The organism is Aquabacterium sp., from assembly GCF_044226965.1.
In the GTDB taxonomy this organism is placed as follows: domain Bacteria; phylum Pseudomonadota; class Gammaproteobacteria; order Burkholderiales; family Burkholderiaceae_C; genus Pseudaquabacterium.
The window spans coordinates 1-56625 of the sequence record NZ_JBGAGA010000021.1; the positions used below are offsets into that span (position 1 = coordinate 1).

The window sequence follows — 56625 nt, forward strand, 5'->3', positions numbered from 1 at the left end:
AGGCCTTCCTGCAGCGGCAGTGCCAGGCCGGCGCCGCTGTCGCGCACCTCGACCAGCGTGTGCTCGCCCTCGCGCCAGGCGCGCACCGCGATCTCGGCGCCCTGCAGGCTGGGCTGCACGCCATGCTCGACGGCGTTCTCCACCAGGGTCAGCAGCAGTCCCGGCGGCAGGCGCTGCATGCGCGCCAGGCCATCGGCCTCGAGCGTGAAGCGCAGGCGTTCGCCCAGGCGCGCCTGCATCACTTCGAGGTAGCGCTGCGCGGCTTCGAGCTCCTCGCCCAGGGTCAGCAGGCGGCGCTGGAACAGCGGCAGCGTGGCGCGCAGGTAGGCGGTGAGCCAGGCCAGCAGCGGCGCGGCGCGGGCGTCGCCCGACGCGACCCAGTGCTGCAGCGAGGCCAGCGTGTTGAACAGGAAGTGCGGCTGGATCTGCGCGCTGGCCAGCTGGCGAGCCATCTCGATGGCCTGCTCGCGCTCGGCCAGCTCGCGCAGGCGGGCCTCGATCTGGTGGGCGCGGAACACCGTGACGGCCCACAGGACCAGCGTGCCGGCCATCGCCGTCAGCCCGATCGCGGCGCCGACCCAGCGCCGCAAGGCCGGATCGGGCAGCCAGGGCCGGGCGGTGAAGGCCAGGGTGACGAACACCGCCACGCAGGCCAGCGAGCGGCCGAGCAGCCGGGCCCGGGTGGGTTGTCGCCACAAGCTCATGGCCGCTCGGTAAATCGGATAAGGCGCGGCCACGAAGAGCGCCAGCACCCAGGGCACGGCCGGCCCGGGCACCAGCGGCAGGAAGCCCAGCGCGCAGCCCAGCAGGTTCACCGCCAGCACCATCAGCAGCGTCGGGCTGGGCCGGTCGTGGCCGGCGCGGGCGAGTTCCGCGTCGGTGAAGGGCCGTGTCGGGCCGGGGAACCAGAGCTGGCTCCAGTCGATGCGCTCGCGGCGGCTGTCCAGCGTGGTCATGCCGCGGGGCCTTCGATCGTCACGCGCGCCAGCGTGCCGGCCTCGGTGGCCTGCAGGCTCAGCCGCGCCGCGTCGCCGAAGCGGTGCTGCAGCCGTTCGCGGCAATTGGCCAGGCCCACGCCTTCGCGCCAGTCGGGTGCCAGCGGCTGGCCGCTGTTGAGCACCGTCAGCTCGAAGCGGCCCGCGCTGCGCTGCGCCCGCACCGAGATGCCGGCGGACTGCAGCGCAGGCGCCACGCCATGCTCGACGGCGTTCTCCAGCAGCGTCAGGAGCAGGCCGGGCGGCAGGGCCTGGGCCAGGCAATCGTCGGCCACGGCGAAGGCCGGCGGATGCAGGCGCTCGCCCAGCCGCGCCTGCACGATGGCCAGGTAGTGCCGCGCCAGCGCCAGCTCGTCGCCCAGCGTCGCCTGCTCGCGCGCCAGCAGCTCGGTGGAGCCGCGCAGGAACTGCGTCAGCGCACGCAGCAGCGCCGGCGCGCGGGCGTCGCCGGTGTCCACCCAGTGCTGCAGCGCGGCCAGCGTGTTGAAGATGAAGTGCGGCTGGATCTGCGCCTGCAGCAGCTGCAGCCGGGCCTCGGCGGCATGGCGCGCGGCCGCGTCACGCTCGGCCACCAGCTGCGACTGCTGCAGCGCGCGCTGGATCTGCGCGCGCCGGCCCGTGGCCACCGCCCACAGCATCAGCAGCAGCGCCATGCCGGCCAGCAACTGCACCGGCGTCGCGCGCCACAGCGCGCGCAGCAGCTTCTCCCAGCCGGGCGGGCCGCCGGCATCCCACACGCCCGCGAACATCGTGCCCAGCGCGCCGGCATAGGTGGCCACCACCATCAGGACCGCCAGCCGGCGCAAGGTGCGGGCGTCGAACTTCTGCGGCTGCAGCCAGGCGCGGCGCATCGCCAGCCCGCTGCCGGCCACGAACAACGCCGAGGTGAACCAGGCCCAACGCGCCGTCATGCCGGCCTGCTGCAGGCCCACCGCGGTGGCCGCCCAGCCCAGCGCGATGCCGAGCCACAGGCCCAGGCCCTCGCGCCGCAGCAGCCGGCGGTCGAAGGCCAGCGCCTGTGCGCGGGTCGGCTCGTCGAGGCCGGCGTACCACCAGCGCTGCCAGGCAGCGGCAGGCGCGGCAGCGGCGGGCATCGACGGGTGGGCGGGCTTCATCGGGCGGCAGTCTAGGCCGGCAGGCGGGGCCTGCCGCAGGCCGCCGGGCGGACGGCCGGGGCGCCGCGGTGAAGGGCGGGACGGGCGGATGAATGGCGACCGGCCCGCGGATGGGCAGCGGCCAGCGGGCCGACGAGCAGCGGCCAGCGGGCGGACGAGCAGCGGCCAGCGGGCCGACGCTCAGCGCTGCAGCTGGCCGCCGACGAAGACGCGCAGCTCGCCGGGCGCGAAGGCGGTCCAGGGCTCGTCGCGCGTCAGCGGCTCGGTGGCGACCAGCGCCACGCGGTCGTCGGGCGAGGTCAGCGCGCCGAAGTCGACGCTCAGGTCCTCGTCGGCCAGGTGCGCGGCGCCGAAGGGGTGGCGGCGCTCCAGCCAGTACAGCTGGGTGGTGGCATGCGCCCACAGCGCCTGGCCGTTGGACAGCAGCAGGTTGAAGGTGCCGTGGCGCGCGATCACCGGCAGCAGCTCGGCCAGCGTGCGGGTGAGCTCGTCGACCGAGGGCACCGACGCATGGGCCTTGGCCAGCTCCTGCATCAGCCAGCAGAAGGCCTGCTCGCTGTCGGTGTTGCCCACCGGGCGGAAGGCCGCATGCAATCGCGGCGCGAAGCCCTTCAGGTCGCCGTTGTGCGCGAACACCCAGTAGCGGCCCCACAGCTCGCGCATGAACGGGTGCGTGTTCTCCAGCGCCACCCGGCCCTGCGTGGCCTTGCGGATGTGGGCGATGACGTTCTCGCTCTTGATCGGGTAGCGCCGCACCATCTCGGCCACCGGCGAGACCAGCGCGCTGTGCGGGTCGACGAACAAGCGCACGCCCTTGTCCTCGAAGAAGGCGATGCCGAAGCCGTCCTTGTGCTCGCTGGCGCGGGTGGCCAGGCCGGTGAACGAGAACATCACGTCGGTCGGCGTGTTGGCGTTCATGCCGAGCAGCTGGCACATCGCGCGGGCTCCGGTCTCAGATCGGCAGGAACAGCCGCGTGATGCCGCGCAGGCTGACCAGGTGGCCGGGGTTGCCGGTCTCTTCCAGCACGCCCTCCATGCGCTTGAGGATGCGCGGGCTCTTGTTGGCGCGCCAGATCAGCAGGTCGGCCAGCCAGGGATGGTCGTTGACGCGGTTGGCGCGCTCGTAGAGGTCGAAGCGCGGTTTCAGCGCGGCGATCGCCGATTGATAACGCGCGATGGCAGCGGCCATGTCGGTGGCGGCGCTCCCGCCGTGGGCCAGCAGCGCCTCGGCGGCCAGCAGGCCGGTCTCCATCGCCTTGCCGATGCCCTCGCCGGTGAAGGCATAGGTGCTGCCGGCGGCTTCGCCGGTGACCAGCAGGCCGGGCCTGGCCAGCTCGGCGCCTTCGAGCGAGCAGCGCAGCGGTGCGCCCTTGAGCTCGCCGACCCATTCGCCGCCGGCCAGCAGGTCGCGCGCCGGCGCGTAGACCTCGGCGAAGGTCTTGAACATCTCGCGCAGGTTGACGTCGGCCATCGAGGCGCGGCCGTCGCTGCCGGCGGCATGGCTGTGCGCCAGGCCGACGCCGATGTTGAACACGCCCCCGGGCAGCGGAAAGATCCAGCCGTAGCCCTTGCGCAGCCGCTTGTGCCACACCACTTCCAGCGCCTCGATGCGCCCCTGCAGCGCCGGCCGGCGCACGTAGCCGCGCAGCGCCACGCCGCTGGGCGTGTGGCGCTGGCACATGCCGGCGGCCATCAGCGCCTTGGGCACCGCGCCGGTGGCCAGCACGGTCCAGCGCGCCTGCAGGTCGTGCGCGCCGCCATCGGCCCCGCGCAGCCGCGCGCCGGCCACGCGCTCGCCGGACATCAGCGTGGACTCGAAGCGCCAGGGCGCGAAGAAGCGGGCGCCGGCGCGCTCGGCGGCGCGCTTGAGGATGTCGTCGAGCACGCGCCGCTGCAGCACCGCGACGCGACCCGGCACATCCACCCGCCCGCCACGCGGCCCGATGCAGGCGACATGCCGCACCGCCTGCGCCTGCGCCATCACCTCGGCATGCACGCCCAGGCGCTGCAGCGCGCGGTGCGCGTCGGGGATCAGCCCGTCGCCGCAGACCTTGTCGCGCGGAAACGCCTGCTGGTCGACCAGCACGACGTCCAGACCCTGTTGCGCCAGCCACTGCGCGCAGGCGCTGCCGGCGGGGCCGGCACCGATCACCAGCACGTCGCATCGGTCGGGCAGCGAGGAAGCATTCATCGGCGGGGAGGCAGCGGCCAGCGGGCGAACGGCGGAGCGACCGATTGTAGGCAGCGGCCTGCACGCGCCACGGCTCGCTTGATGGTCGTCAACGCAGGGCCACGGCGGCAGTGGGACGATGAATCATCGACAAACCCCACGAGAACAAAGGAGTTCCGGATGACCACTTTCCACGCTGTTGTCTGGCTGGACCACCACCAGGCGCAGATCCTGCAATTCGACGCCGAACATGTGCAGGCGCAGAAGGTCAAGGCCAGCAGCCACCAGACGCGCCAGCATGGCAGCGCCGTGCGCAGCGAGCACGAGTTCTTCGCCGCCGTCTGCGAGAGCCTGGCCGGCATTCCCGAATTGCTGGTGACCGGCGCGCACACCGTGCAGGCCGACTTCCGGCACTACGTCGAGAAGCACCGTCCCGAGACCGCGAAGCGCATCGTCGGCTACGAGACGGTGGACCACCCGAGCGAGAACCAGCTCGTCGCGCTGGCCCGCCAGTACTTCCTGAAGGCCGACCGCATGAACGGCCTGCCGACGCCGAGCTGAGCGCCGGCAGGCGGGGTCTTCAGGCGCCGGCCTTGACCTTCAGGCGCCAGGCATGCAGCAGCGGCTCGGTGTAGCCGCTGGGTTGCTCGAGGCCCTTGAACACGAGGTCCAGCGCGGCCTGGAAGGCCGGGCCCTGCGGGTGGGCCGCCAGGCTCTTGTAGGCCGGGTCACCGGCGTTCTGCTGGTCCACCACGCGGGCCATGCGCTCGAAGGTGGCGCGCACCTGCGCCTCGCTCACCACGCCGTGCAGCAGCCAGTTGGCGATGTGCTGGCTGGAGATGCGCAGGGTGGCGCGGTCTTCCATCAGCCCGACGTTGTGGATGTCGGGCACCTTCGAGCAGCCGACGCCCTGGTCGACCCAGCGCACCACGTAGCCGAGGATGCCCTGCACGTTGTTGTCCAGTTCCTGCTGGCGCTGCTCGGGCGTCCAGTTGGCCTCGGCCGCGACCGGGATCGTCAACAGGCCGTTCAGCAGCGTCTCGCGCTGGGCTTCGGCATCGATCTGCTCCAGTTCCTGCTGCACCGCCGAGACCTTGACCTGGTGGTAGTGCAGCGCATGCAGCGTCGCGGCGGTCGGGCTGGGCACCCAGGCGGTGTTGGCGCCGGCCTTCGGGTGCACGATCTTCTGCTCCAGCATGGCCGCCATCAGGTCCGGCATGGCCCACATGCCCTTGCCGATCTGCGCACGGCCGCGCAGGCCGCAGCTCAGGCCCACCAGCACGTTGCTGCGCTCGTAGGACTGGATCCACGCGGTGCTCTTCATGTCGCCCTTGCGCAGCATCGGGCCGGCATGCATCGCGGTGTGCATCTCGTCGCCGGTGCGGTCCAGGAAGCCGGTGTTGATGAAGGCCACGCGGCTGGCCGCCGCGGCGATGCAGGCCTTCAGGTTCACGCTGGTGCGGCGCTCCTCGTCCATGATGCCGAGCTTGACGGTCGAGTCCGGCAGGCCGAGCAGCTTTTCGACCGCGCCGAACAGCGCGCTGGCAAAGGCCACTTCCTCGGCGCCATGCATCTTGGGCTTGACGATGTAGACCGAGCCGGTGCGCGAGTTGCGGATGCCGTTCTGGCCATGGCCCTGCAGGTCGTGCAGCGCGATCGCGGTGGTGATCACCGCGTCCATGATGCCCTCGGGGATCTCGCGGCCGTCGGCCATCAGGATCGCCGGGTTGCTCATCAGGTGGCCGACGTTGCGCACGAACAGCAGCGAGCGGCCATGCAGCCGCACCTCGCCCTGACCCGAGGGTGCGGTGTACAACCGGTCCGGGTTCAGCCCGCGGGTGAAGGTCTTGCCGCCCTTGCTGACTTCTTCGGTCAGCGTGCCCTTCAGGATGCCGAGCCAGTTGCGGTAGGCCAGCACCTTGTCCTCGGCGTCGACCGCGGCGACCGAATCCTCCAGGTCGAGGATGGTCGACAGCGCGGCCTCGAGCACCAGGTCGGCCACGCCGGCAGCGTCGCTGGCACCGATCGGCGTCGAGCGGTCGATGCGGATGTCCACATGCAGGCCGTTGTTCACCAGCAGCACCGACGACGGCGCCGCAGCGCTGCCCTGATAACCCACGAATTGCGCGGCATCGGCGAGGCCGACGCTGCGACCGTCCTTCAGCGCGACGGCGAGCTTGCCGGCTTCGACGCGGTAGCCGGTGGCATCGGCATGCGAGCCGGTGGCCAGCGGCGCCGACTGGTCGAGGAACTGGCGTGCGAAGGCAATCACCTTCGCGCCGCGCGCCGGGTTGTAGGCGCCGGCACGCTCGGCGCCGCCGGTCTCGGGAATGGCATCGGTGCCGTACAGCGCGTCGTACAGCGAGCCCCAGCGCGCGTTGGCGGCGTTCAGGGCATAACGCGCATTCAGAATGGGTACCACCAGCTGCGGGCCGGCCTGGATCGCCAGCTCGGCATCGACATTCGTCGTCGTGGCCTTCGCATTCGCCGGGTGCGGCTGCAGGTAGCCGGTCTGCTGCAGGAAGGCACGGTAGGCCGGCATGTCGGCGATCGGGCCGGGGTGGGCCTTGTGCCAGGCATCCATCTCGGCCTGCAGCCGGTCGCGTTCGGCCAGCAGCGCGGCATTCTTCGGCGCGAACTCGGCGACGATGGCATCGAAGCCCTGCCAGAAGCGCTCGCTGGCGATGCCGGTGCCGGGCAGCACCTGATCGTCGATGAAGCGGACCAGCTCAGTGGCCACCTGCAGGCGGTGAATGGGGGTGCGTGAAGTCATGGCATGTCCTCGTCAGGCGGGTCTGTTGTCGCTAGTGGTCGTCGGGAAGAAGTTCAGCACGTCGCGCAGGCTGCGGCCGATGCGGGTGGGTTCGGTGTCCAGCTGCTCCAGCGGCGCGCCGGCGCGGTTGACCCACAGCGTGGTGTAGCCGAACCAGCTGGCGCCGATGGCGTCCCAGCCGTTGCTGGAGACGAACAGGATCTTCTTCGCCGGCAGGCCCAGCGCCTCGGTGCCCAGCGTGTACACGGCGGGGTCGGTCTTGAAGCGGCGCACGCTGTGGGCACTGAGCACGGGGTCGATCAGGTCGGCCAGGCCGGCGCTCTTGATCGCCACTGCCAGCATCTCGGGGTCGCCATTGCTCAGGATGCCGGCGCGCACGCCGCGCTCGCGCAGGCCTTGCAGCACGACGCGGTTTTCCGGGAAGGCCGAGAGGTGCCGGTACTGGTTCATCAGCCGGTCCTCGGCCTCGGCCGTCAGCGTGATGTCACGCTGCAGCGCGGCGAAGCGCAGGCCCGCGCGCGTCAGGTCCCAGAACGGGCGGTAGCGACCGCTCATCGAGCACAGCCGGGTGTAGTCGATCTGCTTGTCACGCCACAGCGTGGCCAGCGCCTGGCCCTGGCCGGGGAACAGCTGCTCGGCCGCCAGCGCCACGCTGTAGACATCGAACAGCGTGCCGTAGGCATCGAAGAGCACGGCTTCCGGCGCGGGCGATGGCATCGGCATCATGGGGTGAGACTCTATTGCGAACTTGCGCCCGTATTAACAAAGCGATTTGCGATTGATTCGTGACACTTTGATGTGTAATCATCGGCCATGGATCGCCTGAAGCAGATCGAGTCCTTCATCGCGGTGGCCACCAAGGGCAGCCTGACCGCGGCCGCGCAGGCCGAGGGCGTGGCCCCGGCGGTGATCGGCCGCCGCATCGACGGGCTGGAGGAGCGGCTCGGCGTCAAGCTGCTGGTGCGCACCACGCGGCGCATCACGCTCACCCACGAAGGTAGTGCGTTCCTCGAGGATTGCCAGCGCATCGTGGCCGACATCGCCAATGCCGAGGCCAGCGTTTCGGCGGGCGGCGTGAAGGCGAGCGGCCACTTGCGTATCACCGCGCCGGCCGGCTTCGGGCGCCGGCACGTCGCGCCGCTGGTGCCGCAGTTCCTGGCGCTGCACCAGGACGTGAGCCTGTCGCTGAACCTGGCCGACCGGGTGGTGGACATCGTCAACGAAGGTTTCGATTGCGCGGTTCGCGTCGGCGACCTGCCCGATTCCAGCCTGGTGAGCGTGCGGCTGGCCGACAACCGGCGCCTGTGCGTGGCCACCCCGGCCTACCTGAAGCGCGCCGGCACGCCGCAGCACCCGCAGGAGCTGGGCCGGCATGCCTGCCTGACCCTCTCGTCCGACGCCAGCCAGACCCGCGGCTGGGCCTTCCAGATCGACGGCGAGCTGACCCACCTGCGGCCCAGCGGCCGGCTCGATTGCAGCGACGGCCAGGTGCTGCACGCCTGGTGCCTGCAGGGCCTGGGGATCGCCTGGCGCAGCACCTGGGAAGTGGAGCAGCAGGTCGCCAGCGGCCAGCTGGTGGAGGTGCTGGGCGCCTATGCCGCGCCGCCGAACGGCATCTACGCAGTGGTGCCGCAGCGCAAGCACCTGCCGCTGCGGGTGCGGCTGTGGATCGACTTCATCAAGCACAGCTACGGCGACCCGGCCTACTGGCGCGGCGCCAGCCCCTGACAAGGGATCATCGATGCTCGAAGCCCTGCTCGCCTATGCCCACCTGCTCGCGATCCTGAGCTGGGTGGTCTTCCTCACAAGCCAGACCGCGCTGGCCCGTGCCGAGTGGCTCAATGCCGCGGCGCTGCAGCGCCTGGTGCTGGTGGCCCGCATTGCCAACATCGCCGCCGCCGCGGTGCTGGCCACTGGCCTGGCCCGCGTCGCCTGGGGCGTCAAAGGCCCGGCCTGGACACTGGCGCAGCCCTTGCTGTGGGCCAAGCTCGCGCTGTTCGCCCTGATGGCCATCGCGGCCTGGCAATCAACCCGCCAGATCAAACGCTGGCACACCGACCACCAACGCAGCGGCGCGCTGCCCAGTGCCGCGCAGATCACCCAGCTGCGCCAGCGCCTGATGCGCGCCACCCACCTGATGGTGTGGCTCCCGCTGCTGGGCGTGCTGCTGGCGCGGGGGCTGCTGACCCGCTAACACCAAACGTCCCCGTCAGCCACGACCCGCCCCCGGCAGGGGACAGGCCCGCGAAGCTGGCCAGGGGTGCGGGCTCGTGATCGAAGCCGCCAAACCCGATCCGGGTTGCCCGGTCGGGTTTGGTAGCCCCCCGGGGGGCGGCCGCCAGGCGGCCGGGGGTCAACCCTTCAAGCACTCGCTCATGAACTTCTTGCGCTCGTCGCCCTTGAGCTTCTTCTCGCCGGCGTCCTTGTTGCAGGCCTTCATCTTGTCCTGCTGGGTGGCGGGCTTCTTGGCCGACAGGCAGGTCTTCATGAAGGCCTTGCGCTCATCACCCTTCTTGTCGCCCGCTTCCTTGTTGCAGTCGCCCATCTTGGATTGCTGGGCGGTGGGCTTTGCGCCGCTGGCGGCCATGTCCGGGGCGCCCTTGTGCGAGCTGGCCTGCGCCGCGCCAATGCACAGCAGGGTCGATGCCGCCAGGGCGGCGCATTGCTTGATCGTGATCATGGTGGGGTTCCTTCCTCGTTGCAGACGCTGGTGGCCACCAAGGGCCGGGGCCGATTGGAGCAGGCAAACCCCCAGCCGGCAATTGACGCAACGCGGCGGCGTGGCGCGCGGTGCACAGCCCGCGCGAGCAGGCGTTACAGGATGCGCCGCGGGTGCGCCAGCGCCTCGTGCGCGGCATGCAGCCGCCGCACCAGCACGCGGATGAAGGCGGCGTCGAACAGGTGCCGCGTCGTCGGGCTCAGGGTCTGCATCGCCTCGGGCGTGAAGGCCACCGTGGTGGCGGCCTCGGAGACGATCACGTCCGCCGCATGGGTCTTCAGGTCCGGGCTGGGCGCCAGGTAGGCCATCTCGCCAACCGAGGTGCCGGTGCCCAGCTGTGCCACCCGGCTGCCGTCGCGGTACACGTCGATGCGGCCCTGGGCGATGATGTGAAAGGTGTTGCCGTCCTCGCCCTTGCGGTACAGCGCGGCGCCGAAGGCATGGCGCTGCCAGCGCGCGCGGTGCACCACTTCCCACAGCTCGACATCGCCGAAGCCGGCGAAGAACTCCAGCGAGCGCAGCAGGTTGAAACGCTCGGAGTCCAGCACGTCCTGCCGCTGGCCGCGCGGCACTTCGGCATTGGCCACCAGCGAAGACCACTCCCGCGCGAACTCTTCCCAGTTGGCATGCCGCTCGTCGCGGTTCTTGGCCAGCGCGCGTTCGAGGATGGCCTGCATGCGCGGCGGCACGCCTTCACGCAGATGCTGCAGCGCCGGCGGGTCGACGTTGTAGATCTGGTGCATCAGCGAAGGCTGCGTGGTCGCGTCGAACGGCGGGCGGCCGGCCACCAGGTGGAACAGCACCGCCGCCAGCGAGTACAGGTCGGCCCGCGCATCGAGCGTGCTGCCGTCCAGCTGCTCGGGCGACATGTAGGCCAGCGAGCCGACGCGGAACACCTGGGTGCGGTCGGACATGGTGTCCAGCACGCTGCCGAAGTCGCTGATCTTCACGTCTTTCACGACACCGTTGTCGACCAGCGCCAGGATGTTGGCCGGCTTCACGTCGCGGTGGATCAGGCCCTGGCGCGAGACATAGCCCAGCGCCATCGCGCACTTGAAGCCGATCTCGACGATCTGGTCCAGCGACAGCAGCGCGTTGGCGCGGCAGTAGCGCTTGAGCGTGACGCCGGGCACGTACTCCATCACCAGGTAGGGCATCACCGGGTCGGGCACGGCATCGAAGATCTCGACCACGTTCGGATGCTTCAGCTTGCCGGCCAGCGCGGCTTCGGCATCGAAGAAGTGGCTGCGGTAGTGGTTCTCCGGGCTCTCGACCCCGCTGGCCGCCCGCACGCGCTTGATGGCCACCTGGCGGTCGCGGAAGTCGTCGCGCGCCAGGAAGACTTCGCTGGTGGCGCCTTCGCCCAGGCGCGACAGCACGCGGTAGCGGCCGATCCAGGCCGGGTGATCGGCCGGCTCGGCCGCGTTGTCGACACCGGGTGGGGAGGCAGGCAGGCTGGACATGGTCTGGGCACATTCTGCGGGCATTCCACCGGGGCGAGAAGCCAAGCACGCCACGATCCACCTTCTCCCACCGCGGGGGACGGGGCCCCAACCTTAGAATCCGCCGCCATGATCCAAGCCAAGCAGGAGCTGCTCGAGGCGCTGGGCGCCGCGATCGCGCAGCTCGCGCCCGGGGTCGCCACGAGCCCGGCCTTCGAGAACCCCAAGCAAGCCGCGCACGGTGATTTCGCGATCACCAGCGCGATGCAGCTGTCCCGCGCGCTGAAGCGCAACCCGCGCGAGCTGGCCAGCGAGCTGGTCAAGGCCCTCGAGTCGCAGCCGGCCGTGCAGCGCTGGGTGTCGGCGCTCGAGATTGCCGGCCCCGGCTTCATCAACCTGCGCCTGAAGCCCGAGGCGCGCCATGCCATCGTGGCCGAAGTGCTGGCCAGCGGCGACCGCTTCGGCCTGCGCCCGCCCAGCGGCCGCAAGGTGATGGTGGAGTTCGTCTCGGCCAATCCCACCGGCCCGCTGCACGTGGGCCATGGCCGCAATGCCGCGCTGGGCGACTGCATCAGCAACCTGCTGCAGAGCCAGGGCGCCGAGGTGCTGCGCGAGTTCTACTACAACGATGCCGGCGTGCAGATCCAGACGCTGGCCGTCTCCACGCAATGCCGGCTGAAGGGCCTGAAGCCCGGTGACGCCGGCTGGCCCGAGGCCGCGTACAACGGCGACTACATCGCCGACATCGCCGCCGGCTTCGCCGCGCGCCAGACCGTGCGGGCCGACGACCGCGAATTCACCGCCAGCGGCGACCCTGACGACCTGGCCGGCATCGGCCAGTTCGCGGTGGCCTGGCTGCGCCATGAGCAGGACCTGGACCTGCAGGCCTTCGGCGTGCACTTCGACCATTACTACCTCGAAAGCAGCCTGTACCGCGACGGCCGCGTCGAGGACACGGTGCGCCGGCTGGTGGCCGCCGGCAAGACCTTCGAGGAAGGCGGCGCGCTGTGGCTGCGCACCACCGAGTACGGTGACGACAAGGACCGCGTGATGCGCAAGTCCGACGGCACCTACACCTACTTCGTGCCCGACGTGGCCTACCACGTCACCAAGTTCGAGCGCGGCTGGGGCCAGGTGATCAACGTGCAGGGCACCGACCACCACGGCACGGTGGCGCGCGTGCGCGCCGGCCTGCAGGCGGTGGGCGCCGGCATCCCCGCCGGCTACCCCGACTACGTGCTGTACAAGATGGTCACGGTGATGCGCGGCGGCGAGGAGGTGAAGATCTCCAAGCGCGCCGGCAGCTACGTCACCTTGCGCGACCTGATCGAGTGGACCAGCCGCGACGCGGTGCGCTTCTTCCTGATCAGCCGCAAGGCCGACACCGAGTTCGTGTTCGACATCGACCTGGCGCTGAAGGCCAACGACGAGAACCCGGTGTTCTACGTCCAGTACGCCCATGCCCGCATCTGCTCGGTGCTGGCCGAATACCAGAAGCAGGGCGGCGACCTGGCCGCTGCGCCGGACCTGGCCCTGCTGCAGGCCCCGACCGAGCAGGCGCTGATGCGCAAGCTGGCCGCCTACCCCGACATGCTGGCCGCCGCGGCGGCCGACATGGCACCGCACGACGTGGCCTTCTACCTGCGCGACCTGGCCGCTGCATTCCACAGTTATTACGCGGCCGAGCGCTTCCTGGTCGACGACGTCGCGCTGGCCCGTGCCCGCATGGCGCTGCTGGCCGCCACGCGCCAGGTGCTGCGCAACGCGCTGGCGCTGCTGGGCGTCAGCGCCCCCGAGGCCATGGCCCGCGAGACCCCGGCCGAGGAGGCCGCCTGAACCCCATGAAGAACAGCAAGCAACGCGGTGGCTTCGCGCTCGGCCTGATCGTCGGCCTGCTGCTGGGCCTGGCGCTGGCGCTGGGCGTGGCGCTGTACATCACGAAGGTGCCGATCCCCTTCGTCAACAAGGTGCCGCAACGCACCGCCGAGCAGGACGCCGCCGAGGCCGCAAAGAACAAGAACTGGGACCCGAACGCCCCGCTGGCCGGCAAGAACCCGGCGCGGCCGGCCTCGGTGCCGGCGGCGGGGGCCAGCGGCGCAGTGGCCGAGGCCGCTTCGGCCGCCGCCCGGCCCGCGGCCGCTTCGGCGGTGGCGACGGCGCCCGCACTGCCGCCGGTGGCTGCCGCGGCCAGCGCCGCGTCGGCGCCGCGCAGCGCCCGCGATCCGGCAGCCATCCTGGCCGGCCAGTCCGGCGCGCTGCAGCCCAAGTCCACCGCGCCGGGCGCCGAAGCGTTCAGCTTCTACGTGCAGGCCGGCGCCTACGCCCGCACCGAGGATGCCGAAGCGCAGCGCGCCAAGCTGGCGATGCTGGGGGTCGCGGCCAAGGTGATGGAGCGCGAGCAGTCCGGCCGCATGGTGTACCGGGTGCGCATCGGCCCGTTCGACGCACGCGAGGAGGCCGAGGCGATGCAGTCGCGCCTGGCGGGTTCCAGCGTCGAATCGAACCTCGTGCGCGTCGAACGTTGAACCTTGGCCGCCGCCGCGGGTCCACCCCGGCGCTGACAGCAGACCACCGAAAGGACAAAAGAGCATGAAGCGTCGTGATTTCACGCTGGGCATGAGCGCCGGCAGCCTGGCCACCCTGCTGGCCGCGAGCCCCGCCCACGCCCAGGGTGAGCCGGTCGAAGGCCGCGAGTACACCCGGCTGCAGTCGCCGCAGCCGGTGTCCACCCCGGCCGGCAAGGTCGAGGTGGTCGAGTTCTTCGGCTACTGGTGCCCGCACTGCAACGCGTTCGAGCCCGTCCTCGACCTGTGGGTGCGCAAGCTGCCGGCCGACGTGGTGTTCCGCCGCATCCCGGTGGCGTTCAACGCCGCGCACCAGCCCTACCAGAAGCTGTACTACGCGCTGGAGGCGATGGGCGTGCTGGACACCATGCACCGCAAGGTCTTCAACGCGGTGCACATCCAGCACATGCGGCTCGAGAAGGACAGTGAAGTGCAGGCCCTGGCCGCCGCCAACGGGCTGGACGGCGCCAAGCTGATCGAGTCGATGAAGAGCTTCTCGGTGGCCACCAAGTGCAACCAGGCCACGCAGGCCGCGCGTGCCTGGGCCATCGACGGCGTGCCGACGATGGGCGTGCAGGGGCGCTTCATGACCTCGGTCGGCCAGGCCGGCGGGCATGAGCAGGCCCTGCGCGTGATGGAAGCCCTGATCCAGAAAGCCAAGAAGGCATAACCTGTCTCCCCGGCAGCGGCGCGAAGATTTACCGAACTTTCTCGCCGCCCGTCGTGCCAGGCGGCACGAGCTTGCGTCTAGAATGACCTGCAAGTTTTGTGCCGCCTGATGAATACCCTCACCGTCTGTCACGTTATCGCCCGGCTCGGGCTGGGCCTGGCGCTGGGCGCCGGCGGCGCGGCCTGGGCCGAGAAGGCCGACCGCAGCAAGCCGATGTCGGTGGAGTCGGACAACCCCTGCAGCGTCGACCTGGTCAAGAACGTCAGCAGCTGCAGCGGCAATGTGGTGGTGGCGCAAGGCACGCTGGTGATCCGCGCCGACCGGGTCGAGCTGCGCGAGACGCCCGACGGCTACCGCGTCGCCAGCGCGATCGGCAGCAGCGCCAAGCCGGCGCAGTACCGGCAGAAACGTGACAACGTCGACGAGTACGTCGAGGGCACCGCCCAGCGCATCGAGTACGACAGCCGCGCCAACCTGCTGCGCTTCGAGGGCCAGGCCGTGGCCCGCCGGCTGCGCAATGCGACCCCGGCCGACGAGATCCATGGCGAGCTGATCACCTGGGACAACAACGCCGAGCTGTTCAACGTCAGCGGTCGCACCACCACACCGGCCAATCCCGGCGGCCGCGTGACGGCCGTGTTCGCGCCCCGGGAAAGCGCCTCGGCGCCCGCCGCGACGGCCAGCGCGGCCTCGGCGCCCGCCGCGGCGCTGCGCAGCACCTCGTCGCTCGGGGAGCGGCGTTGAGCGCGCTGCCGCAAGCCGTCACGTTGCCGGCCAGCCGTCTCGAAGTGAGCGGCCTGCAGAAGACCTACGGCTCGCGCAAGGTCGTCAAGGAAGTGCACCTGGCGGTGGCCGGCGGCGAGGTCGTCGGCCTGCTCGGCCCCAACGGCGCCGGCAAGACGACCACCTTCTACATGGTGGTCGGCCTGGTGCGCGCCGATGCCGGGCAGATCAGCATCGACGGCGTGCCGGTGCACAACAAGCCCATCCACCAGCGCGCGCGCATGGGCCTGAGCTACCTGCCGCAGGAGGCCTCGATCTTCCGCAAGCTCAACGTCGCCGAGAACATCCGCGCCGTGCTCGAGCTGCAGACCGATGCGCAGGGCCGACCGCTGAAGAAGGACGTCATCGAGGTCAAGCTCGACCAGCTGCTGCACGAGCTGTCGATCGAGAAGCTGCGCGACTCGCCGGCCCCGGCGCTCTCCGGCGGCGAACGCCGCCGCGTCGAGATCGCCCGCGCGCTGGCGACGCAGCCACGCTTCATCCTGCTCGACGAGCCGTTCGCCGGCGTCGACCCGATCGCGGTCATCGAGATCCAGCGCATCATCGGCTTCCTGAAGAGCCGCGGCATCGGTGTGCTGATCACCGACCACAACGTGCGCGAGATGCTGGGCATCTGCGACCGCGCGTACATCATCAGCGAAGGCCGCGTGCTGGCAGAAGGCACGCCGGCCGAGATCGTCGAGAACGCGGACGTGCGCCGTGTCTACCTCGGCGAGCACTTCCGCATGTGAAGGCCGACCCCGCATGAAGCCTTCGCTCCAGGTCCGCCTTTCGCAGCACCTTGCGCTGACACCGCAGCTGCAGCAGTCGATCCGGCTGTTGCAGCTGTCGACACTGGAGCTGCACCAGGAAATCGAGCAGATGCTCGAGCAGAACCCCTTTCTCGAAGTCGAGGGCGACCAGTCGCCGATGGAGCTCGGCCTCGAACGGGTGAGCGCGCCGGAGAAGACCAACGACAGCGCCGATCGCGCCGCCGAGCGCGACGAGCCCAGCGGCAGTGACATCGGCGGCGATGGCGGTGACGAACCCGCCGGCGTCGATGCCGCCGAGTTCGGCACCACCGAGCGCGAAGACTGGGACAACGGCACCGAAGGCGACGACTTCGACGGCATCCGCGAGCTGCCCAGCAATGCCAGCGGCAGCGCGAACGGCGACGACGAGTTCGAGCCGATCGAGTCCGGCGACAGCGGTCCGACCCTGCAGGACCACCTGAAGCGCCAGCTGCTGGGCATGCGCCTGTCGCCCGAGGATGCGGCCGCGGTGATGGTGCTGATCGAATCGCTGGACGACGACGGCTACCTGGCGGACCCGCTGGAAGACATCGCCGCGCGCCTCGCCGGCGAAGGCGACGACCACGCCGAAGCCCGCGAGGACCTGATCGACCGCCTGCGCTGCGCGCTGAAGTGGCTGCAGAGCCTGGAGCCCACCGGCGTCGGCGCGGCCAGCCTCGGCGAATGCCTGGCGCTGCAGCTGCGCACGCTGCCGCGCAGCGAGGCGCAGATGATCGCCATCATCGTCTGCAAGCAGCACCTCGAGCTGCTGGCCCGGCGCGACATGAAGAAGCTGATGGCCGCCACCGGCGCCGACGAGGCGCTGCTGCGCGAGGCGCAGGCGCTGATCGTCGCCTGCGAGCCCAAGCCTGGCCGGCCCTTCGCGCGCGCCGAGGCCAACATCATCGTGCCCGACGTCATCGTGCAGAAGTCCGGCCGGGGATGGAAGGTGCTGTTGAATCCGGACGTGATGCCCAAGCTGCGCATCAACGACCTCTATGCGCAGGCCATCCGCGGCCAGCGCAACGGCTCGGGCGCCGGCCTGTCGGCACGGCTGCAGGAGGCGCGCTGGTTCATGAAGAACATCCTGCAGCGCTTCGACACCATCCTGCGCGTCAGCCAGGCCATCGTCGAGCGCCAGAAGGGCTTCTTCACGCATGGCGAGATCGCGATGAAGCCGCTGGTGCTGCGCGAGATCGCCGACGAGCTGGGCCTGCATGAGTCGACCATCTCGCGCGTGACCACGGCCAAGTACATGAACACGCCGTACGGCACCTTCGAGCTGAAGTACTTCTTCGGCTCCTCGCTCAACACCGAAGCCGGCGGCAATGCCTCGAGCACCGCGGTGCGCGCCTTGATCAAGCAGCTGGTGGGCTCGGAAGACCCGGCCAAGCCGCTGTCGGACAACCAGCTCTCGGACATGCTGGCCGAGCAGGGCATCCAGGTCGCGCGGCGCACGGTGGCGAAGTACCGCGAGGCGCTGAAGATCGCGCCGGCCAACCTGCGCAAGGCGCTGTAGCCCGATGCCCGCCCTGTTCCTGCCCTGCGCCGGTGGCGTCGAAGCCCTGCTGGCCGACGAATGCCAGCGCGTGCTGGGCCGCCCGCACGGCGTGGAGGCCGCGCGCGGCGGCGCCATCGTGCACGGCGACGCGCTCGACGCGATGCGCCTGAACCTGCACAGCCGGCTCGCGCAGCGCGTGCTGTGGCCGCTGGCGCATGCCGGCTACCGCAACGAGCACGACCTGTACGACATCGCGCGCCGCATCGACTGGCGCGAATGGATCACGCCGCAGCAGACGCTGCGCATCGACACCACCGCGCAGCGCTCGCCGCTGCCGAGCCTGAACTTCGCGACGCTGCGCGTGAAGGACGGCCTGTGCGACCAGTTGCGCGACACCACCGGCGAGCGGCCCAGCGTCGACACCCGCCGGCCCGACCTGCCGCTGGCGCTGCACCTGACCGCCACCCATGCCACGCTGTACGTGGACACCTCGGGCGAGGCGCTGTTCAAGCGCGGCTGGCGCGAAGCCAAGGGCGAGGCGCCGCTGAAGGAAACGCTGGCCGCCGCGATGCTGGCTGCCGCCGGCTGGCAGGGCCGCGCCGAGGACGGCCCGCTGCTCGACCCCTGCTGCGGCGCCGGCACCATCGCGATCGAGGCCGCGCAGATCGCCTGCGGCATCGCGCCCGGGCTGCAGCGCCAATTCGCGTTCGAGAAGATGCTGCCCTTCCGTGCCCACCAGGCCGCCTGGCGCCGCATGAAGGACGAGGCGCGCGCGCATCAGCATGCGCCGGCGGTGCCGGTGTTCGCCGGCGATGTCTCGTTCCGCATGACCGACTTCGCGACGCGCAACGCGGAACGCGCCGGCGTGCGGCAGGCGATCGAGTTCAAGACCGCCGATGCCTTGCAGCGCATGCCGCCAGCCGAGCGCGGCACGCTGATGCTGAATCCGCCCTACGGCGAGCGCATAGACGCCAAAGGACGCGGCAGCCGCGAAAGCTTCGATGAAGGCGGCACGCCGGCTGCTTTCTTCAGCCAGCTGGCCAGCCACTGGAAGCGCCACTACGCCGGCTGGCGCGCCTACGTGCTGAGCCCGGACATGAAGCTGCCGCAGGCGCTGCGGCTGAAGGAAAGCCAGCGCACGCCGCTGTGGAACGGCCCGATCGAATGCCGGCTGTTCCGCTTCGACCTGGTGGCCGGCTCGGCGCGCGAGCCCAAGGCCGCGACCGACAGCTAGGCCGGCAGCGCGGCCTCGCGCTGCTGGCGCAGGGCCAGCCAGCCCAGCGCGGCCGCCAGCAGCGCCAGCGGCAGCAACGCACCCAGGTTCATCGCCCGCCAGCCGCCGGTGGTGACCAGCGCGCCGCTGGCGAACGACGTGAGCGTCATCGTCGCGTAGACGCAGAAGTCCAGCGCGCCCTGCGCCTGGGTCCTTTCCTCGGGACGCCAGGCGCTGGTGGCCAGGCTGGTGCCGCCGATGAACAGGAAGTTCCAGCCCACGCCCAGGGTCAGCAGCGCGCCGAGGAAATGCATCACGTCGTTGCCCTGCAGCGCGAAGACGATGCAGCCCAGGTTCAGCGCCAGGCCCGCGCCCATCACCTTCAGCGCGCCGAAACGCTGCACCAGCCGGCCGGTGAAGAAACTCGGCACGAACATGCCCAGCACATGCCATTCGAGCACCAGCGCGGTGGCGGCAAACGGGTGGCTGCACTGCTGCATCGCGATCGGCGTCGCGGCCATCAGCAGGTTCATGATGCCGTAGCCGATGGCGCAGGCCGCCGTGGCGACGATGAACAGCGGCTGGCGCACGATCTCGCGCAAGGGCCGGCCCGCGGCGGCCTGGCCCTGGCCGGGCAGCGTGGGGAAGCGGATGCACGACATCAACGCCAGGCTCAGCAGGCCCACGCCGCACAGCACCAGGTAGGCACCGGCGAAAGGCTGCGGCAGCAGCGCCCGGCTCCACTGCGCCAGGTTGGGCCCGACCACCGCGCCGAGGATGCCCCCGGCCAGCACCCACGAAATGGCGCGCTCCTTGTAGTCCGGCGCCACCAGCTCGACCGACGCGAAGCGGTACAGCGAGCCGTTGGCGTTGTAATAACCCGCAATGACGGTGGCCGCGACGAGCAGCGCGAAGTTGCGGCTGATCGCCGCCCAGGCGCAGACCGCGGCGCTGGCGATGGCCACCAGCAGCCCGATCTGGAAGGTGCGGCGGCGGCCGAAGCGGCGCTGGTGCCGCGCCACCAGCCCGGTGGCCAGCGCGCCGCCGGCCACGTAGCCGGTGATGGGCAGCGTCGCCATCCAGCCCACCGGCGCCAGCGCCAGCCCGACCAGCCCGTTCACCGCGATGAAGGTCACGTTGTTGACCATCAGCAGGCCCTGGCACAGCACCAGCAATGCGAGGCGGGGGTTCATGTCATCGCCGCCCGGCCGCCCGAAGGCGATGAGGCGCCCCCTCGGGGGGCAGCGAACGCAGTGAGCGTGGGGGTCCGTTTCATGCCAGGGCTCCGATGCAGGCCAGCGCGGCCAGGGGTGCGGTGTCGGCCCGCAGCACGCGCGGGCCGAGGGACACCGCGACAAAGCCGTGCTGGCCGGCCAGCGCCTGCTCGGCTGGGCTCAGGCCGCCTTCGGGGCCGCTGAGGGTCAGCACCTGCGATGCAGCCGGCAGCGACGCCAGGCGCAGCAGCGGGACGGCCGCGGGGTCCAGGCTCAGCAGCAGGCGGGTCTCGTCCTGCACGGGCATCGGCAAGCCGGCCAGCCATTCGCGCAGTGGCAGCGGCGCGGCGATGGCCGGCACGCGGTTGCGTCCGCTCTGCTCGCAGGCCGCGGCGGCCACCGCCTGCCAATGCGCGGCCTTGCGTTCAGCGCGCTCGCCGGCCACGCGCAGCACCGAGCGTTCGCACACCAGCGGCTGGATCGCCGCCACGCCGAGCTCGCTGGCCTTCTCGATCAGCGTGTCCATGCGCTCGTTGGCCGGCATGCCCAGGGCCAGGGTCACCGCGCGCGGCAGCTCGCATTCGATGTCCTCGGGTGCCAGCACGCGCACCTGCACCTCGCGACGGCCCATCTGCAGCACTTCGGCCGACCATTGGCCGCCGGTGCCGTCGAACAGGATCAGCGGAGCCCCGGCCTGCAGGCGCAGCACCTGCACATGGCGCGCGGCATTGGCGGGGAGATCGACAACCAGCCCCGCCCGCAGCGGGGGCTCGACACAGAAACGCGGTGGCATGGACGGGCAGTGTGCCCGAAGCCCTGAAGCCCGGCCGGCGCGTGGCGCTGCTCAGGCCTCGGCCGGCGTCGCGCTGCAGAGCTGCTGCGCGACGCGCCGTGCCGCTTCGACGCCCTGGGCCGCCAGCACGTCGTCGACGAAGCGCAGCGCCAGCGCGCGGATCTCTTCGGGGCCGTTGCACTTCTCGACATCGAGCACCATGCGGTAGCCCTTGATCAGGCCCAGCAGCGGCCGCGCCTGCGCGGTCATCGTGTCGTAGAGGTGGCGGTAGCTCACCGACTGCAAGCGTTCGGCCAGCGGCAGCGCGGCGGCCGGGTCGACCGGCGGCTGCGACGGCAGACCGGCATCGGCCGCCGCATCGGCTGCGGTGCCGAGTGCCGCGCCCGGCGCGGCCTGGGCCCCGGCGCCGGCAACGGCCGAGGCCACCGCGGAGGCCACGGCCGCGGTGCGCGCCGGCGTGGCGGCGGCGGCCGAGGCCACGGGTTCGATCATGCCGGCATCGATCAGCTGCTGCAGGTCGGCCGGCGTGCTGCCGTTGACGAGCCGCACCCACTCTTCGCCAGGCTTCTGGCCATCGAGGATCAGCAACAGGTTGCGCGCCGGGCGTGACAGGGTCTGCGCCCTGTCGCGGATGGCCTGTCGACCGGTTTCGGTTTTGACGTAGCGCGTGGTCATGCTGCTGGGGCCGTGCGACGGACGCGGGGCGCTGGGTCAGCGCCTGGCGTCGCGCAGCTCGCGGCGAAGGATCTTGCCTACCGGAGTTTTCGGCAGTTCGGTGCGGAACTCAACCACCTTGGGCCGCTTGTAACCCGTGAGGTTTGCCTCGCAATAGGCGCGCACGTCGGCCTCGGTCAGCGCCGGATCCTTCTTGACCAGCACCACCTTCACCGCCTCGCCGGCCTTTTCGTCCGGGATGCCGACCGCTGCGCATTCGAGCACGCCCGGCATCGCGCTGAGCACATCCTCGATCTCGTTCGGGTACACGTTGAAGCCCGAGACCAGGATCATGTCCTTCTTGCGGTCCACGATGCGGAAGTAGCCGCGCTCGTCCACCGTGCCGATGTCGCCGGTGCGGAAGTAGCCGTCGGCGGTCATCACCTTGGCGGTCTCGTCGGGGCGCTGCCAGTAGCCGGCCATGACCTGCGGGCCGCGGATGGCGATCTCGCCGGGCGAGCCCATCGGCACTTCCTTGCCGTCGTCGTCCAGCAGCGCCAGCTCGGTGGAGGGCATCGGCAGGCCGATGGTGCCGCTGTACGCGGTGGCGTCCACCGGGTTGCAGGTGGCCGAGGGGCTGGTCTCGGACAGGCCATAGCCTTCGCAGATAGGGCAGCCGGTCTTCTCCAGCCACAGCCGCGCGGTGCCCTGCGTGACGGCCATGCCGCCACCGACCGAGATCTTCAGGTGGCTCCAGTCGACCTTGTCGAAATCGGGGTGGTTGACCAGCGCGTTGAACAGCGTGTTCACCGCCGGGAAGCTGTGGAAGGGCTGGGCCGCGAGTTCCTTCAGCACCGAGGGGATGTCGCGCGGGTTGGCGATCAGCAGGTTGCAACCGCCCATGCGCAGCCCCAGCATCATGTTCGTGTTGAAGCCGAAGATGTGGTACAGCGGCAGCGCGCAGACGGTGACGATCTGCTCGCCCGAGGGAATCTTCTTCAGCGCCGGCTGGTACCAGGCCTCGGCCTGCAGGACGTTGGCCACGAGGTTGCGATGCAGCAGCACAGCGCCCTTGCTGACGCCGGTGGTGCCGCCGGTGTACTGCAGCACCGCGATGTCGTCCGGGCCCACCTTCGGCGCGGTGTAGCGCATGCCGCGGCCGCGGCTCACCGCGTCGTTGAAGCGCGTGGCGCCGGGCAGCGAGAACGCCGGCACCATCTTCTTCACGCGGCGCACGACGTGGTTGACCAGCATGCCCTTGAAGAAGCCGAGCATGTCGCCCATCGCCGCGACGATGACCTGCTTGGTCGGCACGCTGTCGATCACCTGCTGCAGCGTGCCGGCGAAGTTCTCGAGGATCAGAATCGCCTTCGCGCCGGAGTCCTTCAGCTGGTGCTCCAGCTCGCGCGGCGTGTACAGCGGGTTGACGTTCACCACCACATAGCCGGCGCGCAGGATGGCCGCTACCGCCACCGGGTATTGCGGCACGTTGGGCATCATCACCGCGACCCGGTCGCCGCGCTCGAGCCCGCTGCCCTGCAGCCACGCGGCCAGCGCACGCGAAGTTTCATCGACCTCGCCAAAGCTCAGCGAGCGACCCATGAACTTGTAGGCCGTGGCCTCGCGGTACTTGCGGAAGCTCTCGTCCAGCAGCGCCACCAGCGAGGGGTAGACATCGGTCTTCACCTCGGCCGGCACGCCGGCGGGATACTGCTTCAGCCAGATTTTCTCCATCAATCGCTCCGTTCCTGGGGGCGGATTCTGACCGAGGGCTGACAGCGGGACGATCAGGGCATTCGATAGCCGGCGACCTCCGCGGCGCGCAGGGCGATTCCTACAATCGCGACGAACCTCCGCCGCCGATGACCGACGCCCTCGACACCGCTGGCCGCAGCACACCCGCCCCGGCACGCGCACGCTGGCAGCTGCGCCTGCTGGGCGACGTGGCCTTGCGCGAGGCCGCGCAAGCACCGGTGCGCCTGCCCAGCCGTGCCGCCGCGGCCTTGCTGGCACGCCTGGGCCTGGCCCCGCAGCGGGCCCACGCACGCGAGGAACTGATCGAGCTGCTGTGGCCAGGGGTCGCCCTCGATGTCGGCCGCAACCGGCTGCGGCAGGTCTTGTCGACGCTCAAGAGCCTGCTCGAGCACCCCGGCCAGGCCGGCGCGCCAGTGCTGCAGGCCGACCGCCAGGCGCTGCGGCTCACGCCCGATGCGCTGCACTGCGACGTGCCGGCCTTCGAGGCCGCGCTGCGCCAGGGTCGCTGGGCCGAGGCGCGTGCGCTGTACCGTGGCGAGCTGATGCCGGGCTTCTTCGACGAATGGATCGTCGACGAGCGCACGCGGCTGGCCGCGCTGGCCGATCGCCTCGACGAGCGGCTCGCGGCGGGCCCGGGCCTGGTGGCCGCGCTGCCATCCACCACGCCCTCCACCACGCCGACCCCACCGCTGCCCGAACCCCTGCCGACGTCGCCGCAGGCCGCCGCGGAAGCCCCCGGCAGCCGCCACCTGCCGCGCTACCTGACGCCCCTGCACGGCGCCGACGAGGTCGGGGCCCGCCTGCGCGCGGAGCTGCTGCAGCACCGCCTGGTCACCGTGCTCGGCCCCGGCGGCCACGGCAAGACCCGGCTGGCGGTGGAAGTGGCGCGCACGCTGGCCGAGGGCGGGGCCTGGCCCGCGCCGGCGCAGGCCGAGGGCTTCGACTACGTCGCCTTCGTGCCGCTGGTGGGCTGCACCAGCCGCGAGGCGATGCTCGATGCGATGCTGCTGGCGCTGCAGCAGGAGGGCCGCTCCGGTGAGCCGTTAGAGCGCCTGGCCACGCTGCTCACGGGCCGCCGTGCGCTGCTGCTGCTGGACAACGCCGAGCAGCTGGCCGACAGCGCCGCCCCGGTGGTGGCCGCGCTGCTCGAACGCCACGCCGGGCTGCGCCTGCTGGTGACCTCGCGCCGCGTGCTGGGCGTCGATGGCGAACGCGAGTTCGTGCTGCCGCCACTGCCGCTGCCCGGCCCCGACAGCAGCGAGGCCGAGGCGGCGCTGAACCCGGCGGTGGCGCTGTTCGTCGACCGCGCCCGGGCCGCGCGGGCCGACTTCCACCTCAGCAGCCGCAACCGCGAGGCCGTGATCGCGCTGGTGCGCCGGCTCGAAGGCATGCCGCTGGCCATCGAGCTCGCGGCCAGCCGCGTGCGCAGCCTGCCGCCGGCGCAGCTGCTGGCACAGATCGAGGCCGCCGGCAGCGGCCCGCAGCTGGACGCGCTGATGCTGCTGTCGCGCAGCGGCCCGCGCGGCGGCAGCGACCCGCGCCATGCCTCGATGCTGTCGGTGGTGCAGTGGAGCTGGCAGCTGCTGTCGCCCGCGGCGCAGGCGCTGCTCGGGCGGCTGTCGGTGTTCGCCGGCGGCTTCACGCTCGACGCAGCCGAAGCCGTGTGCCGCGACGCCGGCGACGCGCCGGTGGCCCTGGCGCTGGACGAGCTGGTCGCGCAATCGATGCTGCGCAGCGTGGCGGGACCGGACAGCGCACAGGCCCGCTACGAGCCCTTCGAGCTGATCCGCCTGTTCGCCGCGGCGATGCTGCCGGCAGCCGACGCCGCCCCGCGCCGCGCGCGCCACCGGGACTGGGTCATCGCGTGGGCCCGCAACCTGGCCCTCGATGCCCCGCTGGCCGCGCTGCGCGACGAACTCGCCAACCTCGGCGCCGCACTGGCCAGCGCACGCGCCGACGGCGCGGCCGACGATGCCGCCGCGCTGGCCGGGGCGCTCACGGGCCCGCTGGTCGACCTGGCGCTGCCACCAGGCGCCCTGCGCGCCCTGGCCGAGAGCGCGGCGCTGATGAGCCAGGCCGAGGCGCGCGCGGTGACGCGGGCCTACCTGGCGCGCGCGCTGTTCCGCGGCGGCGATCCGCAGCGCGCCGCGGTGCAGGCCGACCAGGCCTGGGCCGAGCTGCCGCCGGCCGGCCTGCCGCGCGCGCAGGTGCTGGCGCGGCTGGCCCACGTGCGCTGGCGGCTGCAGCGCGACGCCGCGGCCGACGACTGGCTGGTCGAGGCGCTGGCGCTGGCCGAAGCCGCGCTGGCGGCAGCCAGCAGCCCGGCGCAGCGCGCGGCCACGCAGTCGCTGCAGGCCAGCATCCTGGCCACGCGCGGCGCCATTGCCCGCACGCGCGACGCGGCAGCCGCCATCGCGCTGCAGCGCCGCTCGCTGGCCCTGTGGACGGCCGCCGGCGACGTGCACGGCATGAACACCGGCCGCGTCAATCTGGCGATAGCACTGGCGGCCAGCACGGTCGGCTGCGACGAGGCGCTGGCGCTGCTGGACGAGGCCATCGCCAGCACCCGCGGCCACGGCGACTGGCAGCAGGCCGGCCAGGCGCTCAACGCCCGCGGCGAAGCGCTGTGCCGGCTGCGCCGCTGGCCCGAGGCCGCGCAGGCCTACCGCGACTGCATCCGCATCGCCTACGCGCTGCCCGACCCCCTGCTGCTGACCTACGGCCTGTGGAACCTGCCGCGCGCGCTGGCCCACCTGCGCCAGCCCGAGGCGGCGACGCGGCTGATGGCCTTCGCCGAGACCCAGGCGCTGCTGTACTGGGGCCGGCTCGGCCGCGGCGACCGCCACGACCTGCGCCGGCTGCAGCGCCTGTGCCAACATCCAAAAGACGCGGCACTGGTCGCGCAGGCCCGGCGTGAGGGCGCGACGCTGAAGCTCGGCGAGGCGGTGCGGCTGGCGCTGGACGATCGCGCCGGCTGACGCGCCCCCTCGATCGGGGGGGTTCCGGCGCCGCAGCGCTAACGCGCACCTAACGGTCGTCTAACGGCCGCTGGCGACAGTGCAGCCATCGACACAGCGATGCCGTCGTTGGACAGCAGAAAGGCCCGCCATGCACACCACCGCCCTCCACGCCCCGGAGTTCCAGGACACCGCCGCCGGCGTCACCCGGCCGATGCCGGCGCCCGGGCTCGACGACGACGACGAGGCCACCAGCAGCTGGACTCGCGAGCAGTCGTTCAGCACCCAGCTGAGCTTCGCGCTGCAGCGGCCGGAAGGCGCCGGGCGCGCAGCCGCGCCGCTGCCCGCGCCGGCCGGCCTCGGCCAGGCCGAGCGCATCGCCGGCACCTACACCGTCAGCTACAACGCCGCCAGCGGGCTGCTGGCGCTGTCAGGCATCCTGAACGTCGACGGCAGCACCTACTTCATCGACGACCAGCTGATGATCGACCAGGCCTCCAGCTACGACAGCTTCGTGCAGGGCGACCGGCTGGTAGCCTGGTCGGTCTCCGGCCTGCCCGAGCAGGGCCCGGGGCTCAAGCTGCTGGCCGGGCTGGCGGTGATGGCCCACCTGGGGCTGAAGCCGCAGCGGGGCTGAAACGTCCGGCAGAGCGCTCGAGCGTGCAACGCCTTCACCACATCGGCAGCGATATGGCCAACGAGGCGCTCGGTCCTAGGCGGGTTGGGCGCAACCGCGGCACCAATGATCAGGAACGGAGCATTGCCAGATCAGGCGCCCAGGTAGGGTAGGCCGGTGTCGTGCAGACCAGCCAATCCGATGTTGTTGGCATTCAGATCCAACAGTGCGGCCATCTGGGCCAGCGACACGGCATCGTAGGCTCCTCGTAGGAGTTCACCGGTCCAATAGCTCTGCTCGGAAGCATCTGCCGACCGGCCAAGCACATTGCGATAGAGCAGATTCACCTCGGCCGCTGGTGCGTATCCCGGACCCAATGCCGACTCCAGCGCCATCTGCATCAGCCGGTCGCTTGACATGCCTGCATCCAGCAGGTCCAGCCCAATGCCGACATAGCTCTTGTTGGCGACGGCCTCCTTGCCAAAGACCGCGCCAAGATAGCGCGCCACGGTACCGGCAGAACCATCGATGTCGTACGCGATCGATACGTCGCTGAACTTCACTCGCTCGATCTGTTCCAGATAGTCACTGCCATCGCGAACGGAAGCGACCGTGGCAGCACGCGCACTCACTTGATACTCCGAACGTGGGCCGGTGTACACCACGGTGTCGATGTCGGCCCCGCCCACGAGCCTGTCGGTACCGCCCCCTCCTTGCAACCGGTCACGCCCACCCAGACCATCGATTACCTCGCCGGCACTCGTGCCGATGAGCACGTCGGGTCCATCGGTGCCTCGGATCCACTCAGGGCCGTTCAATACCCGAATCGTCCACGATTGAGAGTCGCTGCCGCCGTGACCATCGCTCACCGCGACGATCACCTCGTAGTCGTTGTCCTTGTTCGCATCGCCCGGCGCTTCAAAGTCCGGCGCCCGTGCGAACGAAAGGCGACCAGTGGCCGCATCGACACGAAACAGAGCTCGATCCGCCCCGCCCGTGATCGAGAACGAAAGCGGGTCGCCGTCATTGTCTTTGGCGACCAAGGTGGTGACGTCCAGCGCGTCCTCGGTGATGGCCGTCGAAGGATTCTCCTGCCCGGCGAAACTCGTGATGAACGGCGGTGTGTTGGCGCCGGCTCCGGCACCGAAGCGCGTATCAAGACTGCCATCGGCATTCAGTCGAACCAAGGCGAAGTCAGTGAAGGATCCCAACTCTGCGGCGCATCCAGCCAGGAGGATCTTTCCGTTGTCGAGGACAGTGATCGCGGAAATCGAGTCGGTGGAGCCCTGAAAATCGATTGTCAGCTTGCCATCGCCCGAAAAGGTGGTGTCCAGCGAACCATTGGGCAGGTAGCGGGCGATTGCCATGTTTTCGCTCTTGGCATCCCTGCTCACACCGCCCACCACAATCTTGCCGTCGGATTGAATCGCGACGCAAGTTGCCTGATCCAAGCCCCCACCGAAATCCGTGGTCAGTTTGCCGTCCCCCGAGAAACTCGCATCAGGGCTGCCATCGCGATTGAAACGACAGACGGCGAAATCACTGCCGGCATTGGCCGGGCCACCAGACCCCACGACAAGGATCTTCCCGTCGGGCTGAATCGCGACGGAATAGCCAGTACCTGTGGAGTAGTCACCCCCAAAGGCAATTAAGGCCAAGCCATCGTCGGAAAAGCTGCTGTCTGGCGTGCCATCCGCATTGAGTCTCGCAACCAGGAGGTCTCGACGGTTCGACAAATCCACCCCACCGACGACGACGATCTTGCCGTCTGGTAGCAGCGTCACGTCGTTGGCAAAGGCGTAGTTCGACCCTGCGGCGTCAATCCGTTGACGACCACCAGAGCCAAAGCTTGTATCGAATCGAAAGTCCGGTCCCACTCGACTGACTTCGATCTGAGACTGTCCGGTCGGATGGACGTCTCCGACAATGACAAGTCCCCCGTCGGGGCTGGCAACCACTGCTTCGACTTGTGTATCGCTCTTTCCATCGTCCAACGAAGCCATGCCATCAGCAGATAAGGCTGGATTCAGAACGCCGCTGGCGGTGTACTGAGCTGCCACCAGGTACGTTCGCCCATTCTGGTTGGGCAGGCCCACGTGGTACTCCGAACCCGTTACGAGAAATCCGCCGTCGCTCAGCAGGTGGACACTTTCGCCCATGGAGGACGAACCGCCGAAGTTTGTGGTCAGGGCGCCGTCTCCGGAGAAGCTCGTGTCCGGCAAACCGTCGGCGGTGTAGCAAGCGACAGCCGCCACATTGTTTTTGGACACATAGGCAGTTCCGACTGCAACGATGCGGCCATCGCTTAAGGTCAATATCTCTGAAATCCCTCCGCTGGCCCCGTCAACGGCGGTGAGGACCATGCCGGGGAAGAACTTCGTCGTGGAGTCAGTCATGGAGGCGTTGTCGTCTGCATGGGACGACGCACGGAAGCGAAAGAGCGCGGGATCCTAGCAACGGCGCCGACATCGCCATCGCGGATACGGCACAGCCATCGCAAAATTGCCAATGCGCCCCCCCATTGCGGGGGTTTCGCCCCGCCGACCTGCCGACCAAGGTGTGCCGACTCGCCAACGCCGGGGCTGATTCAGGGCCAGACAGCCAGCCGAGTAGCCCTTGCTGCCGTGCACGAAGTGCCACGAGAACACCGGCAAGGCCGCGACGCCCTGTACGTGATCGAGCGCCGCGCAAGGCTCGCCGGAGGTCGACCTCACGGTGCCGCCTGATGCGGCAAACGCTGACGAGAACGACTTGGCCGCTCAGCCCCGCAACGCCGCCAGCACCTCGTCGAGCATCTTCTTCGCGTCGCCGAACAGCATGCGGTTGTTGTCCTTGTAGAACAACGGGTTGTCCACCCCCGCGTAGCCGGAGGCCATGCTGCGCTTCATCACGATCGAGGTCTTGGCCTTCCACACCTCGAGCACCGGCATGCCGGCAATCGGACTGCCGGGGTCGTCCTGCGCGGCCGGGTTCACGATGTCGTTGGCGCCGATGACCATCGAGACGTCCGTGTCCGGGAAGTCCTCGTTGATCTCGTCCATCTCCATCACGATGTCGTAGGGCACCTTGGCCTCGGCCAGCAGCACGTTCATGTGGCCGGGCATGCGGCCGGCCACCGGGTGGATGCCGAAGCGCACGTTGACGCCCTTCTCGCGCAGCAGCTTGGTGATCTCGAACACCGTGTGCTGGGCCTGCGCCACCGCCATGCCGTAGCCGGGCACGATGATCACGTTCTTGGCTTCGCGCAGCATCTCGGCGGTTTCCACCGCGCTGACCGGCGTCACCTCGCCCTGCGGCTCGGCCGCGGCACCGCCGCCCGCGGCCGGAGCCGGTGCACCGCCGCCGAAGCCGCCGGCGATCACGCTGATGAAGTTGCGGTTCATCGCGCGGCACATGATGTAGGAGAGGATCGCGCCCGACGAACCGACGAGCGCGCCGACGACGATCAGCAGGTCGTTGCTCAGCATGAAGCCGGTGGCCGCGGCGGCCCAGCCGGAGTAGCTGTTGAGCATCGACACCACCACCGGCATGTCGGCGCCGCCGATGGCCATCACCATGTGCACGCCGAACAGCAGCGCGATCACGGTCATCACGATCAGCGGGGTCATGCCGTCCTGCATGTCGTGCGCGTTGAGGAACGCGCGGCCGAACCAGATCACGACCAGCAGCCCCGTCAGGTTGAGCCAGTGGCGCGCCGGCAGCAGCAGCGGCTTGCCGCCGATGCGGCCCGAGAGCTTGCCGAACGCGATGATCGAGCCCGAGAAGGTGACCGCGCCGATCAGGATGCCGACGTAGATCTCGACCTCGTGGATGGCCTTCTCGGCGCCGCTGAACTGCACCGAGGTGTCGACGTAGCTGGCAAAGCCCACCAGGCAGGCCGCCAGGCCCACCAGGCTGTGCATCAGCGCGACGAGCTCGGGCATCTGCGTCATCTGCACCTTCTTCGCCGCGATGACGCCGACGGCGCCGCCGACGGCCAGCGCGCCGATGATCCACGGGATGCCCGCCGGCGTGACGCGCGGCCCCAGCACGGTGGCCAGCACCGCGATGGTCATGCCGATCATGCCGAACAGGTTGCCGCGGCGCGCGGTCTCGGGGTTCGAGAGTCCGCCCAGGCTGAGGATGAAGAGGATGGTCGCGCCGATGTAGGCGACGGTGGCCAGGCTTGCGGTCATGTCCGTGTCCTTGTTGTTGTTCTCACTTGCGGAACATCGCCAGCATGCGCCGGGTGACCGCGAAGCCGCCGAACATGTTGACCGCCGTCAGCACCAGCGCGACGACGGCCAGCCCGAGGATCAGGCTGTTGGGCCGGTTGGCCGCGCCCGAGGCATCCAGTGGCGGCGCCACCTGCACCAGCGCGCCGATCGCGATGATCGAGGAGATCGCGTTGGTCACGCTCATCAGCGGCGTGTGCAGCGAAGGCGTGACGTTCCACACCACCATGTAGCCGACGAAGCAGGCCAGCACGAACACCGTGAAGTGCGACAGGAAGGTGGCCGGCGCGTACAGGCCCACCAGCAGGAACAGCACCGCGCCAATGCCGAACACCGTGGCCAGCGACTGCGCCGACATCGGCTCGCCGGCGCCATGGCCGTGGCCCTTGGGCGCCGGGGCGGCCACCGCCTTGGGCTTGGGCGGCGCGGCCGGCAGCTTGGGCGGCGGCGCGGGCCAGGTGACCGCGCCGTCCTTGATGACGGTGAGGCCGCGGATCGCGTCGTCGTCGAAGTTGACGTTGACCGTGCCGTCCTTGGTCTTGCACAGCTCCTCGGTCACGCGCAGCAGGTTGGTCGAGTACAGCGTCGACGACTGCTTGGCCAGCCGGCTCACCAGGTCGGTGTAGCCGATGATGGTGACGCCGTGGCGCACCACCGCCTCGCCGGGCACGGTGAGTTCGCAGTTGCCGCCCTGCTCGCCGGCCATGTCGACGATCACGCTGCCGGGCTTCATGCTCTGCACCATCTCGGCGGTGATCAGCTTGGGCGCGGGCTTGCCCGGGATCAGCGCGGTGGTGATGATGATGTCGGCGTCCTTGGCCTGCTGCGCGTACATGGCGCGCTGCGCGGCCTGGAAGCCTTCGCTCATCACCTTGGCGTAGCCGCCGCCGCCCGAGCCTTCTTCCTCGTAGTCGACCTTGACGAACTCGCCGCCGAGCGACACCACCTGGTCGGCCACCTCGGCGCGGGTGTCGTTGGCGCGCACGATGGCGCCCAGGTTGGCCGCGGTGCCGATGGCCGCGAGGCCGGCCACGCCGGCGCCCGCGATGAACACCTTGGCCGGCGGGATCTTGCCGGCGGCGGTGATCTGGCCGTTGAAGAAGCGGCCGAAGGCATTGGCTGCCTCGATGACCGCGCGGTAGCCGCTGATGCCGGCCATCGAGGTCAGCGCGTCCATCTTCTGCGCACGCGACAGCTGGCGCGGCAGCGCGTCGATGGCCAGCACGGTGGCCTTCTTCGCAGCCAGCTGCTGCATCAGCTCGGGGTTCTGCGCCGGCCAGATGAAGCTCAGCAGCATGCCGCCTTCGCGCATCAGCGCCACTTCGTCGGCGCTGGGCGCCCGCACCTTGAAGACGATGTCCGCGGCGGCCCACAGCGCTGCGGCATTCGGCAGCACCTCGGCGCCGGCGGCGCGGTAGCTCTCGTCATCGAAGTTCGCGGCATCGCCGGCACCGCTTTCGACGGCGACCGAGAAGCCCAGCTTGATCAGCTTCTGCACCACGTCGGGCACGGTGGCGACGCGTTTTTCGCCCGCGGCCGTTTCCCTCGGAACGCCGATACGCAATGCCATGACTGCAACTCCTCTTGTGATTCGTGCCGGCCCCGCGCGCGGAGGGCCGATTCCTTGCAGAAAGCTTACCCGAGTTCCCCGGTGATCCACCGATAACATCGGCGAATGACCCCCGAACGTTGGAAACCTGCAGTCACTGTCGCCGCGGTGATCAGCGACGGCCCGCGCTACCTGCTAGTGCAGGAGCACACGCCCGAGGGCCTGCGCCTCAACAACCCGGCCGGCCACCTGGAGCCCGGCGAATCGCCCTTCGACGCGGTGATCCGCGAGGCGCTCGAGGAAACCGCGCGCCGCTTCGTGCCCGAGGCGCTGCTGGGCCTGTACCTCACCCGCTTCCAGCGCCCGGCCACCGGCGAGGACGTGACCTACCTGCGCATCGCCTACCGCGGCACGGTGGACGCGCCGCTGCCCGGGCGCGCGCTGGACGAGGGCATCGTCGGCACGCTGTGGCTCAGCGTCGACGAGATCCGCGCGCGGCAGGCCGAGCACCGCAGCCCGCTGGTGATGCGCTGCATAGACGACCATGCCGCCGGCCAGCGCTACCCGCTGGAGCTGATCCAGGCGGATGCCGCGCTGCAGCACCCCTGGACACTGGCCTGAGCCCGCCCCGGCTCACTCGGGTTCGATCTTCGCGTCCTTCACCACCTTGCCCCAGCGCGGGGCTTCGGCCTTGATCAGCGCGGCGAACTGCTCGGGCGTGCCGCCGGCGATCTCGTTGCCCTGGGCCTGCATCGACGCGCGCAGTTCGGGATCCAGCAGCGCCTTGTTGCCGGCCGCATTGAGGATCTTCACCACCTCGGCCGGCAGGCCCTTCGGCCCGATGATGCCCTGCCAGTTCAGCACCTCGACGGCGGGGAAGCCGGCCTCGGCCATCGTCGGCACGTCGGGCAGCAGCGGCGAGCGGGTCTTGCTGGTGATGGCCAGCGCGCGCATGCGGCCGCCCTTGATCGACGGCATCGCCGCATACATCTGCTCGAACATCATGTCCACCTGCCCGCCCATCAGGTCGGTGGCCGCCGCGCCGCCGCTCTTGTACGGGGCGTGGATCAGGTCGATGCCGGCCGTGCTCTCGAGCAGCGCGCCGCTCAGGTGGTGCGTGCCGCCGATGCCGCCCGAGGCATAGCTCAGGCTGCCGGGCTTGGCCTTGGCCGCGGCCACGATCTCCTTCACCGACTTGAACGGCGAGTCGACCTTCACCGTCAGCACCAGCGGGCCGCGCTCGACCAGCATGATCGGCACCAGGTCGTTCAGGGGGTCGAACGGCAGCTTCTTGAACAGCGCGTGGTTCACCGCCAGCGGCGCGAAATTGCCCATGCCGATGGTGTAGCCGTCGGGCTTGGCCTTGGCGATCGCGTCGGTGCCGATGTTGCCGCCGCCGCCGGCCTTGTTCTCGACGATCACGTTCTGGCCCAGGCTCACCTGCATCAGCCGCGCCAGCTGGCGCGAGCGGTTGTCGGCGCCGCCGCCCGCGGCATACGGGCAGATCCAGGTGATCAGCTTGCTGGGGTACTTGTCCTGCGCCAGGGCAAGCTGCGGCAGCAGGCCGGCGCCCGCGGCGGCCGACAACAGGGAACGACGCTTCATGGCTGGAATCCCGGAGTTTTTCCGGGCCTTATTAGAAGCGGGTTCGGGCAACCGCCGCGTCGGGATAATCGCCACCATGTCCCGAACGCCTGCGCAACGTGTCGTCGTCGGCCTGTCCGGCGGTGTCGACTCGGCCGTCACCGCCTGGCTGCTCAAGCAGCAGGGGCACGAGGTCGTCGGCATCTTCATGAAGAACTGGGAAGACGACGACGACAGCGAATACTGCTCGTCGAACATCGACTTCGTCGACGCCGCCGCGGTGGCCGACGTGATCGGCATCCCGATCGAGCATGTGAACTTCGCGGCCGAGTACAAGGACCGCGTGTTCGCCGAGTTCCTGCGCGAATACCAGGCCGGCCGCACGCCCAACCCGGACGTGCTGTGCAATGCCGAGATCAAGTTCAAGGCCTTCCTCGACCACGCGATGCGGCTGGGCGCCGAGTGCATCGCCACCGGCCACTACGCCCGCGTGCGCTGGCACGAGGGGCTGCGCCAGCACCAGCTGCTCAAGGGCCTGGACCCGGCCAAGGACCAGAGCTACTTCCTGCACCGGCTGACGCAGGCGCAGCTGGCGAAGACGCTGTTCCCTGTGGGCGAGCTGAAGAAGACCGAGGTGCGCCGCATCGCCGCCGAGGCCGGGCTGCCGAACGCGAAGAAGAAGGACTCCACCGGCATCTGCTTCATCGGCGAGCGGCCGTTCCGCGAGTTCCTCAACCGCTACCTGAGCCATGCGCCGGGCCCGATCGAGGACGAGCGCGGCCGCGTGCTGGGTCGGCACGTGGGCCTGAGCTTCTACACGCTGGGCCAGCGCCAGGGGCTGGGCATCGGCGGCGTGAAAGACAAGGGCGCGCCGCGCGGCGGCGGTGAACACGCGCCGTGGTTCGTCGCCCGCAAGGACCTGGCGCGCAATGCGCTGCTCGTGGTGCAGGGGCATGATCATCCGTGGCTGCAATCGGCTACGCTCACGGCCGACACGACCAGCTGGGTCGCCGGCCATGCGCCGGCGCCGGGTGCCTATGCCGCCAAGACGCGCTACCGCCAGGCCGATGCCGCCTGCCGCTACGAAGATGCCCCCGGCGCCGCCGGCTTCGTGCTGCGCTTCGACGAGCCGCAGTGGGCCGTCACGCCCGGGCAGTCGGCCGTGGTCTACGACGGCGAGGTCTGCCTGGGCGGCGGCCTCATTGCCGGCGCGGCCTGAGCGGCCCGCGCGACGCCGGGCGGCGGCGCTGCTGCTGGCCACCGCGCTGGGCGGCTGCGCCGTCTGGATGGAGGACGAACCGCCAGCGAACCCGCTGCCGCAGATGCTGCTGGGCCTGACGGCCGGCGGCGACCTGGTGCGCTTTGCCGCGCATCAACCGCAGCAGCTGCTCGAGCGCAAGCCGGTGATCGGCCTGCAGCCCGGCGAGCAGTTGCTGGGCCTGGACTACCGCGTCTCGCGCGGCGTGCTGTACACCTTCTCGTCGCGCGGCCAGCTCTACACGCTCGATCCGGCCAGCGGCCAGCTCGCGGCCGTGGGCGGACCGGTCGCGCTGCCGCTGGTTGGCCAGCAGTTCGGCGTGGATGTGAATCCGGTGGCCGACCGTGTCCGTATCGTCAGCGACCGAGGGCAGAACCTGCGGCTGCATCCCGACAGCGGCGAGATGATCGACGGCGACCCCCTGCGCGCAGGCGCACAACCCGACCCCGACCTGCAGTTCGCGCCCGGCGACGCGAACGCCGGCCGCACGCCGCGCGTGGTGGCCGCGGCCTACACCTACAACAGGCGCGACGACAAGCTCACCACCAACTACGCGATCGACGCCGGCCTGGGCGCGCTGCTCACGCAGGGCACGGCCGAAGGGGTGCAGCCGGCGGTGTCGCCCAACAGCGGACGGCTGTACACCGTCGGCGCCCTGGGCACCGGACCGCTGCAGGACGCCTCGTTCGACATCGCCGACACCGACAACACCGCGCTGGCCGCGCTGCGCAGCGCCGGCCGCACGCGGCTGTACCGCATCGACCTGGCCAGCGGCCAGGCCATCCTGCTCGGCACCATCGGCGGCGGCCAGCCGCTGCAGGGGCTGGCGATCATTCCCTGAGCCTCGACGCCGTGACCATGGCCATCTCTTTCGTGCGTTATCCATCTTGGCCGCGGCAGGCTGCCGCGCTGCTGCTCGCCACCGCGGCGCTGCCGCCGCTGGCGGTCGCCGCGCCGCTGGAGGTCACGGTGACCGACGGCGCCGGCAAGCCGCTGGCCAATGCGGTGGTGTATGCCGAATCGCCACAGGCCCGCGCGGCGGTCAAGCCGGCCACCGGCATCGAGATCGCCCAGCAGGGCAAGCAGTTCGTGCCGCAGGTCAGCATCGTGCCGGTGGGCAGCGCGGTGAATTTTCCTAACCGCGATACGGTGCGTCACCACGTCTACTCGTTCTCGCCGGTCAAGCCCTTCGAGATCAAGCTCTACGTCGGCACGCCGGCCAGCCCGGTGGTGTTCGACAAGCCCGGCATCGCCGTGCTCGGCTGCAACATCCACGACAACATGGTGGCCTGGGTGGTGGTGGTCGACACGCCCTACTACGGCCAGACCGGCGCCGATGGCAAGCTGACGCTGCCGAACCTGCCGCCCGGCAGCTATGCGCTGCACACCTGGCATGCCAGCCTGCCCACCGGCAGCCCGCCGCTGGAACAGCCGCTGACCGTGGGCGCCACGCCGGTGCAGGCCAGCGTGCGGCTGGCCGCGGCCAGGCCCTGAAGCCGGCTCGCCGCGCACGGACACCCCGGCCATGCCGAGCAAGACCCCCTGGTGGCGCTTCGACGCCTGGCGGCTGTCCAGCCGCATGGCGCTGCTGTCGCTGCTGCTGCTGCTGCTGGTGCAGGCCGCCGGCTTCGCGGTCATCGGCACCAGCATCCAGCGCAATGCGCGCGCGCAGCTGGCCGAGCAGCTGGCGGTGGGCGAGCGCATCTGGGGCCGGCTGCTCGACCAGCGCGCGGCCAAGCTGACGCAGGGCGCCACCGTGCTGGCCGCCGACTACGCCTTCCGCGAGGCGGTGGGCACGCACGACAACCCGACCATCGTCTCGGCGCTGGACAACCACGGCGCGCGCATCGACGCCGCGGTGGCCGCCTTCCTCGACACCCAGCAGCGGCTGGTGGCCACCGCGGACGGCAGCGACGTGGCGCTGCAGCCGGTGCTGGCCCTGCTGGCGCCGCGCCTGGCCCAGCGCGGCAGTGCGGTGGCGGCGGTGGGGCAGCGGCCGTTCCAGTTCGTGATGGTCCCGATGAAGGCGCCGCTGCTGGTGGGCTACGTGCTGATGGGCTTTGCGCTCGACGCCTCGCTGGCCGAGGACATGCACGCGGTGAGCGGCCTGGACGCCACGCTGGTGCTGCAGCCCGCGGGTGCCGAGCCCCGCGTGCTGCTGAGCAGCCTGAAGTCGCCGCAGGCGCTGGCCCAGGTGCCCGCCGACGGCGAGCTGCTGATCGACGGCGCGCCGCACCTGGTGCGCAGCATCCCGCTCAGCGGCGACGGGCCGCAGCCCATCGTCGCGCGGCTGTCGGGCTCGCTGGCACGCGCGGTCGCGCCCTACCGCAGCCTGCAGCTGGTGCTGGGCGGGTTGACGCTGCTGGGGCTGCTGCTGTTCGGCCTGGGCAGCATCTGGACGGCGCGCCGCGTGACGCAGCCGCTGCGCTCGCTGGCACGCGCCAGCGAACGCCTGGGCCGCGGCGACTACGACGCGCCGCTGGAACACACGCAGCGCCGCGACGAGATCGGCGAGCTGGCCAAGGCCTTCGACCACATGCGCGTGAACATCGCCGCCCAGCAGGGCGAGATCCGCCTGCTGGCCTACTGGGACCGCCTCACCGGACTGCCGAACCGGGTGCAGTTCCGCGATTCGGTGCGCGCCGCGATCGGCCGCGCGAACTCCGCGCGCGACCACCTGGCGGTGCTGATGCTGGACCTGGACCGCTTCAAGAACGTCAACGACGCGCTGGGGTACGCCAGCGGCGACAGCCTGCTCAAGGGCGTGGCCGCGCGGCTGCAGCAGGCGCTGCGGCCGGGCGACCTGCTGGCCCGCCTGGGCGGCGACGAATTCGCGCTGCTGATGATGGGCGCCGATGCGCGCGCCGCCGCGGCCTGGGCCGAGCAGCTGATGCTGGCCTTCGAGAAGCCGCTGACGCTGGACGACCAGGCGGTGGACCTGTCGGCCGGCATCGGCATTGCGTGCTGGCCCGAACATGCCAACGATGCCGATGCGCTGCTCAGCCGCGCCGAGGTGGCGATGTACGCGGCCAAGGCGCACACCGGCGGCGCGCGCGTGTACGACCCGGCGATCGACACCGCCAGCGCGCAGACGCTGTCGCTGCTGAGCGAGCTGCGCCACGCGCTCGAGCATGGCGAGCTGCGGCTGTACCTGCAGCCCAAGATCGCGCTGGCCAGCGGCCGCGCCAGCGGCGCCGAGGCGCTGGTGCGCTGGCAGCATCCGCAGCGCGGCCTGGTGCCGCCGATGCAGTTCATTCCCTTCGCCGAGCAGACCGGCTTCATCCGCCGCATCACGCTGTGGATCTTCGAGGAAACGGCGCGCCACCAGGTGTCGCTGCGGCTGCTGGGCGTCGAGCGCATCTCGGTCAACCTGTCGACGCGCGACCTGCTGGACCACGAGCTGCCCGACAAGCTCGACGAGCTGCTGGCGCGGCACGACGCCCAGGCCGCCGGCTTCTGCCTCGAGATCACCGAGAGCGCGATCATGGACGACCCGCAGCGCGCCGAGGCCACCTTGAACCGCCTGGCCGAGCGCGGATTCAAGCTCTCGATCGACGACTACGGCACCGGCTACTCGTCACTGGCCTACCTGCAGCGCCTGCCGGTCGACGAGCTGAAGATCGACAAGGCCTTCGTGATGGCGATGCCGGGCGACGCCGGCGCCGCGACCATCGTGCGCTCGACCATCGACCTGGCGCACAACCTCGGCCTCACCGTGGTGGCCGAGGGGGTGGAGAACAGCGGCATCCTCGAGCAGCTGCGCCACCTGCACTGCGACGACGCGCAGGGCTATCACATGAGCAAGCCGCTGCCGGTGGGCGAGTTCACCGCGTGGATGGCGCAGTGGCCGACGAACCGGCCCGCAGGGCCGTAGGGGCCCGTCAGTCCACCTTCGCGCCCGAGGCCTTCACCACCTTGGCCCATTTCGCGGTCTCGGCCGCGATCAGCTTCGCGAATTCGGCCGGCGTGTTGCCGCTGGGGATGGCGCCTTGCGACTGCAGCCGCTCCTTCAGCGCCGCGGTGCCCAGCGCCTTGGCGGTTTCCTGCTGCACGCGCTGGACGATGTCGTTGGGCGTGCCGGCGGGCGCCAGCAGGCCGAACCAGGAACTGGCCTCGTAGCCCTTCAGCGCCTTCCCGCCGGCTTCCTCCACCGTCGGCAGCTCCGGCAATGCGGCCGAGCGGGTGGCGCTGGTGACAGCCAGTGGCTTGAGCTTGCCGCTCTTGATGTGCGGCATGGCCGAGGGCAGGTTGTCGAACATCAGGTCCATGCTGCCGCCCATCAGGTCGATCAGCGCCGGACCCGAGCCGCGGTAGGGCACGTGGACCATGAAGGTGCCGGTCATGGTCTTGAACAGTTCGCCGGCCAGGTGGATGGAGGTGCCGTTGCCCGAGCTGGCCATGTTGAACTTGCCCGGGTTGGCCCGCGCCGCCTTGGCCAGGTCCTCGACCGTGTTCAGGTTGTACTTCTGCGCGAAGGCCGGGTTCACCACCAGCACGTTGGGCACACCCGCCACCAGCGTGACCGGCGCGAAGTCCTTGACGTGGTCGTAGGGCATCTTCGGGTACAGCGCCGGATTGATCGCGTGCGTGCCCACCGTGCCCATCAGCAGCGTGTAGCCATCCGGCGCCGACTTGGCGACCTCGGCCGCACCGGTGTTGCCGCCGCCACCGGGCTTGTTGTCGACGACGAAGGGCTGGCCGAAGGCCTTCTGCAGCTCGGGCGCCAGCGCCCGCGCCAGGATGTCGGTGGTGCCGCCGGCCGCGAAGGGCACGACGATGCGCACCGGCTTCGTCGGCCACGCCGATTGCGCCTGCGCCAGCAGCGGGCTGGCCAGGCCCAGCGCCAGCAGGCGGACAAGGTGGCGGCGTGTCTTGCTCGAGTCGTTCATGGTGTCTCCGTGTGTCATGGTCCGGGGTCGATGCGCAGCACCACGCGGCCTTCGCGCCAGGCGCGCTCGAAATCGCTTTCCAGTGCGCGCAGGCCGGCGGCGTCTGCGGCGTCGGCGCGCACGATGCCCACCGCGCGGTTGCGGCCCTGGCTCTTGGCAGTGTAGAGCGCCATGTCCACCAGGTTCAGCGCCTGCTCGGGGCTCAGGGCCACGCGGTGCGGCGGCAGCGGGAACACCGCATGGCCGATCGAGACGGCCACGCGCAGCGGCGTGCCGCCGGGCAGCGCCACCGGCGTGCCGGCCACCACCTGCAGCAGGCGCTGCGCCAGCACCTCGGCATCGTCGCGCTGCAGGCCGGGCGCGAACACCAGGAACTCCTCGCCGCCCCAGCGCGCCACGGTGTCCCGGCCGCGCACCGCGCCGGCGATGCGGCGCGCCACCTCCACCAGCACCGCGTCGCCGGCGGCATGGCCGTGGTCGTCGTTGATGTGCTTGAAATGGTCGATGTCGATCATCAGCAGCGCGCCGACGAATCCCCCGGCCAGCGCGCCTTCGTCCGGCGCGGCCACCGCGCCCTGCAGCACCGACTGGAAGTGGCGCCGGTTGGCCAGCCCGGTCAGTGCGTCGCGCTCGCTCTGCACGCGCAGCCGCGCGCGGCTGCGTTCGAGGCGGCGGTTGGTCTGGCGCACGCGGCGCAGCAGCAGCAGCATCAGGCTGGTCGCCAGCAGCAGCACGCCGGCGCCCAGCGCCCACAGCTTGCGCTGCAGGCCCTGGTTGGCGAGCTCGGCGCTCTTGAGCGCGTTGTCACGCTCCAATTGGACGATATGACGCTGCTGCGCCTCGCGGTCATAACGCGTGCGCAGCTCGGCCAGCGCGGCGTCGCGGTTGGCCAGCATCAGCTCCTGCGAGAGCTTGCGTTCGCGGTGGTGGATTTCCAGCGCCGCCTTCAGTTCGCCGGCAGCGGCCAGTGCGTCGCCGTATTCGCGCAGCGTGGTGACCTGCATGCCGGTGATGCCTTCGGCGCCCCAGGCGGTCTGCAGCGCCTCGAAGTCCTGGCGCGCCTCGGCCTGGCGGCCCAGCGCCACGCGGGCCAGCACCGCGTTGCTCTGCAGGATGCGCTCCAGCCGCGTCAGCTTCAGCGGCTGGGCGATCGCCAGGCCCTGCTGCGCCATGCGCAGGGCCTCGGCGGCGTGGCCGACGCGCACCGCACGGTCGCTCAGGTTCAGCAGCGCCTGCGCTTCCAGCCGCGGCGCATGCGCCTGGCGCGCCAGCGCCAGCGCGCGCTGCAGCGCCACCTGCGCGGCGTCGGGGTCGCCCCGGTCGCTGGCCAGCGTGGCTTCGGTGAAGAGCAGCCGCGCGTCGAGCCACACGTCCTCGTGCCGCTCGGCCAGCAGGTGCGCGCGCGCCAGGTGCCGCTGCGCCCGCACCTCGTCGCGCTCGGCATTGGCCACCAGCGCCAGCTCGGTCTCGGTCCAGGCCTGGCGCCAGCTGTCGCCGGCCGCGGTGCTGAGGGCCAGCGCGGCCTGGCACTGGCTGCGCGCCGCGGCGGTGGCGTGCTGGCGCCGCGCCTGGTTGGCCAGCAGCTGCAGCAGGCGCCAGCGGCGCCGGTATTCGCAGGGGCCGGGAGCCGCCGGCAGGCCCGCGGCGCCGGAGGCGCCTGAGGCGGCCACGGCGGCCGCATCGGACGCCGCGCCCGCCGGCAGCGGCTGCGCCTTGCACCAGGCCTCGTAGCCGGCCAGCGCACGCTGCGCGGTGGCGGGAATGCCGGCGCCGTCCTCGCGCTCGCCGCGCAGCGCGGTCAGGTAGGCCTCGTCGGCCTCGGCCAGGCCGGCGTCCACCGCGCGGGAAGCCCGCACCGCCTGCGTCAGCGTGCCGGCGGACCACGCGGCATCGCCGCCGCGGGCACCGATCTCGGCGCGCGCCATGGCCCACAGGCGCTGATCGGCCGCGCTGGGGCCGGGCGGCAGCGCGTCGAGCTGCTTCATCACCTGGTCGAGGTGGTCTTCGCCTTCGCGCACCAGCACGTCGTAGACCGCGTCGGGGCCGCCGGCCGGCGCGGGCTCGGTCGGCGGCGCCGCGCCGGCCGTGGCGGCCAGCACCAGCAGCAGGGCCACCCGCAGCGCGGCTCCCTTCACGGCAGGGCCTCCGGGGTGCTGAGGGCCGGCTCGACCGCCGGCCCGCGCAGCGGCGTGAGCTTGACGCGGCCGGCGCTCCAGGCCGCTTCCAGGCCGCGGCTGATCTGCACCAGCTCGGTCTCGTCCTGCGCATGCACCAGCCGCACGCCATAGGCCAGGTTGCGGCCATGCGCCTTGGCCAGGTACAGCGCGGTGTCCACCAGGTCCAGCGCCTGCTCCCAGCCCACGGCCAGGCGTGTCGGCTCGATCGGGAAGGCGGCATAGCCGATCGAGGCGGTGACCGGCACCACGCCCTCGGGCAGCGGCACCGGCGCACCGCCGATCGCGGTGAGCAGGCGCTGCGCCAGCGCCTGCAGCTGGTCCTGCGTCAGTTCCTGGGCGACGACGAGGAATTCCTCGCCACCCCAGCGCACGACGATGTCCTCGTCGCGCAGGGTCGCGCGCAGCCGGCGCGCCACTTCCACCAGCACCGCGTCACCGGCGGCATGGCCGTGGCGGTCGTTGATGAGCTTGAAGTGGTCCAGGTCGATCAGCAGCAGCGCGCCCTCGAAGGCCCCACCGGTCTCGCCGTTGGCGGCGCGGTTCATCACCCGCTGCAGGTAGCGGCGGTTGGCCAGCTGCGTCAGCGGGTCGCGTTCGCTCTGCGTGCGCAGCAGCTGGTTGCCGGCGGACAACTCACGGCCGGCCTGGCGCAGCCGCAGCAGCAGCAGCCCCACCAGCACCAGCAGCAGTGCGCCGACGGCCAGCGCCGCCAGCCACACGCGCTGCTGCAGCTCGCTGGTCAGCAGCTGCGCCTGCTTGAGCTGGTTGTCGATCTGCAGCAGCGCGAGCTCGCGCTGGCGCCGCTCGCTGTCGAAGCCTTCCTGCAGCTCGAGCACGGCCTGCTGCTGGTCGCGCCGGTAGACCTCGTCGCTGAGCTTGCGCTGCTGCTGGTAGACCTGCACCGCCTCCTTCAGGTAGCCGGCGCGCTCGAGGTAGCCGGCCAGTTCCTCCTGGATCGTGACCAGGTTGGTCAGCGCGCCGTTGCGCTCGTCGATCGCCATCGACTGGCGCACGTAGTCCAGCCCCTCGTCGCGCTGGTGCAGCGAGATCAGCGCGAGGCCGATGTTGGCCAGCGCCACCGATTCGGCGGTGGGGTCGGCGATCTCGCGCGTCAGCGGCAGCGCTTCGCGCGAGAGCTTCAGCGCGGTGGCGAATTCGCCGGTGCGCAGGTAGTAGTCGGCCAGGTTGGCCAGCGCCAGCACTTCCTCGCCGCGCGCGCCAGCGCGCCGCGTCAGCTCGATCACCTGGGTCATCGTGCGCAGCACGCCGGTGGTGTCGCCGGAGTCGGTCTGGATGAACGTGCGCGTGGTCAGCGCACGCGCTTCGCCGACCAGGTCGCCCTCGGCATGGGCCATCGCGATGGCCTCGTCGTTCAGGGCCTTGGCCTGGGTCAGCTGCTTGGCGGTGTACAGGGCATCGGCCAGCGCGTCGCGCGCCTCGGCGCGGCGCCAGCCCGGACCGTACTGGTCGGCCAGCTTGATCTGCTGCTGGCGCAGGCGGACCGCGTCGTCGAGCGCGCCGGTGAGCTCCTTGGCCCGCGCCAGCGTGCGGATCAGGCGCATGCGCAGTGCCGGCGGGGCATCGGCCGGCAGCTGGGCCATGGCATCGGTGGCCAGCCGTTCGACGCGCCGCGCCGGGCCGCGCCGGGCCGCCTGTTCGGCGCGCACCAGGCCCGCGGCCGCCTGGGCCAGCGGCTGCAAGGGCCCCAGCGCGTCCAGCTCGCGCAGCGTCAGGTCCACCGCCTCGGCATCGTCCAGCTGCGCCTGCAAGGTGCCGCGCAGTGCCAGCACCAGCACCCGCGTCGGATCGCGCGCGGGCAGCCCGGCCAGCAACTCGCCCAGCTGCGCCAGCGCGGCCTTGGGCTTGGCGCGGGACAGGAACTCGAGTGCCGCAACGCGTTCGGCCGGGCTGGCGGCGCTGGCCGCCGGGCTGGCCGGGGCCGCGGCGGCGGCGAGGCTGTTCGCGGCCCAGGCCGGCGCCAGGCCCGCCAGCGGCAGGGCCAGGCTCAGCAATGCGGCCAGCCGACGAGCGCCGGCCGCGACCCGACGGGCCGCAGCGGAACTCATCGGCAGCACCGTGGCGGGCCGGACAGCATGGGGCCCAGTGTACGAAGCCGCCCTGCCGTCGAGACGTCGAGTTACGGGGTTTCGCCCCTGGTATTTGCGCGTAGGCTGCGCCGGGCGCCTCAGCGGCCGCTGACAAAGCGGGCCAGCTGCCGCAGCGTCGGCTCGTCGCCCAGGATGCGGCGATGGCCCAGCCCGCTGCTGGTGCCGAACTGCGCCGCCGGCACCGCGGCGGCCAGGCGCTCGGCGCCGGCCAGGGGGGCGATGCGGTCGTCGCGGTCGTGCAGCAGCAGCGTCGGCAGCCTCAGCCGCGGGCCCAGCCAGGCCGGCTCGAACTCGCGCAGCGGCACGCCTTCGCGCAGCTCGATGCGCGCCTGCATGCGCTGCGCCAGCGCCTCGCCGGGGCCGAGCACGGCCGAGAACCAGCGCAGGAACTGCCGCGGCGGCGGCGAGGTGGCCACCAGCGCCAGGCGCCCGGCCGGCAGCCCGCGGGCCACCGCATGCGCGCTGGCCAGCGCGCCGAGCGAATGCGCCACCACCGCATGCCAGGGCCCGAGCGTCGCGCTCACCGCGAACAGCGCGCGCACCCATTGCGGCAGGCTGCTGCGCTGGCCGTCGCTGCGACCATGCGCCGGCAGGTCCAGCAGCACCGGGTCGTAGCCTTCGGCCAGCAGCAGGTCGCCCAACGCACGCCACTGCTGCGCGTCGCCCGCCCAGCCATGCACCAGCAGCACCTTCGGCGCGCCCGGCGCGGCGTCGCTGCGTTGCCAGGTGACCAGCTCGCCCTGCTCGAAGCGGCGGCGCTGCGCCTGCCAGGGCGCGGGTACAGGTTTCGCACGGGCGTGCCGCTTCGAGGGCAGCGGGGTGAAGAACAGGCGCAGCGCGAGCCGGGTGGCCAAGGCCGGCGTCCAGCGCTCGGCCGCCCGCAGGGTGGCGGCGAGCAGGCGCGCGGCGGGCGAGGCGTAGAACGCGGCGGCCGGGTTCGGGCTTGCTGCCGTGCGGGGCACGGCGCTCAGGGCCGTGGGCGCGCCACCGCTCATGGCCGGCCCCCGGTGTCACCGTCGACCAGGCCGAAGTCGGTGTTGCGCTGCGGCAGCAGCGACCACAGGCGCCAGGCGGCACGCAGCGCGCGCCCGAGCAGTACCAGCAGCAACAAGCTCAGAAGGATCAGGCTCATGGAGTTCTCCAGCAGGAGCGGATGGCTAACGCCCCAAACTTCGCACGATCGTGCGAAATATGGGCGGCAGCAAGGTCACGTCGGGCGTTCATGGCGCTCAGCGTGGGCGGGAAGGGGAGGTGGCCGGCGGCGCCGATGGCACCGAAGCCTGCAGCAGGCGCTGCCAGGCGGTCCAGGCCCGGTCGGCGGCGCGCGGGTCCTGCAGGAAGCGGGCGTCGCGCATCAGGCCGGTGAACAGCGCGTCCATCTCGTAGACCAGCTGCTCGGCGTCGAGGTCGGCGCGCAGGTGGCCGGCATCGATGGCCTGGATCACCGTGCGCTTGAGCGCGGCACGCCAGCGCAGCACGCCGTCGAGCAGGCGGTCGCGCACCGGGCCGGGCCGGTCGTCGTATTCGAAGGCGCCGGCGCAGTAGAGGCAGCCGATGCGCAGTTCCACGTCGCGCGCCCGGGCCAGCCACAGCCGCATGATGGCGTTCAGCCGCGGCAAGCCGCGCGGCTCGCGCATCGCCGGCATGAACACGTCCTGCAGGAAGCGCCGGTCGTACTCGTCGACCACCGCGCACTGCAGCGCCTCGCGCGAGCCGACGCGCGAGAACACGCCACTCTTGGACAGCCCCAGGCGCTTGGCCACCTCGCCGATCGTCAGGCTCTCCAGCCCGTCGGTCGCCGCCATCTGCACGGCGGTGTCGACGATGGCCGCGAGGGTCAGGCCGCTGCGCTCGGTTCGGGTTTCCATGGCCGGAAGATTAGCACGGTCGTGCGAAAACCATGTCCGAGCCAGGGTCGGCCGGGATTTGCCGGAGTGGCGGCAGGCCCGCGGCCGCCGCTAAGATCGTTGCCGATGCCTGATCCCCTGCCGCCGGTACCGGCTGGCCCGCCCGCCGCGCGACGCGAGCTGGACGCGCTGGCGGTGCGCGTGCTGGTCGGCGTCAGTGCGGCGCTGGGCGTCCTGCTGCTGGGCACCGGTCTGCTGCAAGGCGGACCGCGCGCCGGCCTGCCGTTCGCGGCCGAGCGCATGGTCTTCGGCGGGGTGCTGCTGCTGGCCGCCGGCGGTGGCTGGCTGCTGCAGCGGCGCGGCCACGCGCGCGGCGCGAGCCTGGGCCTGCTGGCGCTGTGGATCGTCGCCATGCACGGCTACGCGGCCGCGTCGGGGCTGGGCCTGCATTCGCTGGCGCTGGGCGGTGCGCCGATGTTCATCGCACTGGCCGGCATGCTGCTGGCGCCCTCGGCCGCGGCGGCCCTGGCCGTGCTGAACTTCCTGCTGGCGCTGGCGCTGTACGCGGCCGAGCTGCAAGGCCGGCTGGGCGGCGCGGCCCTGCTGGCCACCTCGACGCCGCTGCCCTACCGCGTCGCGGTGCACGGCCTGCTGAGCCTGGGCGGCCTGCTCACGGCCTTGCTGATGGCACGGCTGATCGGCCGCGGCCTGGGCCGCGCGCTCGAACAGGAGCACCGCCTGGCGCAGCTGCTGGCGCTGGGCGCCGACTGGACCTGGGCGCTCGACCTGCAGGGCCATGTGACCGCGCTGTCGGCCTCGTTCGCGCAGCGCACCGGCCGCACGGTGGCCGAGTACCTGCAACTCGGCCGGCCGGGCGGGCCGGTGATCCTGGAGGACGGCGACTGGCCGCAGGTGCGCGCCGCGCTGCGCACACGCCAGCCCTTCCGCGAGATGCTGATCCACTACCGCTCGGTCGACGGCACGCCGCTGACCGTGCGCGCCAGCGGCGACGTGGTGCTCGACGAGCAGGGCCGCGCCACCGGCTGGTGGGGCGTCAGCCGCAACGTCAGCGCCCAGGTGCAGGCCGAGGCCGAGCTGCAGCGCTCGAAGGCCCTGCTCGAGCGCCTGTTCCGCGAGTCGCCCGACGCGATCACCGTGGCCAGCACGCGCGACGGGCGCATCCTGCTGCTGAACGACAGCTTTGCCCGCATCACCGGGTTCACCGAGGCCGAAGCGCTGGGCAAGACCGCGCTGGGGCTGGGCCTGTGGCGCGACAAGGAGACGCCGCGCGCGCTGCGCGCCGCGCTGGTCGCGCACAAGCATGTGCACAACCTGCGCTCGCCGGTGTGGACGCATGACGGGCGGCGCCGCGACATGCTGCTGAACGTCGGCAGCTTCGACTGGGACGGCGAGCCAGTGGCGGTGATCACCGCGCGCGACATCACCGAGACCGAGCGCGAACGCGCGCAGACCGAGGCCATCCTGGACAACGCCTCGGTCGGCATCGCGCTGGTGCGCGAGCGCCGCTTCGAACGCGTGAACCCGCAGTTCGAGCGCATGTTCGGCCTGGCCCCGGGCAGCCTGCACGACGCACCGATCAGCCAGGTGTTCGCCGACACGGCCGGCTACGAAACCTTTATCGGCCAGGTCGACCAGGCCCTGGGCAGCGGGCAGACGCTGGACATCGAGCGCCATGTCACCCGGCCGGACGGCAGCCGCATCGTCGCGCGCATGCGGGCCCGGGCGGTCGACGCGGCGCAGCCGCGCGAGGCCGGCACCATCTGGGTGGCCGAGGACATCACCGAGCGGCGCGAAGCGGAGAAGGCGCTGGCCGAGGCGCGCAATGCCGCCGAGGCCGCGAACCAGGCCAAGAGCGCCTTCCTGGCCAGCATGAGCCACGAGATCCGCACGCCGCTGAACGGCGTGCTGGGCCTGGCGCGGCTGCTGCAGGACCCGGCGCTGGACGAGGCGCGGCGCCGCGAGTACCTGGGCCACCTGGTCGAATCGGCCGAAGGCCTGGCCGGGCTGGTGTCCGACGTGCTGGACCTGAGCAAGATCGAAGCCGGCCGCCTGCAGCTGGAGCGGCTGCCCTTCGACCTGATCGCGCTGGTCGAAGGCAGCTTCCGCAGTTTCGCGACCCTGGGCCGCGAGCGCGGCCTGGCGATGCGCTGCGAGCTCGAACCCGGCCTGCCGCGCCAGGTGCTGGGCGACCCGGTGCGGCTGCGGCAGATCCTGTCGAACTACCTCAGCAACGCGCTGAAGTTCACGCCGGCTGGGCAGATCACTTTGCGCGTTATCAAGGCCGACGCCACGCACCTGCGCGTGGACGTGATCGACAGCGGCATCGGCATTGCGCCCGAGGCGCGCGAACGCCTGTTCCAGCCCTTCGAGCAGGCCGACGGCTCGACCACGCGGCGCTTCGGCGGCACCGGGCTGGGCCTGTCGATCTGCCGCCAGCTGGCGCAGCTGATGGGCGGCGAGGTCGGCGTGGACAGCACGCCGGGCCAGGGCAGCCGCTTCTGGCTGCGGCTGCCGCTGCAGGCCGTCGAACCCGCGCCGCAGCTGCTGCTGCCCGCGCCGGTGCCGGCCAAGGCGCTGGACGGCACGAAGGTGCTGGTGGTCGAGGACAACCCGGTCAACATGCTGATCATCACCGCGCTGCTGCGCGCGCTGGGGGCCGAGCCGGTGGAGGCACAGGACGGCGCCGAGGCGCTGCTGATCGCGCGCGACATGAATGCCGAGCTCGCCGCGGTGCTGATGGACCTGCACATGCCGGTGCTCGACGGCCTGGGCGCCGCGCGCGCGCTGGCCGCCGACGCGCGCACCCGGCACCTGCCGGTGATCGCGCTGTCGGCCGCGGTGCTGGAAAGCGAACGCGAGCAGGCGCTGGCCGCCGGCATGGTCGACTTCGTCGCCAAGCCGGTGCACGAGGCGGAGCTCAAGCGCGCGCTGGTGCGGCTGATCGCGGCGCCGGCCGCACCGGCTGGCCGCCAGGCACCCGCACCGGATGGCCGTTAGGCCGTCGCCCCCTGCCAGCCCCGCGGCACCGCGCTCATCAGCCGGCGCGTGTAGTCCTGCTTCGGATGCGCCAGGATCTCGGCGGCGCTGGCCTGCTCGACCACCTCGCCGTCCTTCATCACCATCACCTCGTCGGAGATGAAGCGCACCACCGCCAGGTCGTGGCTGATGAACACGTAGCTCAGGCCCAGCTCGTCCTGCAGGTCGCGCAGCAGGTTCAGCACCTGCGCCTGCACCGAGACGTCGAGCGCGCTCACCGCTTCGTCCAGCACCAGCACCTCGGGGTCCAGCGTCAGGCACCGGGCGATCGCCACGCGCTGGCGCTGGCCACCGGAGAACTCGTGCGGGTACTTGCCGAAGGCGCTGGCGTCCAGCCCCACCTTGGCCAGCAGCGCCTGCGCACGCGCCTCGCGCTCGTGGACGCTGGCGCCGATGCCGTGGATGGTCATCGGCTCGACCAGGGTCTGCCCGATCGTGAAGCGCGGGTTCAGGCTGGCATAGGGGTTCTGGAACACGATCTGGATGCGCCGGCGCATCAGCTGGCGTTCCGCGTCGCTCAAGGTCAGCAGGTTGCGGCCGTCGAAGATCACCTCGCCGCCGGTGGGTTCGTGCAGGCGCAGCAGCGTCAGCCCCATCGTCGTCTTGCCCGAGCCCGACTCGCCGACCACGCCCAGCGTGTGGCCGCGCTTCAACTCGAAGTTGACGTCGCGCACCGCGCGGAATTCGCGCTTGCCGAACAGCCCCTCCTTCAGGAAGAAGCTCTTGGCCAGGCTCTTGACCCGCAGCACCACCGGCGCGTTCGGGTCCTTGGGCTTGGCCACCGCGGCCGCGGTCGGGGCGCTGCCGTTGGTCTGCGCGATGTGGTCGTCGATCACCGTCAGCCGCGCCGGCGTTTCGGTCAGGCTCGGGCGGCAGGCCAGCAGCGCCTTGGTGTAGGCGTCCTGCGGCGCGCTGAAGATCTGGGCCACCGGGCCCTGCTCGCGCACCACGCCGTGGCGCATCACCACCACCTGGTCGGCAATCTCGCCGACCACGCCGAGGTCGTGGCTGATGAACAGCACGCTCATGCGGTGCTTGTCCTTCATCTTCGCGATCAGCTCGAGGATCTGGCGCTGGATCGTCACGTCCAGCGCGGTGGTGGGCTCGTCGGCGATCAGCAGCTTGGGTTCGCAGGCCAGCGCCATCGCGATCATCACGCGCTGCTGCTGGCCGCCGGACATCTCGTGCGGGTAGGCCTTCAGCCGCCGCTTCGGCTCGGGAATGCCCACTTCGGCCAGCAGCGCCTCGGCCCGCTCGATGGCCTGGCGCCCGCTCATGCCCAGGTGCTTGACCAGCGGCTCGGCCAGCTGCTGGCCGACGGTGAACACCGGGTTCAGCGAGCTCATCGGGTCCTGGAACACGCAGGCGATCTCGCGCCCGCGCAGCGCCTGCAGCTCGGGCAGCGAGGCATGCAGCAGGTCCTTGCCGTGGTACAGGATGCGGCCCTCGCGTTGCGCGTTGTCGGGCAGCAGGTTCAGCACGCTCATCGCGGTGACGCTCTTGCCCGAGCCCGATTCGCCGACCAGCGCCACGGTGCTGTTCTCGGGAATGTCGAAGCTCACGCCCTTGACGGCCTGCGCCAGCGTGGTGGCGCCGCGCTGGCCCATGCGGAAGGCGACCTTGAGGTCCTGGATACTGAGCAGCATGGTCTTACTCGGCTCCGCGCAGTTTGGGGTCCAGCGCGTCACGCCAGCCGTCGGCCATCAACGAGAACGCGGTGACGAACACCGCCATGAACACGGTGGCCGCGGCCAGCTGCCACCAGTAGCCGAGGATCAGCTCGGCCTGCGATTCGGCCAGCATCGTGCCCCAGCTGACCTGGTCGATCGGCACGCCCAGGCCCAGGTAGGACAGGATCACCTCGCTCTTGATGAAGCCGACCACCAGCAGGCTCATGCGCACCAGGATCACGTGGCTGACGTTGGGCAGGATGTGGCGGAACATGCGCGAGCCCGACGAGGCACCGATGGCCTCGGCGGCGCGCACGTACTCGCGCGTGGAATGCTTGATGAACTCGGCCCGCACCTGGCGGTACACCGTGGTCCAGCCGACCAGGCTGAGGATGATCACGATGGTCCAGATGCCGCGCGGGATGATCGCGTCGGCGCGGTTCAGCACCGCGGCCAGCGTGAAGATCAGCAGGATGTCGGGGATGGACGTGAAGACGGTGTAGAGCCACTCGAGGAAGTCGCCGATCCTGCCGCCGAAGAAGCCGGCCAGCGCCCCCAGCAGGGTGCCGAACACCGCGGCCAGCACGGCCGCCAGCAGGCCCACCGCCACCGACACCTGCGTGCCCTTGATGGCCTTGGACAGCACGTCGCGGCCCAGCCGGTCGCCGCCGAAGGGCAGCGTCTCGGCCTTCACCGTGTCGGTGGTCTTCAGCTTGGCGGCACGCTCGGCCCATTCCTTGTAGCGCGGCGCCAGCGGGTCGATCGAGCTCAGGTCGACGTTCGGGCCCTTGGGCGTGGCGATGGCGCCGGTGGCCTCGGGCGGCTTGGGGCCGATGAAGTGCGGCGGCGCATTGGCCACGCCCACTTCGCGGCCCCAGTCCTTGGCCACCAAGCCCAGGCCCGAGGCCAGGATCAGCAGCAGGAACGCGAACACGATGCACATCGACGTCAGCGCGACGCGGTCGCCCTTGAAGCGGCGCCACGCGGCATGCCACACGCCTTCGGAATGCACGATGGTGGCGGGCGCCGCCACCGGCGAATTCAGCACCGCGCTCATTTGAGAACCACCCGGGGATCGACGACCTTGTAGAGGATGTCGGTGCCGAGGTTGATGAACATCGTCAGCACCGCCAGGTACACCGTGGTGGCCTGGATCACCGGATAGTCGCTGCGGTTCACCGCCAGCAGCACCTCGCGGCCGAGGCCGGGGATCGAGAAGAACACCTCGATCAGGAACGAGCCGACGAAGATGCCCGGCAGCGCCAGGCCGACGTTGGTGAGGATCGGGATCATCGCGTTGCGCAGCACGTGCTTGAACAGCACCGTGCCTTCCTGCAGGCCCTTGGCGCGCGCGGTGCGCACGTAGTCGTGGCCGAGTTCGTCGAGGAAGAAGCTGCGGTACAGCCGCGTCTGCGGCGACACGCCCACCAGCACCGCCAGCAGCACCGGCAGCGGCGTGTAGGTGGTGAGGTTGGTCCAGGTCGAATCGCTCCAGCCCTGCACCGGGAACCAGCCGAGCTGGAAGCCGAACACATACTGGCCGACGATGATGTAGACCAGGAAGCTGATCGACAGCGCGACGGTGGTGACGATCATCAGCAAACGGTCGGTCAGCGAGCCGCGCACGTAGGCCACGCCCAGCGCGATCGGGATCGCCAGCAGCGTGTCCAGCAGCAGGATCGGGATCATCACCGTCAGCGTGGCCGGCAGCCGGGTGGCGAACAGGTGGCTCACCGCCTCGTTGGTGGCCCAGCTCTTGCCCCAGTCGAAGGTGGCGATCTGCTTCAGGAAGATGCCCAGCTGCACGTACCAGGGCTCGTTCAGGCCCAGCTGCTGGCGGATGGCATTGACCTGGTCGGCCGTGGCGTTGAGGCCACCGAGGATTTCGGCCGGGTCGCCGCCGAAGAAATGGAAGAGCACGAACACCAGCAGCACCACGCCGATCAGCGTCGGAATCATTTGCCACAGGCGTCGTATCAGGTAGGCCACCATGACGCGCGGAACTCCATGCACGGGCCGCCGACGCTCGTGGCGCGGCCGCCCCAATTTCGGGATGCGCGAGTGTAGGACCCCCACACTGGCGCGCTCCCCTATCGCAAACCCCGTGCCGGGGGTACTCCGGCAGCAGGGGAAGCGGCCCTTAGACTCGGCACTTCGCCAACTGCTGTTCCTGGCGCACCCGGCCACCACCCCGAGCCGGCGCTGCCCAAAAAGCCCTGATGAGCCGACCCCTGCTCCTGGCGCTGACCACGAGTCTGCTGCTGTGCCTGCCGCTGCGCCTGCAGCCGGCGCTGGCCAATGCGCCGGCCTCCCCCCCCGCGGCCAGCGGCGTGAAGACACTGCGCTACGCCTTCCGCGTGGCCGAGACCTCGTTCGACCCGATCCAGGTCACCGACCTGTATTCGCGCACCGTGGTCGGCAACATCTTCGAGGCGCCGCTCGAATTCGCGCTGATGGCGCGACCCTTCCAGGTGCGGCCCAACACCGCGGCGGCGATGCCCGAGGTGTCGGCCGATTTCAAGACCATCACGCTCCGGCTCAAGCCCGGCATCCACTTCGCCGACGACCCCGCGTTCAAGGGCCGCAAGCGCGAGCTGACCGCGGCCGACTACGTCTACAGCATCAAGCGCCACTACGACCCGCGCTGGAAGAGCGGCAACCTCTACGTGATGGAGAACGCGCGCATCCTCGGCCTGTCCGAGCTGCGGCAGAAGCTGCTGCGCGAGAACAAGCCTTTCGACTACGACACCGAGGTCGAAGGCCTGAAGGCGCTGGACCGCTACACGCTGCAGTTCCGCTTCGCCGAACCGCAGCCGCGCTTCCTGTACCTGCTGGGCGACAGCGCGCTGTTCCCGGCCATGGCGCGCGAGGTGTGCGAGGCCTATGGCGACAAGATCGGCGCCCACCCGGTGGGCACCGGGCCGTACCGGCTGGCGCAATGGGTGCGCTCGTCGAAGATCGTGCTCGACCGCAACCCCGGCTACCGCGAGGTGCTGTACGACGAGCAGCCGCCGCCGGACGATGCGCGGCTGCAGGCGATCGCGCAGCGCTATCAAGGCCGGCGCCTGCCGCTGAACGACCGCGTCGAGGTCTCGATCATCGAGGAGAACCAGCCGCGCTGGCTGGCCTTCCTGAACGCCGAGCACGACCTGCTCGAAGAGGTGCCGGTCGATTTCGCGCCGCAGGTGCTGCCGAACAACCAGCTCGCGCCGCACCTGGCCAGGCGCGGCATCGGCATGGAGCGCTACCTGCGCGCCGACATCTCGGCCTCGTACTTCGCGATGGAGCATCCGGTGGTCGGCGGCTACACGCCCGAGCGCGTGGCGCTGCGCCGCGCCATCGCGCTGGCGGTGGACGTGGACCGCGAGATCCGCCTGGTGCGGCGCGGCCAGGCGATTCCGGCGCAATCGACCGTCGGCCCCAACACCTGGGGCTACGACCCGGCGTTCAAGAGCGAGATGAGCGAGTTCGACCGCGCCAAGGCACGCGCGCTGCTGGACATGCACGGCTACGTCGACCGCAATGGCGACGGCTGGCGCGAGCAGCCCGACGGCACGCCGCTGGTGCTGGAATACGCCTCGCAGCCCGACCAGGAACGCAAGCAGCTGGCCGAGCACTGGAAGGCCAACATGGACGCCATCGGCATCCGCATCGTCTTCAAGCTGGCCAAGTGGCCCGAGCAGCTGAAGGCCTCGCGCGCGGGCAAGCTGATGATGTGGGGCGTGGGCTGGTCGGCCACCGTGCCCGATGCCGATGCCTTCCTCGAACTCGGCTACGGCCCGAACAAGGGCCAGGCCAACCATGCGCGCTTCGACCTCCCGTCCTATAACGCGTTACATGATCGTCAACGTGCGCTGCCCGACGGCCCCGAGCGCGCCGCGCTGATCGAGCAGCAGAAGAAGCTGATGGTGGCCTACATGCCCTACAAGGCGCATGTGCACCGCGTGTTCACCGACCTGACCCAGCCCTGGGTGCAGGGCTACCACCGCAACGTGTTCGCGCGCAACAGCTGGAAGTACGTGGACATCGACCTGGCCGAGCTGCAGCGGCGGAGCGCCCAATGAAGCGGCGCGCCGTCTCCGGCCTGGCCGCGGCGATGCTGGCCGCGCCGCTGCTGCCCGTGCGCGCGGCCGAGGCCGGGCGCAGGAAGGTGCTGAACATCGCGTTCGCGGCGGCGGAGACCAGCCTCGACCCGGTCAAGATCAACGACAACTACTCGCGCACCGTCACGCCGCACATCTTCGAGGGCCTGTACCGCTTCGACCACCTGGCCCGGCCGGTGAAGATCCGCCCGCTGCTGGCCGAGGGCATGCCCGAGGTCTCGGCCGACTTCCGGGTCTGGACCGTCCGGCTGCGGCGCGGCGTGTACTTTGCCGACGATCCCGCCTTCCAGGGCCGGCGCCGCGAGCTGGTGGCGCAGGACTTCGTCTACGCGTTCAAGCGCGCCTTCGACCCCGCCAACAAGAGCCCCTTCGTCGGCGGCATGATCGCGCAGGGCTTCGTCGGCCTGAACGCGCTGCGCGACGAGGCGATCCGCGAGAAGAAACCGTTCGACTACGAGCGCCCGGTCGAAGGCCTGCAGGCGCTGGACCGCCACACCCTGCGCTTCGTCGTCGAGCAGCCGCGCCCGCGCCTGCTGGACATCCTGGCCTGGTCCGACCAGCTCGGCGCGGTGGCGCGCGAGGTGGTCGAGTTCTACGGCGACCAGATCGACGCGCACCCGGTGGGCACCGGCCCGTTCCGGCTGAAGCAGTGGCGCCGGTCCTCGCTGATCGTGCTGGAGCGCAACCCGCAGTTCCGCGAGGAGTTCTACGACGAGCAGCCCGCGCCCGACGACGCCGAGGGCCAGGCCATCCTGGCGAAGCTCAAGGGCAGGCGCCTGCCGATGGTCGACGAGGTGCGCATCTCGATCATCGACGAGAGCCAGCCGCGCTGGCTGGCCTTCCTGAACGGCGACAACGACCTGATCGCCTCGCGCGCGAACGCGGTGCCGACCGACTACTTCGCCACCGCGATGCCCAACGGCAAACTGGCGCCGAACCTGGCCAAGCGCGGCATCCAGGCCTGGCGCATCGTCAACCCCGACACCGGGCTGACGCTGTTCAACATGGACAACCCGATGGTCGGCGGCTACACGCCCGAGAAGGTGGCGCTGCGCCGCGCGATTTCGCTGGCCTACGACAACGCGCGCGAGATCCGCCTGCTGCGCCGCGGCGGCGCGATCCCCGCGCAATCGCCGATCGTGCCGCACACCAGCGGCTACGACCCGGCCTTCAAGAGCGAGATGAGCGACTACGACCCGGCCCGCGCCAAGGCGCTGCTGGACCTGTACGGCTATGTCGACCGCGACGGCGATGGCTGGCGCGAGCAGCCCGACGGCTCGCCGCTGCTGCTGGAAATGGCCACCCAGCCCGAGCAGCGCAACCGCGACTTCGATGCGCTGTGGAAGAAGTGCCTCGATGCGGTGGGCATCCGCATCCGCTTCGTCACCGGCCAGTGGCCGGAGAACCTGAAGGCCGCGCGCGCCGGCAGGCTGATGATGTGGACCCTGGGCTCCTCGGCCGACAC

At 70.9% G+C, this 56625-nt stretch carries 45 protein-coding genes (1 of these 45 only partly in view); 20 read left to right on the forward strand and 25 right to left on the reverse strand.

What is annotated here, in order from left to right; all coding sequences use genetic code 11:
* From ACILR4_RS11720 to ACILR4_RS11735, 4 genes are all read right to left on the reverse strand, one after another.
* Window positions 1-956, reverse strand: a 956-nt coding sequence (locus tag ACILR4_RS11720; protein ID WP_395701034.1) for a sensor histidine kinase, incomplete at its 3' end; no start/stop codon positions are given.
* On the reverse strand, window positions 953-2110 hold the full coding sequence (locus ACILR4_RS11725) for a sensor histidine kinase (RefSeq protein WP_395701035.1): 1158 nt from the start codon (window positions 2108-2110) through the stop codon (window positions 953-955). The genes ACILR4_RS11725 and ACILR4_RS11720, both read right to left, overlap by 4 nt.
* A 180-nt stretch (window positions 2111-2290) precedes the next feature.
* Window positions 2291-3046, reverse strand: coding sequence for a class II glutamine amidotransferase (locus ACILR4_RS11730; protein ID WP_395701036.1), 756 nt, complete (start codon window positions 3044-3046; stop codon window positions 2291-2293).
* Window positions 3047-3062: 16 nt separating this feature from the next.
* On the reverse strand, window positions 3063-4301 hold the full coding sequence (locus ACILR4_RS11735; protein ID WP_395701037.1) for an NAD(P)/FAD-dependent oxidoreductase: 1239 nt from the start codon (window positions 4299-4301) through the stop codon (window positions 3063-3065).
* A 159-nt stretch (window positions 4302-4460) separates the two neighbouring features.
* Between ACILR4_RS11735 and ACILR4_RS11740 the strand changes: the two genes are divergently transcribed.
* Window positions 4461-4841, forward strand: coding sequence for a hypothetical protein (locus tag ACILR4_RS11740; protein WP_395701038.1), 381 nt, complete (start codon window positions 4461-4463; stop codon window positions 4839-4841).
* 19 nt (window positions 4842-4860) lie between these two features.
* Here ACILR4_RS11740 and ACILR4_RS11745 read toward each other — a convergent pair whose 3' ends face one another.
* A complete protein-coding gene (locus tag ACILR4_RS11745; RefSeq protein ID WP_395701039.1) occupies window positions 4861-7053 on the reverse strand; it encodes a malate synthase G in 2193 nt (730 codons plus the stop codon).
* Window positions 7054-7065: 12 nt separating this feature from the next.
* The gene (locus tag ACILR4_RS11750) at window positions 7066-7779 is read right to left on the reverse strand and encodes a haloacid dehalogenase type II (protein ID WP_395701040.1); all 714 of its coding nucleotides are present in this window, start codon (window positions 7777-7779) and stop codon (window positions 7066-7068) included.
* An 87-nt stretch (window positions 7780-7866) separates the two neighbouring features.
* Here ACILR4_RS11750 and ACILR4_RS11755 point away from each other — a divergent pair, with 87 nt between their 5' ends.
* On the forward strand, window positions 7867-8781 hold the full coding sequence (locus ACILR4_RS11755; protein ID WP_395701041.1) for a LysR family transcriptional regulator: 915 nt from the start codon (window positions 7867-7869) through the stop codon (window positions 8779-8781).
* A gap of 13 nt (window positions 8782-8794) precedes the next feature.
* Window positions 8795-9247, forward strand: a complete 453-nt coding sequence (locus tag ACILR4_RS11760; protein WP_395701042.1) for a DUF2214 family protein — start codon at window positions 8795-8797, stop codon at window positions 9245-9247.
* Between the two features lie 159 nt (window positions 9248-9406).
* Here ACILR4_RS11760 and ACILR4_RS11765 read toward each other — a convergent pair whose 3' ends face one another.
* The gene (locus ACILR4_RS11765; protein WP_395701104.1) at window positions 9407-9640 is read right to left on the reverse strand and encodes a PsiF family protein; all 234 of its coding nucleotides are present in this window, start codon (window positions 9638-9640) and stop codon (window positions 9407-9409) included.
* A gap of 227 nt (window positions 9641-9867) precedes the next feature.
* The gene (locus ACILR4_RS11770) at window positions 9868-11235 is read right to left on the reverse strand and encodes a serine/threonine-protein kinase (RefSeq protein WP_395701043.1); all 1368 of its coding nucleotides are present in this window, start codon (window positions 11233-11235) and stop codon (window positions 9868-9870) included.
* Between the two features lie 108 nt (window positions 11236-11343).
* Here ACILR4_RS11770 and argS point away from each other — a divergent pair, with 108 nt between their 5' ends.
* The 7 genes from argS (at window position 11344) to ACILR4_RS11805 (ending at window position 18736) form a co-directional block, all read left to right on the forward strand.
* A complete protein-coding gene (gene argS / locus ACILR4_RS11775; RefSeq protein ID WP_395701044.1) occupies window positions 11344-13050 on the forward strand; it encodes an arginine--tRNA ligase in 1707 nt (568 codons plus the stop codon).
* 5 nt (window positions 13051-13055) lie between these two features.
* Entirely contained in the window at window positions 13056-13739 is a 684-nt protein-coding gene (locus tag ACILR4_RS11780; RefSeq protein ID WP_395701045.1) for an SPOR domain-containing protein, read from the forward strand.
* Between the two features lie 64 nt (window positions 13740-13803).
* Window positions 13804-14448 (forward strand): thiol:disulfide interchange protein DsbA/DsbL, encoded by a 645-nt coding sequence (locus tag ACILR4_RS11785; protein WP_395701046.1) that lies wholly within the window; start codon window positions 13804-13806, stop codon window positions 14446-14448.
* Between the two features lie 108 nt (window positions 14449-14556).
* On the forward strand, window positions 14557-15192 hold the full coding sequence (gene lptA / locus ACILR4_RS11790) for a lipopolysaccharide transport periplasmic protein LptA (protein WP_395701047.1): 636 nt from the start codon (window positions 14557-14559) through the stop codon (window positions 15190-15192).
* Window positions 15189-15962 carry an LPS export ABC transporter ATP-binding protein gene (lptB, locus tag ACILR4_RS11795; protein ID WP_395701048.1) on the forward strand — a complete coding sequence of 258 codons (774 nt, stop codon included), beginning with the start codon at window positions 15189-15191 and terminating at the stop codon, window positions 15960-15962. The genes lptA and lptB overlap by 4 nt, the downstream gene beginning before the upstream one ends.
* 13 nt (window positions 15963-15975) lie before the next feature.
* Window positions 15976-17520, forward strand: coding sequence for an RNA polymerase factor sigma-54 (locus tag ACILR4_RS11800; protein WP_395701049.1), 1545 nt, complete (start codon window positions 15976-15978; stop codon window positions 17518-17520).
* A gap of 4 nt (window positions 17521-17524) precedes the next feature.
* Entirely contained in the window at window positions 17525-18736 is a 1212-nt protein-coding gene (locus tag ACILR4_RS11805; protein WP_395701050.1) for a class I SAM-dependent RNA methyltransferase, read from the forward strand.
* Here the strand turns inward: ACILR4_RS11805 and ACILR4_RS11810 are convergent.
* From ACILR4_RS11810 to ACILR4_RS11825, 4 genes are all read right to left on the reverse strand, one after another.
* On the reverse strand, window positions 18733-19908 hold the full coding sequence (locus tag ACILR4_RS11810; RefSeq protein ID WP_395701051.1) for an MFS transporter: 1176 nt from the start codon (window positions 19906-19908) through the stop codon (window positions 18733-18735). The genes ACILR4_RS11805 and ACILR4_RS11810 overlap by 4 nt on opposite strands.
* Before the next feature lie 79 nt (window positions 19909-19987).
* Complete coding sequence (locus ACILR4_RS11815; RefSeq protein WP_395701052.1) at window positions 19988-20722, reverse strand: 16S rRNA (uracil(1498)-N(3))-methyltransferase; 735 nt, start codon at window positions 20720-20722, stop codon at window positions 19988-19990.
* A 51-nt stretch (window positions 20723-20773) separates the two neighbouring features.
* A complete protein-coding gene (locus tag ACILR4_RS11820) occupies window positions 20774-21397 on the reverse strand; it encodes a hypothetical protein (RefSeq protein WP_395701053.1) in 624 nt (207 codons plus the stop codon).
* 36 nt (window positions 21398-21433) lie between these two features.
* Window positions 21434-23110 (reverse strand): long-chain-fatty-acid--CoA ligase, encoded by a 1677-nt coding sequence (locus tag ACILR4_RS11825; RefSeq protein WP_395701054.1) that lies wholly within the window; start codon window positions 23108-23110, stop codon window positions 21434-21436.
* Between the two features lie 128 nt (window positions 23111-23238).
* Here ACILR4_RS11825 and ACILR4_RS11830 point away from each other — a divergent pair, with 128 nt between their 5' ends.
* Window positions 23239-26109, forward strand: coding sequence for an AfsR/SARP family transcriptional regulator (locus ACILR4_RS11830; protein ID WP_395701055.1), 2871 nt, complete (start codon window positions 23239-23241; stop codon window positions 26107-26109).
* A gap of 130 nt (window positions 26110-26239) precedes the next feature.
* Window positions 26240-26725 carry a hypothetical protein gene (locus tag ACILR4_RS11835; RefSeq protein ID WP_395701056.1) on the forward strand — a complete coding sequence of 162 codons (486 nt, stop codon included), beginning with the start codon at window positions 26240-26242 and terminating at the stop codon, window positions 26723-26725.
* Between the two features lie 131 nt (window positions 26726-26856).
* On the opposite strand, the gene ACILR4_RS11840 is transcribed toward ACILR4_RS11835, so the two are convergent.
* From ACILR4_RS11840 to ACILR4_RS11850, 3 genes are all read right to left on the reverse strand, one after another.
* Window positions 26857-29100, reverse strand: coding sequence for a DUF4214 domain-containing protein (locus ACILR4_RS11840; RefSeq protein WP_395701057.1), 2244 nt, complete (start codon window positions 29098-29100; stop codon window positions 26857-26859).
* 363 nt (window positions 29101-29463) lie between these two features.
* Entirely contained in the window at window positions 29464-30879 is a 1416-nt protein-coding gene (gene pntB, locus ACILR4_RS11845; protein ID WP_395701058.1) for a Re/Si-specific NAD(P)(+) transhydrogenase subunit beta, read from the reverse strand.
* A 22-nt stretch (window positions 30880-30901) separates the two neighbouring features.
* Window positions 30902-32488 carry a Re/Si-specific NAD(P)(+) transhydrogenase subunit alpha gene (locus ACILR4_RS11850; RefSeq protein ID WP_395701059.1) on the reverse strand — a complete coding sequence of 529 codons (1587 nt, stop codon included), beginning with the start codon at window positions 32486-32488 and terminating at the stop codon, window positions 30902-30904.
* 105 nt (window positions 32489-32593) lie between these two features.
* Here ACILR4_RS11850 and ACILR4_RS11855 point away from each other — a divergent pair, with 105 nt between their 5' ends.
* Complete coding sequence (locus tag ACILR4_RS11855) at window positions 32594-33088, forward strand: NUDIX hydrolase (protein WP_395701060.1); 495 nt, start codon at window positions 32594-32596, stop codon at window positions 33086-33088.
* Between the two features lie 12 nt (window positions 33089-33100).
* Here ACILR4_RS11855 and ACILR4_RS11860 read toward each other — a convergent pair whose 3' ends face one another.
* Complete coding sequence (locus ACILR4_RS11860; protein ID WP_395701061.1) at window positions 33101-34072, reverse strand: Bug family tripartite tricarboxylate transporter substrate binding protein; 972 nt, start codon at window positions 34070-34072, stop codon at window positions 33101-33103.
* A gap of 76 nt (window positions 34073-34148) precedes the next feature.
* Here ACILR4_RS11860 and mnmA point away from each other — a divergent pair, with 76 nt between their 5' ends.
* From mnmA to ACILR4_RS11880, 4 genes are read left to right on the forward strand one after another with little or no spacing between them, the layout of a single operon-like run.
* Window positions 34149-35270: a tRNA 2-thiouridine(34) synthase MnmA gene (mnmA, locus tag ACILR4_RS11865; RefSeq protein WP_395701062.1), complete on the forward strand. Its 1122-nt coding sequence runs from the start codon at window positions 34149-34151 to the stop codon at window positions 35268-35270.
* Window positions 35254-36150: a DUF4394 domain-containing protein gene (locus tag ACILR4_RS11870; RefSeq protein ID WP_395701063.1), complete on the forward strand. Its 897-nt coding sequence runs from the start codon at window positions 35254-35256 to the stop codon at window positions 36148-36150. The genes mnmA and ACILR4_RS11870 overlap by 17 nt, the downstream gene beginning before the upstream one ends.
* 17 nt (window positions 36151-36167) lie before the next feature.
* Window positions 36168-36803: a methylamine utilization protein gene (locus ACILR4_RS11875; protein WP_395701064.1), complete on the forward strand. Its 636-nt coding sequence runs from the start codon at window positions 36168-36170 to the stop codon at window positions 36801-36803.
* A 31-nt stretch (window positions 36804-36834) separates the two neighbouring features.
* A complete protein-coding gene (locus ACILR4_RS11880; protein WP_395701065.1) occupies window positions 36835-39183 on the forward strand; it encodes a putative bifunctional diguanylate cyclase/phosphodiesterase in 2349 nt (782 codons plus the stop codon).
* Between the two features lie 7 nt (window positions 39184-39190).
* On the opposite strand, the gene ACILR4_RS11885 is transcribed toward ACILR4_RS11880, so the two are convergent.
* The 6 genes from ACILR4_RS11885 to ACILR4_RS11910 all read right to left on the reverse strand — a co-directional run bounded on the left by ACILR4_RS11885 (window position 39191) and on the right by ACILR4_RS11910 (window position 46351).
* Complete coding sequence (locus tag ACILR4_RS11885) at window positions 39191-40198, reverse strand: Bug family tripartite tricarboxylate transporter substrate binding protein (protein WP_395701066.1); 1008 nt, start codon at window positions 40196-40198, stop codon at window positions 39191-39193.
* Window positions 40199-40212: 14 nt separating this feature from the next.
* Window positions 40213-42333 (reverse strand): diguanylate cyclase, encoded by a 2121-nt coding sequence (locus ACILR4_RS11890; RefSeq protein WP_395701067.1) that lies wholly within the window; start codon window positions 42331-42333, stop codon window positions 40213-40215.
* Window positions 42330-44441, reverse strand: coding sequence for a diguanylate cyclase (locus tag ACILR4_RS11895; RefSeq protein ID WP_395701068.1), 2112 nt, complete (start codon window positions 44439-44441; stop codon window positions 42330-42332). Before ACILR4_RS11895 ends, ACILR4_RS11890 begins: the two co-directional genes overlap by 4 nt.
* A gap of 119 nt (window positions 44442-44560) precedes the next feature.
* Complete coding sequence (locus tag ACILR4_RS11900; RefSeq protein ID WP_395701069.1) at window positions 44561-45445, reverse strand: alpha/beta fold hydrolase; 885 nt, start codon at window positions 45443-45445, stop codon at window positions 44561-44563.
* A 29-nt stretch (window positions 45446-45474) separates the two neighbouring features.
* Window positions 45475-45615: a hypothetical protein gene (locus ACILR4_RS11905; protein WP_395701070.1), complete on the reverse strand. Its 141-nt coding sequence runs from the start codon at window positions 45613-45615 to the stop codon at window positions 45475-45477.
* A gap of 97 nt (window positions 45616-45712) precedes the next feature.
* Complete coding sequence (locus tag ACILR4_RS11910) at window positions 45713-46351, reverse strand: TetR/AcrR family transcriptional regulator (protein WP_395701071.1); 639 nt, start codon at window positions 46349-46351, stop codon at window positions 45713-45715.
* Window positions 46352-46456: 105 nt separating this feature from the next.
* On the opposite strand from ACILR4_RS11910, the gene ACILR4_RS11915 reads away from it, so the two are divergent.
* Window positions 46457-49348: a PAS domain S-box protein gene (locus ACILR4_RS11915; RefSeq protein WP_395701072.1), complete on the forward strand. Its 2892-nt coding sequence runs from the start codon at window positions 46457-46459 to the stop codon at window positions 49346-49348.
* Here ACILR4_RS11915 and ACILR4_RS11920 read toward each other — a convergent pair.
* From ACILR4_RS11920 to ACILR4_RS11930, 3 genes are read right to left on the reverse strand one after another with little or no spacing between them, the layout of a single operon-like run.
* Window positions 49345-51033, reverse strand: coding sequence for an ABC transporter ATP-binding protein (locus ACILR4_RS11920; protein WP_395701073.1), 1689 nt, complete (start codon window positions 51031-51033; stop codon window positions 49345-49347). The genes ACILR4_RS11915 and ACILR4_RS11920 overlap by 4 nt on opposite strands.
* Before the next feature lie 4 nt (window positions 51034-51037).
* Complete coding sequence (locus ACILR4_RS11925) at window positions 51038-52114, reverse strand: ABC transporter permease (protein WP_395701074.1); 1077 nt, start codon at window positions 52112-52114, stop codon at window positions 51038-51040.
* Window positions 52111-53049 carry an ABC transporter permease gene (locus tag ACILR4_RS11930; protein WP_395701075.1) on the reverse strand — a complete coding sequence of 313 codons (939 nt, stop codon included), beginning with the start codon at window positions 53047-53049 and terminating at the stop codon, window positions 52111-52113. The genes ACILR4_RS11925 and ACILR4_RS11930 overlap by 4 nt, the downstream gene beginning before the upstream one ends.
* A 227-nt stretch (window positions 53050-53276) precedes the next feature.
* Here ACILR4_RS11930 and ACILR4_RS11935 point away from each other — a divergent pair, with 227 nt between their 5' ends.
* Both ACILR4_RS11935 and ACILR4_RS11940 read left to right on the forward strand, forming a co-directional pair.
* Window positions 53277-55121 (forward strand): ABC transporter substrate-binding protein, encoded by a 1845-nt coding sequence (locus ACILR4_RS11935; protein WP_395701076.1) that lies wholly within the window; start codon window positions 53277-53279, stop codon window positions 55119-55121.
* Window positions 55118-56625 carry the 5' portion of an ABC transporter substrate-binding protein gene (locus tag ACILR4_RS11940; RefSeq protein ID WP_395701077.1) on the forward strand. It continues 322 nt past the right edge of the window, so only the first 1508 of its 1830 coding nucleotides appear in the window; its start codon is at window positions 55118-55120; the stop codon falls past the right edge of the window. The genes ACILR4_RS11935 and ACILR4_RS11940 overlap by 4 nt, the downstream gene beginning before the upstream one ends.

What these genes read in the sequence shown, in the direction of transcription:
- ACILR4_RS11825 (WP_395701054.1), bottom strand. Translation starts at nt 23,110, where the DNA reads ATGGAGAAAATCTGGCTGAAGCAGTATCCCGCCGGCGTGCCGGCCGAG.
- ACILR4_RS11740 (WP_395701038.1), top strand. Translation starts at nt 4,461, where the DNA reads ATGACCACTTTCCACGCTGTTGTCTGGCTGGACCACCACCAGGCGCAG.
- ACILR4_RS11905 (WP_395701070.1), bottom strand. Translation starts at nt 45,615, where the DNA reads ATGAGCCTGATCCTTCTGAGCTTGTTGCTGCTGGTACTGCTCGGGCGC.
- argS (WP_395701044.1), top strand. Translation starts at nt 11,344, where the DNA reads ATGATCCAAGCCAAGCAGGAGCTGCTCGAGGCGCTGGGCGCCGCGATC.
- pntB (WP_395701058.1), bottom strand. Translation starts at nt 30,879, where the DNA reads ATGACCGCAAGCCTGGCCACCGTCGCCTACATCGGCGCGACCATCCTC.
- ACILR4_RS11810 (WP_395701051.1), bottom strand. Translation starts at nt 19,908, where the DNA reads ATGAACCCCCGCCTCGCATTGCTGGTGCTGTGCCAGGGCCTGCTGATG.
- ACILR4_RS11730 (WP_395701036.1), bottom strand. Translation starts at nt 3,046, where the DNA reads ATGTGCCAGCTGCTCGGCATGAACGCCAACACGCCGACCGACGTGATG.
- ACILR4_RS11830 (WP_395701055.1), top strand. Translation starts at nt 23,239, where the DNA reads ATGACCGACGCCCTCGACACCGCTGGCCGCAGCACACCCGCCCCGGCA.
- lptA (WP_395701047.1), top strand. Translation starts at nt 14,557, where the DNA reads ATGAATACCCTCACCGTCTGTCACGTTATCGCCCGGCTCGGGCTGGGC.
- ACILR4_RS11930 (WP_395701075.1), bottom strand. Translation starts at nt 53,049, where the DNA reads ATGGTGGCCTACCTGATACGACGCCTGTGGCAAATGATTCCGACGCTG.
- ACILR4_RS11860 (WP_395701061.1), bottom strand. Translation starts at nt 34,072, where the DNA reads ATGAAGCGTCGTTCCCTGTTGTCGGCCGCCGCGGGCGCCGGCCTGCTG.
- ACILR4_RS11835 (WP_395701056.1), top strand. Translation starts at nt 26,240, where the DNA reads ATGCACACCACCGCCCTCCACGCCCCGGAGTTCCAGGACACCGCCGCC.
- ACILR4_RS11915 (WP_395701072.1), top strand. Translation starts at nt 46,457, where the DNA reads ATGCCTGATCCCCTGCCGCCGGTACCGGCTGGCCCGCCCGCCGCGCGA.
- ACILR4_RS11880 (WP_395701065.1), top strand. Translation starts at nt 36,835, where the DNA reads ATGCCGAGCAAGACCCCCTGGTGGCGCTTCGACGCCTGGCGGCTGTCC.
- ACILR4_RS11760 (WP_395701042.1), top strand. Translation starts at nt 8,795, where the DNA reads ATGCTCGAAGCCCTGCTCGCCTATGCCCACCTGCTCGCGATCCTGAGC.
- ACILR4_RS11875 (WP_395701064.1), top strand. Translation starts at nt 36,168, where the DNA reads ATGGCCATCTCTTTCGTGCGTTATCCATCTTGGCCGCGGCAGGCTGCC.
- ACILR4_RS11770 (WP_395701043.1), bottom strand. Translation starts at nt 11,235, where the DNA reads ATGTCCAGCCTGCCTGCCTCCCCACCCGGTGTCGACAACGCGGCCGAG.
- ACILR4_RS11800 (WP_395701049.1), top strand. Translation starts at nt 15,976, where the DNA reads ATGAAGCCTTCGCTCCAGGTCCGCCTTTCGCAGCACCTTGCGCTGACA.
- ACILR4_RS11735 (WP_395701037.1), bottom strand. Translation starts at nt 4,301, where the DNA reads ATGAATGCTTCCTCGCTGCCCGACCGATGCGACGTGCTGGTGATCGGT.
- ACILR4_RS11780 (WP_395701045.1), top strand. Translation starts at nt 13,056, where the DNA reads ATGAAGAACAGCAAGCAACGCGGTGGCTTCGCGCTCGGCCTGATCGTC.
- ACILR4_RS11895 (WP_395701068.1), bottom strand. Translation starts at nt 44,441, where the DNA reads ATGAGTTCCGCTGCGGCCCGTCGGGTCGCGGCCGGCGCTCGTCGGCTG.
- ACILR4_RS11785 (WP_395701046.1), top strand. Translation starts at nt 13,804, where the DNA reads ATGAAGCGTCGTGATTTCACGCTGGGCATGAGCGCCGGCAGCCTGGCC.
- ACILR4_RS11925 (WP_395701074.1), bottom strand. Translation starts at nt 52,114, where the DNA reads ATGAGCGCGGTGCTGAATTCGCCGGTGGCGGCGCCCGCCACCATCGTG.
- ACILR4_RS11855 (WP_395701060.1), top strand. Translation starts at nt 32,594, where the DNA reads ATGACCCCCGAACGTTGGAAACCTGCAGTCACTGTCGCCGCGGTGATC.
- ACILR4_RS11725 (WP_395701035.1), bottom strand. Translation starts at nt 2,110, where the DNA reads ATGAAGCCCGCCCACCCGTCGATGCCCGCCGCTGCCGCGCCTGCCGCT.
- ACILR4_RS11850 (WP_395701059.1), bottom strand. Translation starts at nt 32,488, where the DNA reads ATGGCATTGCGTATCGGCGTTCCGAGGGAAACGGCCGCGGGCGAAAAA.
- ACILR4_RS11885 (WP_395701066.1), bottom strand. Translation starts at nt 40,198, where the DNA reads ATGAACGACTCGAGCAAGACACGCCGCCACCTTGTCCGCCTGCTGGCG.
- ACILR4_RS11840 (WP_395701057.1), bottom strand. Translation starts at nt 29,100, where the DNA reads ATGACTGACTCCACGACGAAGTTCTTCCCCGGCATGGTCCTCACCGCC.
- ACILR4_RS11765 (WP_395701104.1), bottom strand. Translation starts at nt 9,640, where the DNA reads ATGGCCGCCAGCGGCGCAAAGCCCACCGCCCAGCAATCCAAGATGGGC.
- ACILR4_RS11745 (WP_395701039.1), bottom strand. Translation starts at nt 7,053, where the DNA reads ATGACTTCACGCACCCCCATTCACCGCCTGCAGGTGGCCACTGAGCTG.
- ACILR4_RS11935 (WP_395701076.1), top strand. Translation starts at nt 53,277, where the DNA reads ATGAGCCGACCCCTGCTCCTGGCGCTGACCACGAGTCTGCTGCTGTGC.
- mnmA (WP_395701062.1), top strand. Translation starts at nt 34,149, where the DNA reads ATGTCCCGAACGCCTGCGCAACGTGTCGTCGTCGGCCTGTCCGGCGGT.
- ACILR4_RS11815 (WP_395701052.1), bottom strand. Translation starts at nt 20,722, where the DNA reads ATGCCACCGCGTTTCTGTGTCGAGCCCCCGCTGCGGGCGGGGCTGGTT.
- ACILR4_RS11805 (WP_395701050.1), top strand. Translation starts at nt 17,525, where the DNA reads ATGCCCGCCCTGTTCCTGCCCTGCGCCGGTGGCGTCGAAGCCCTGCTG.
- ACILR4_RS11920 (WP_395701073.1), bottom strand. Translation starts at nt 51,033, where the DNA reads ATGCTGCTCAGTATCCAGGACCTCAAGGTCGCCTTCCGCATGGGCCAG.
- ACILR4_RS11755 (WP_395701041.1), top strand. Translation starts at nt 7,867, where the DNA reads ATGGATCGCCTGAAGCAGATCGAGTCCTTCATCGCGGTGGCCACCAAG.
- ACILR4_RS11910 (WP_395701071.1), bottom strand. Translation starts at nt 46,351, where the DNA reads ATGGAAACCCGAACCGAGCGCAGCGGCCTGACCCTCGCGGCCATCGTC.
- ACILR4_RS11820 (WP_395701053.1), bottom strand. Translation starts at nt 21,397, where the DNA reads ATGACCACGCGCTACGTCAAAACCGAAACCGGTCGACAGGCCATCCGC.
- ACILR4_RS11750 (WP_395701040.1), bottom strand. Translation starts at nt 7,779, where the DNA reads ATGATGCCGATGCCATCGCCCGCGCCGGAAGCCGTGCTCTTCGATGCC.